General features: G+C 54.5%; 56 protein-coding genes, 1 tRNA gene and 1 CRISPR repeat array (1 of these 58 running past the window's edge). Of the genes, 27 read left to right on the top strand and 30 right to left on the bottom strand.

Translation table 11 applies throughout. The features are described 5' to 3' along the window. The 9 genes from bktB to ilvD form a co-directional block, all read right to left on the bottom strand. On the bottom strand, positions 1-727 hold the 5' portion of the coding sequence (gene bktB, locus BLV85_RS05350; RefSeq protein WP_090412969.1) for a beta-ketothiolase BktB. Its footprint begins 452 nt before the window's first position; 727 of the gene's 1,179 nt are visible here — the first part of the coding sequence; the start codon lies at positions 725-727; its stop codon lies beyond the left edge, outside the window. A 9-nt stretch (positions 728-736) separates the two neighbouring features. Then, positions 737-2,068 carry an ATP-dependent protease ATPase subunit HslU gene (hslU, locus tag BLV85_RS05345; protein WP_090412968.1) on the bottom strand — a complete coding sequence of 444 codons (1,332 nt, stop codon included), beginning with the start codon at positions 2,066-2,068 and terminating at the stop codon, positions 737-739. A 34-nt stretch (positions 2,069-2,102) separates the two neighbouring features. Continuing rightward, entirely contained in the window at positions 2,103-2,624 is a 522-nt protein-coding gene (gene hslV, locus BLV85_RS05340; RefSeq protein ID WP_090412967.1) for an ATP-dependent protease subunit HslV, read from the bottom strand. Between the two features lie 245 nt (positions 2,625-2,869). Next, on the bottom strand, positions 2,870-3,073 hold the full coding sequence (rpoZ, locus tag BLV85_RS05335) for a DNA-directed RNA polymerase subunit omega (protein ID WP_090412965.1): 204 nt from the start codon (positions 3,071-3,073) through the stop codon (positions 2,870-2,872). Positions 3,074-3,117: 44 nt separating this feature from the next. Further along, entirely contained in the window at positions 3,118-3,723 is a 606-nt protein-coding gene (gmk, locus tag BLV85_RS05330; protein WP_090412962.1) for a guanylate kinase, read from the bottom strand. 68 nt (positions 3,724-3,791) lie between these two features. Continuing rightward, entirely contained in the window at positions 3,792-4,262 is a 471-nt protein-coding gene (msrA, locus tag BLV85_RS05325; RefSeq protein ID WP_090412960.1) for a peptide-methionine (S)-S-oxide reductase MsrA, read from the bottom strand. Between the two features lie 279 nt (positions 4,263-4,541). Continuing rightward, positions 4,542-4,853 (bottom strand): c-type cytochrome, encoded by a 312-nt coding sequence (locus tag BLV85_RS05320; RefSeq protein WP_090412958.1) that lies wholly within the window; start codon positions 4,851-4,853, stop codon positions 4,542-4,544. Next, positions 4,853-6,946, bottom strand: coding sequence for a thioredoxin domain-containing protein (locus tag BLV85_RS05315; protein WP_090412955.1), 2,094 nt, complete (start codon positions 6,944-6,946; stop codon positions 4,853-4,855). Before BLV85_RS05315 ends, BLV85_RS05320 begins: the two co-directional genes overlap by 1 nt. A 21-nt stretch (positions 6,947-6,967) precedes the next feature. Next, the gene (gene ilvD, locus BLV85_RS05310) at positions 6,968-8,641 is read right to left on the bottom strand and encodes a dihydroxy-acid dehydratase (protein ID WP_090412953.1); all 1,674 of its coding nucleotides are present in this window, start codon (positions 8,639-8,641) and stop codon (positions 6,968-6,970) included. A gap of 101 nt (positions 8,642-8,742) precedes the next feature. Between ilvD and lgt the strand changes: the two genes are divergently transcribed. The 4 genes from lgt (at position 8,743) to dapE (ending at position 12,719) form a co-directional block, all read left to right on the top strand. Then, positions 8,743-9,543: a prolipoprotein diacylglyceryl transferase gene (lgt, locus tag BLV85_RS05305; RefSeq protein WP_090412951.1), complete on the top strand. Its 801-nt coding sequence runs from the start codon at positions 8,743-8,745 to the stop codon at positions 9,541-9,543. Positions 9,544-9,611: 68 nt separating this feature from the next. Beyond that, the gene (locus tag BLV85_RS05300; protein ID WP_090412949.1) at positions 9,612-10,757 is read left to right on the top strand and encodes an MlaE family ABC transporter permease; all 1,146 of its coding nucleotides are present in this window, start codon (positions 9,612-9,614) and stop codon (positions 10,755-10,757) included. Further along, positions 10,757-11,536, top strand: a complete 780-nt coding sequence (locus tag BLV85_RS05295; RefSeq protein ID WP_090412946.1) for an ABC transporter ATP-binding protein — start codon at positions 10,757-10,759, stop codon at positions 11,534-11,536. Before BLV85_RS05300 ends, BLV85_RS05295 begins: the two co-directional genes overlap by 1 nt. A 52-nt stretch (positions 11,537-11,588) precedes the next feature. Further along, a complete protein-coding gene (gene dapE / locus BLV85_RS05290) occupies positions 11,589-12,719 on the top strand; it encodes a succinyl-diaminopimelate desuccinylase (protein ID WP_090412943.1) in 1,131 nt (376 codons plus the stop codon). 34 nt (positions 12,720-12,753) lie between these two features. Here dapE and BLV85_RS05285 read toward each other — a convergent pair whose 3' ends face one another. Together BLV85_RS05285 and BLV85_RS05280 are read right to left on the bottom strand one after the other, a co-directional pair. After that, on the bottom strand, positions 12,754-13,194 hold the full coding sequence (locus BLV85_RS05285) for a hypothetical protein (protein WP_090412941.1): 441 nt from the start codon (positions 13,192-13,194) through the stop codon (positions 12,754-12,756). A gap of 240 nt (positions 13,195-13,434) precedes the next feature. Then, the gene (locus tag BLV85_RS05280; RefSeq protein ID WP_090412938.1) at positions 13,435-14,706 is read right to left on the bottom strand and encodes an O-acetylhomoserine aminocarboxypropyltransferase/cysteine synthase family protein; all 1,272 of its coding nucleotides are present in this window, start codon (positions 14,704-14,706) and stop codon (positions 13,435-13,437) included. 563 nt (positions 14,707-15,269) lie between these two features. Between BLV85_RS05280 and BLV85_RS05275 the strand changes: the two genes are divergently transcribed. Further along, positions 15,270-15,809: a cytochrome P460 family protein gene (locus BLV85_RS05275; protein WP_245725097.1), complete on the top strand. Its 540-nt coding sequence runs from the start codon at positions 15,270-15,272 to the stop codon at positions 15,807-15,809. Positions 15,810-15,940: 131 nt separating this feature from the next. Next, on the top strand, positions 15,941-16,513 hold the full coding sequence (locus BLV85_RS05270; protein ID WP_090412933.1) for a peroxiredoxin family protein: 573 nt from the start codon (positions 15,941-15,943) through the stop codon (positions 16,511-16,513). A 40-nt stretch (positions 16,514-16,553) separates the two neighbouring features. Here BLV85_RS05270 and gloB read toward each other — a convergent pair whose 3' ends face one another. After that, complete coding sequence (gene gloB / locus BLV85_RS05265; RefSeq protein WP_176973938.1) at positions 16,554-17,318, bottom strand: hydroxyacylglutathione hydrolase; 765 nt, start codon at positions 17,316-17,318, stop codon at positions 16,554-16,556. 58 nt (positions 17,319-17,376) lie between these two features. Between gloB and BLV85_RS05260 the strand changes: the two genes are divergently transcribed. From BLV85_RS05260 to dnaQ, 3 genes are all read left to right on the top strand, one after another. Next, a complete protein-coding gene (locus tag BLV85_RS05260) occupies positions 17,377-18,144 on the top strand; it encodes a class I SAM-dependent methyltransferase (RefSeq protein ID WP_090412931.1) in 768 nt (255 codons plus the stop codon). Positions 18,145-18,370: 226 nt separating this feature from the next. Next, positions 18,371-18,865, top strand: coding sequence for a ribonuclease HI (gene rnhA / locus BLV85_RS05255; RefSeq protein ID WP_245725096.1), 495 nt, complete (start codon positions 18,371-18,373; stop codon positions 18,863-18,865). A 97-nt stretch (positions 18,866-18,962) separates the two neighbouring features. After that, entirely contained in the window at positions 18,963-19,682 is a 720-nt protein-coding gene (dnaQ, locus tag BLV85_RS05250) for a DNA polymerase III subunit epsilon (RefSeq protein WP_090412927.1), read from the top strand. A gap of 21 nt (positions 19,683-19,703) precedes the next feature. Here the strand turns inward: dnaQ and BLV85_RS05245 are convergent, their stop codons facing one another. Continuing rightward, positions 19,704-21,089: an aspartate aminotransferase family protein gene (locus BLV85_RS05245; protein WP_090412925.1), complete on the bottom strand. Its 1,386-nt coding sequence runs from the start codon at positions 21,087-21,089 to the stop codon at positions 19,704-19,706. A gap of 225 nt (positions 21,090-21,314) precedes the next feature. Here BLV85_RS05245 and BLV85_RS05240 point away from each other — a divergent pair, with 225 nt between their 5' ends. Next, positions 21,315-21,734: a rhodanese-like domain-containing protein gene (locus BLV85_RS05240; RefSeq protein WP_090412922.1), complete on the top strand. Its 420-nt coding sequence runs from the start codon at positions 21,315-21,317 to the stop codon at positions 21,732-21,734. 135 nt (positions 21,735-21,869) lie between these two features. On the opposite strand, the gene BLV85_RS05235 is transcribed toward BLV85_RS05240, so the two are convergent. After that, positions 21,870-23,048: an exonuclease/endonuclease/phosphatase family protein gene (locus BLV85_RS05235; protein WP_090412919.1), complete on the bottom strand. Its 1,179-nt coding sequence runs from the start codon at positions 23,046-23,048 to the stop codon at positions 21,870-21,872. Positions 23,049-23,462: 414 nt separating this feature from the next. On the opposite strand from BLV85_RS05235, the gene BLV85_RS05225 reads away from it, so the two are divergent. Continuing rightward, on the top strand, positions 23,463-24,197 hold the full coding sequence (locus tag BLV85_RS05225) for a class I SAM-dependent methyltransferase (RefSeq protein ID WP_090412911.1): 735 nt from the start codon (positions 23,463-23,465) through the stop codon (positions 24,195-24,197). Positions 24,198-24,358: 161 nt separating this feature from the next. On the opposite strand, the gene csm6 is transcribed toward BLV85_RS05225, so the two are convergent. From csm6 to cas10, 12 genes are all read right to left on the bottom strand, one after another. Beyond that, complete coding sequence (gene csm6 / locus BLV85_RS05220; RefSeq protein ID WP_090412907.1) at positions 24,359-25,477, bottom strand: CRISPR-associated ring nuclease Csm6; 1,119 nt, start codon at positions 25,475-25,477, stop codon at positions 24,359-24,361. Then, positions 25,465-26,610 (bottom strand): Card1-like endonuclease domain-containing protein, encoded by a 1,146-nt coding sequence (locus BLV85_RS05215; RefSeq protein WP_176973937.1) that lies wholly within the window; start codon positions 26,608-26,610, stop codon positions 25,465-25,467. The genes csm6 and BLV85_RS05215 overlap by 13 nt, the downstream gene beginning before the upstream one ends. A 52-nt stretch (positions 26,611-26,662) precedes the next feature. Further along, on the bottom strand, positions 26,663-26,956 hold the full coding sequence (locus BLV85_RS05210; protein WP_090412900.1) for a CRISPR-associated endonuclease Cas2: 294 nt from the start codon (positions 26,954-26,956) through the stop codon (positions 26,663-26,665). Positions 26,957-26,958: 2 nt separating this feature from the next. Continuing rightward, positions 26,959-27,924, bottom strand: coding sequence for a CRISPR-associated endonuclease Cas1 (gene cas1 / locus BLV85_RS05205; protein WP_090412896.1), 966 nt, complete (start codon positions 27,922-27,924; stop codon positions 26,959-26,961). A 9-nt stretch (positions 27,925-27,933) separates the two neighbouring features. Then, positions 27,934-28,218: a CRISPR-associated endonuclease Cas2 gene (gene cas2, locus BLV85_RS05200; protein ID WP_090412894.1), complete on the bottom strand. Its 285-nt coding sequence runs from the start codon at positions 28,216-28,218 to the stop codon at positions 27,934-27,936. Positions 28,219-28,994: 776 nt separating this feature from the next. Further along, the gene (locus BLV85_RS05195; RefSeq protein WP_090412891.1) at positions 28,995-29,321 is read right to left on the bottom strand and encodes a hypothetical protein; all 327 of its coding nucleotides are present in this window, start codon (positions 29,319-29,321) and stop codon (positions 28,995-28,997) included. Between the two features lie 342 nt (positions 29,322-29,663). After that, positions 29,664-30,185: a CRISPR direct-repeat array (repeat unit 36 nt; unit sequence GTCTCAATCCCTTTTAAATCAGGGCAGTAGTTCAAC). 75 nt (positions 30,186-30,260) lie between these two features. Continuing rightward, positions 30,261-31,220 (bottom strand): CRISPR system precrRNA processing endoribonuclease RAMP protein Cas6, encoded by a 960-nt coding sequence (gene cas6 / locus BLV85_RS05190; RefSeq protein WP_090412888.1) that lies wholly within the window; start codon positions 31,218-31,220, stop codon positions 30,261-30,263. Then, a complete protein-coding gene (gene csm5, locus BLV85_RS05185; protein WP_090412885.1) occupies positions 31,221-32,837 on the bottom strand; it encodes a type III-A CRISPR-associated RAMP protein Csm5 in 1,617 nt (538 codons plus the stop codon). 5 nt (positions 32,838-32,842) lie between these two features. Then, a complete protein-coding gene (gene csm4 / locus BLV85_RS05180; RefSeq protein ID WP_090412882.1) occupies positions 32,843-33,817 on the bottom strand; it encodes a type III-A CRISPR-associated RAMP protein Csm4 in 975 nt (324 codons plus the stop codon). A gap of 1 nt (position 33,818) precedes the next feature. After that, a complete protein-coding gene (csm3, locus tag BLV85_RS05175) occupies positions 33,819-34,553 on the bottom strand; it encodes a type III-A CRISPR-associated RAMP protein Csm3 (RefSeq protein ID WP_090412879.1) in 735 nt (244 codons plus the stop codon). Between the two features lie 23 nt (positions 34,554-34,576). Then, a complete protein-coding gene (csm2, locus tag BLV85_RS05170; protein WP_090412875.1) occupies positions 34,577-35,029 on the bottom strand; it encodes a type III-A CRISPR-associated protein Csm2 in 453 nt (150 codons plus the stop codon). Between the two features lie 72 nt (positions 35,030-35,101). Then, positions 35,102-37,756: a type III-A CRISPR-associated protein Cas10/Csm1 gene (cas10, locus tag BLV85_RS05165; RefSeq protein ID WP_090412872.1), complete on the bottom strand. Its 2,655-nt coding sequence runs from the start codon at positions 37,754-37,756 to the stop codon at positions 35,102-35,104. Between the two features lie 336 nt (positions 37,757-38,092). On the opposite strand from cas10, the gene ndk reads away from it, so the two are divergent. From ndk to der, 9 genes are all read left to right on the top strand, one after another. Continuing rightward, on the top strand, positions 38,093-38,518 hold the full coding sequence (gene ndk / locus BLV85_RS05160) for a nucleoside-diphosphate kinase (protein WP_090412870.1): 426 nt from the start codon (positions 38,093-38,095) through the stop codon (positions 38,516-38,518). A gap of 181 nt (positions 38,519-38,699) precedes the next feature. Further along, positions 38,700-39,821: a dual-specificity RNA methyltransferase RlmN gene (gene rlmN / locus BLV85_RS05155; RefSeq protein WP_090412867.1), complete on the top strand. Its 1,122-nt coding sequence runs from the start codon at positions 38,700-38,702 to the stop codon at positions 39,819-39,821. A gap of 24 nt (positions 39,822-39,845) precedes the next feature. Further along, on the top strand, positions 39,846-40,655 hold the full coding sequence (gene pilW / locus BLV85_RS05150; RefSeq protein ID WP_245725095.1) for a type IV pilus biogenesis/stability protein PilW: 810 nt from the start codon (positions 39,846-39,848) through the stop codon (positions 40,653-40,655). Beyond that, positions 40,648-41,706: a RodZ domain-containing protein gene (locus tag BLV85_RS05145; RefSeq protein WP_090412865.1), complete on the top strand. Its 1,059-nt coding sequence runs from the start codon at positions 40,648-40,650 to the stop codon at positions 41,704-41,706. Before pilW ends, BLV85_RS05145 begins: the two co-directional genes overlap by 8 nt. A gap of 53 nt (positions 41,707-41,759) precedes the next feature. After that, a complete protein-coding gene (gene ispG, locus BLV85_RS05140; RefSeq protein ID WP_090412862.1) occupies positions 41,760-43,004 on the top strand; it encodes a flavodoxin-dependent (E)-4-hydroxy-3-methylbut-2-enyl-diphosphate synthase in 1,245 nt (414 codons plus the stop codon). Then, the gene (gene hisS, locus BLV85_RS05135; RefSeq protein ID WP_090412859.1) at positions 42,997-44,259 is read left to right on the top strand and encodes a histidine--tRNA ligase; all 1,263 of its coding nucleotides are present in this window, start codon (positions 42,997-42,999) and stop codon (positions 44,257-44,259) included. Before ispG ends, hisS begins: the two co-directional genes overlap by 8 nt. Positions 44,260-44,283: 24 nt before the next feature. After that, entirely contained in the window at positions 44,284-44,928 is a 645-nt protein-coding gene (locus BLV85_RS05130; RefSeq protein WP_090412851.1) for a YfgM family protein, read from the top strand. Between the two features lie 29 nt (positions 44,929-44,957). Next, complete coding sequence (gene bamB / locus BLV85_RS05125; RefSeq protein ID WP_176973936.1) at positions 44,958-46,157, top strand: outer membrane protein assembly factor BamB; 1,200 nt, start codon at positions 44,958-44,960, stop codon at positions 46,155-46,157. Between the two features lie 184 nt (positions 46,158-46,341). After that, positions 46,342-47,745: a ribosome biogenesis GTPase Der gene (gene der / locus BLV85_RS05120; protein WP_090412848.1), complete on the top strand. Its 1,404-nt coding sequence runs from the start codon at positions 46,342-46,344 to the stop codon at positions 47,743-47,745. Between the two features lie 199 nt (positions 47,746-47,944). On the opposite strand, the gene BLV85_RS05115 is transcribed toward der, so the two are convergent. Next, positions 47,945-48,583, bottom strand: a complete 639-nt coding sequence (locus tag BLV85_RS05115; protein WP_090412846.1) for a c-type cytochrome — start codon at positions 48,581-48,583, stop codon at positions 47,945-47,947. Between the two features lie 111 nt (positions 48,584-48,694). Here BLV85_RS05115 and BLV85_RS05110 point away from each other — a divergent pair, with 111 nt between their 5' ends. The 5 genes from BLV85_RS05110 (at position 48,695) to hemW (ending at position 53,215) form a co-directional block, all read left to right on the top strand. Then, positions 48,695-49,297 (top strand): hypothetical protein, encoded by a 603-nt coding sequence (locus BLV85_RS05110; protein ID WP_090412845.1) that lies wholly within the window; start codon positions 48,695-48,697, stop codon positions 49,295-49,297. Positions 49,298-49,495: 198 nt separating this feature from the next. Next, positions 49,496-50,302: a type I methionyl aminopeptidase gene (map, locus tag BLV85_RS05105; protein ID WP_090412844.1), complete on the top strand. Its 807-nt coding sequence runs from the start codon at positions 49,496-49,498 to the stop codon at positions 50,300-50,302. A gap of 53 nt (positions 50,303-50,355) precedes the next feature. Beyond that, on the top strand, positions 50,356-51,084 hold the full coding sequence (gene rph, locus BLV85_RS05100; protein WP_090412841.1) for a ribonuclease PH: 729 nt from the start codon (positions 50,356-50,358) through the stop codon (positions 51,082-51,084). 142 nt (positions 51,085-51,226) lie between these two features. Further along, complete coding sequence (rdgB, locus tag BLV85_RS05095; RefSeq protein WP_090412838.1) at positions 51,227-51,844, top strand: RdgB/HAM1 family non-canonical purine NTP pyrophosphatase; 618 nt, start codon at positions 51,227-51,229, stop codon at positions 51,842-51,844. Between the two features lie 99 nt (positions 51,845-51,943). Continuing rightward, the gene (gene hemW / locus BLV85_RS05090; RefSeq protein ID WP_090412835.1) at positions 51,944-53,215 is read left to right on the top strand and encodes a radical SAM family heme chaperone HemW; all 1,272 of its coding nucleotides are present in this window, start codon (positions 51,944-51,946) and stop codon (positions 53,213-53,215) included. A gap of 201 nt (positions 53,216-53,416) precedes the next feature. On the opposite strand, the gene trmB is transcribed toward hemW, so the two are convergent. The 3 genes from trmB to thiS all read right to left on the bottom strand — a co-directional run bounded on the left by trmB (position 53,417) and on the right by thiS (position 55,208). Continuing rightward, a complete protein-coding gene (gene trmB, locus BLV85_RS05085) occupies positions 53,417-54,109 on the bottom strand; it encodes a tRNA (guanosine(46)-N7)-methyltransferase TrmB (RefSeq protein ID WP_425433782.1) in 693 nt (230 codons plus the stop codon). A 21-nt stretch (positions 54,110-54,130) separates the two neighbouring features. Further along, a complete protein-coding gene (locus BLV85_RS05080) occupies positions 54,131-54,937 on the bottom strand; it encodes a thiazole synthase (RefSeq protein WP_090412832.1) in 807 nt (268 codons plus the stop codon). A 70-nt stretch (positions 54,938-55,007) separates the two neighbouring features. Then, complete coding sequence (gene thiS, locus BLV85_RS05075; RefSeq protein WP_090412830.1) at positions 55,008-55,208, bottom strand: sulfur carrier protein ThiS; 201 nt, start codon at positions 55,206-55,208, stop codon at positions 55,008-55,010. 58 nt (positions 55,209-55,266) lie between these two features. Between thiS and BLV85_RS05070 the strand changes: the two genes are divergently transcribed. Both BLV85_RS05070 and BLV85_RS05065 read left to right on the top strand, forming a co-directional pair. After that, a tRNA-Gly gene (locus BLV85_RS05070) sits at positions 55,267-55,337 on the top strand. 259 nt (positions 55,338-55,596) lie between these two features. Further along, positions 55,597-56,187, top strand: coding sequence for an ATP-dependent zinc protease family protein (locus tag BLV85_RS05065; protein WP_245725094.1), 591 nt, complete (start codon positions 55,597-55,599; stop codon positions 56,185-56,187). The last annotated feature ends 50 nt before the right edge of the window (positions 56,188-56,237 follow it).

Raw genomic sequence — 56,237 nt, 5'->3', positions numbered from 1 at the left:
CCGTGACTGTGCCATGCTCCTGGAAAACAGGCTCCAGCCTGCCCAGGGACTCCATGCTTACGTTATCACGGGGATGTTCGTCCACTTCGAACAACTTGACCCCTTTGCGCGCAGATACTTCGATGGGTACGATTTGTTCGCGGAAATAACCGTTTTCGATAGCATGTATGGCGCGTCGGTGGCTTTCGAGTGCAAACCGATCCTGCTGCGCGCGGGTGATGCCCCATTTCTGGGCGATATTCTCGGCGGTCGTGCCCATATGAACACGATCGAACGGATCCGTCAATGCACCCACCATCAGATCAACCGCTGTGCTGTCCCGCATGCGCTGCCCCCAGCGCAGCGTGGGCAGAAGATACCCGCCTCGGCTCATCGATTCTGCGCCTGCAGCCACCGATGCCTGTGTGTCACCCAACAGAATGGCCTGGGCGGCAGAAATAATTGCCTGCAAACCGCTGCCACAGACACGGTTCAGGGTCAGCGCAGCGATCGACTGTGGCAGGCCCGCTTCGAGGGCGGCGACGCGTCCCAAATACATATCGCGTGCTTCGGTGGGAATGACATGGCCCGCGACCAGATGGCCGATGGCTGCTCTCTCGATTCCGGCCCGGGCAACCGCCTCCATCACCACCCGGCTGGCAAGGGTGGCGGGCGCCAAGTCTTTGAGCGTCCCGCCATAACTGCCGATGGCGGTTCTGGCGCCGCTCAGGACGACAACTTCTCGCATAGTCGAGGTTTATAGCACGTAGCGAGCCAGATCCTCGCTTTGCGAGAGTTCTCCAAGACGTTGGTCGACATAAGCTGCATCGATAACCAGGGTGGTGCCACTGTGCCGAGTTGCATTGAATGACATTTCTTCCAGCAGTTTTTCCATGACAGTGTGTAATCTGCGCGCGCCAATATTCTCGGTTTTCTCGTTGACCAGGGAAGCGATCTCGGCCAGGCGCTTGATCGCGTCTTCTGAAAATTTCAGTTCTATGCCTTCGGTCTTGAGCAATGCCTGATATTGGCGGATGAGGCAGGCATCGGTATTGGTGAGAATTTGCTCGAAATCCTTGGCGCTGAGACTGTCCAGTTCCACCCGGATCGGGAAGCGCCCTTGCAATTCAGGAACGAGATCGGAGGGTTTGGTTAGATGAAAGGCGCCACTCGCAATGAACAGAATATGATCGGTGCGGATCATGCCATATTTTGTGGAGATCGTGGTGCCTTCCACCAAAGGAAGTAAATCCCGTTGCACGCCCTGGCGCGAGATATCGGAACCGGAGGTATCCGAGCGGCTGGTGATCTTGTCGATTTCATCAAGAAAGACGATCCCGTTCTGCTCAACATTCTGGGTGGCGCGCAGCTTTAATTCCTCATCGTTGACGAGACGGGAGGCTTCTTCCTCGGTAAGCAGTTTCTTGGCTTCCCGGATGCTGAGCCGACGCGTTTTCTTCTTGCTCGTACCCATGTTCTGGAACATGCTCTGGATCTGGGAAGTCAGTTCCTCCATGCCAGGCGGGGCGAATATTTCCATGCTGGCTTGTGTCATGGCAACTTCAATATCGATTTCCTTGTCATCCAGATCGCCCTCGCGCAATTTTTTGCGAAACTTCTGCCGGGTTGCACTGCTTTCTTCATGCTGATCCGAGCGGAAGTCCTGGTCGCGCGCAGGCGGTAACAATGCATCGAGAATTCGTTCTTCCGCGCGATCTTCCGCCAATGGCCGGTTCTTCCTGATTTCGCGTTCGCGTCCCTGTTTGATGGCGGATTCCACCAAATCACGAATGATGGAATCGACATCGCGTCCGACATAGCCGACTTCGGTAAATTTGGTGGCTTCGATCTTGATGAAGGGTGCATCGGCCAGTTTCGCCAGCCGTCTGGCGATTTCGGTTTTGCCGACACCGGTTGGGCCGATCATCAAAATATTTTTGGGTGTGATTTCCTGGCGTAGCGGTTCGTCTACCTGCTGTCTGCGCCAGCGGTTGCGCAGAGCAATGGCGACAGCACGCTTGGCTGTCTCTTGGCCGATGATATGTTTGTCCAATTCATGGACGATTTCCTGTGGGGTCATGTGTGACATGATGAATTTTCCTGGCTGTGGGTTATTGTTGGTGTCAGTCAAGCTGCTCGATGACATGCGCCTGATTGGTGTAGATGCAAATATCCCCAGCAATGGTCAGTGCTTTGGCGACGATTTCCTGAGCGCTCAAATCGGTATTCTCCAGTAGCGCGCGGGCGGCAGCCTGCGCATAGGCGCCGCCACTGCCGATTGCTGCCAGGCTTTGCTCGGGTTCGATGACATCGCCGGCACCGGTGATAATCAGCGTCGCTTCGTGATCGGCGACGACAAGCATGGCTTCCAGACGGCGTAAGATACGGTCAGTGCGCCAGTCTTTGGCGAGTTCGACCGCAGACCGCATCAGATGGCCCTGATGTTTTTCCAGCTTACCTTCGAAACGTTCGAACAGGGTGAATGCATCTGCTGTCCCCCCCGCGAATCCCGCCAGAATTTTTTCATGGTATAACCTGCGTACCTTGCGTGCACTGGCTTTGGCTACTACCGCACCAAGTGTCACTTGGCCATCACCGCCCAGCGCTACCTGTCGACCGCGCCGTACTGATACTATCGTGGTCATAAATGTTTACCCGTTTATAGCAAAAACGAGAATTATAGCGCCGTTTTGTGAATAGCAGGTGGGACAGAGAGCGATGGCAGCCAATTGTGCTCACCAACTGAATCTGTGAATCCCGGGGAAATACGGCCAGGCCACGTGTTGCGTAAGGCGAGACGGCTTGGTCCGATAAAATGAAAATTAGGAGTGAATGTGATTGTCTATGCGACAAGCGTTGCAGGCGCAATCAAGTTATTTATTGACGAGCCCTAACGAATGGAATTGACAATCTCTGCGCCGTATTTTCCTTGTGCCAATTCTCGTAAGGCAATAACGGTTGGTTTGTCACGCTCCGTATCGACCATCGGCGTGGAGCCGACCGAGATTTGTCGGGCCCGTGCAGTCGCTGCCAGCGTCATGTTAAAGCGGTTGGGGATCCTTTTCAGACAATCATCAACAGTAATACGTGCCATGGTGAATAAAACTCCAGATTGACAAGCTTTTAGAAAATACCAAATCAAGCGAATTGTGCAATTAACTTGCGCTGACTGATCAGCTGGCGCATCGTTTTCAAGCGTTCTGCGCGCATGATACAGGCGACTTCCTGCACGGCTTGATCCAGTTTGTGGTTAACGACCACATAATCGAATTTGTTTAAATGGCCGACTTCATCGCGTGCTGCCGATAGGCGGCGCTCAATGATCCTGTTTTCATCCAGGCCGCGCTGTCTCAGGCGCCGCTCGAGAATTTCCAGCGACGGCGGCAGGATGAAAATCGATGTCGATTGTGGATAGAGCTGGCGTACTTGCTGGGCGCCCTGGCAGTCTATTTCCAGCAATACATCCTGTCCTGCTGCCATGGTTTCCTCAATCCAACGCCGGGATGTACCATAAAAATTGCCGTAAACTTCGGCGCTTTCCAAAAATTCCCCATCCGCGAGCATTTCCCTGAATAGGGTCTGGTCGACAAATACATAATCGCGGCCGTTCACTTCATTCTCTCTGGGTAGACGCGTCGTATAGGAAATTGACAGGCTCACCGTAACATCAGTCTGGAGAAGACCATGGACGACGCTGGTTTTACCCGCGCCGGATGGCGCGCTGATCACGAATAAACAACTCATTTGATTATTATATTGGATTTTGGATGAACCATGACAGGGAAATTCCGTATCAGCGCGTACCCCAGCAATCAGCCATGTTGAAGGCCGTGTTTCTCAAAATAACGCTGGTGATAATTCTCCGCTGGATAGAACTGGCTGGCAGGGAGAATTTCGGTGACGATGGGATCCGGCCAGCGCCCGCTTTGCTGAGCTTGCGCCCGGGATCGTTGAGCTGCCGTTTCCTGATCAGCCGTGAAGAAATAAATGGCGGATCGATACTGGGAGCCGATGTCTGGACCCTGTCTGTTGAGAGTAGTTGGGTCGTGGCAGTTCCAGAATACTTCGAGCAATTCTTCCAGGGATACGGTCATTGAATCGTATGTGATCCGTACGACTTCGGCATGCCCTGTTGTGCCGCTGCAAACAGCCCGATAGTCAGGATTGGGGGCATGTCCGCCAGCATAGCCACAGATTGCATCGGTGACACCTGGCACGCGCCGAAACACGGCTTCCACACCCCAAAAACAGCCTGCGCCCAATATGATATGTTCGGTGGTCATCGATCAATCTTTACGACGTGAAGATAGGTTTGTCAGCGAAGTATTTTTAAGTTTTATGACTCCGAACTGTTTGCAGTTTCAGTTGCCGTACATGCAATGCATTCTACACGTATACAACCGCAACAATCATTATGCAAGGTGCAAAGGGTGCGTTGATGCCTCATAAAGCTGACCAGGGGTGATCCTGAGCTGCAATATTCCCTGCCGAGAATGGGTAGAGGCATATAAAAAGCCGATACGTATACGGTATCGGCCTGGTTTCATGCGCAATAAATCAGCTTATTTGAGCGACAAAATCCATTCTGCCAGAACTTTGGCATTCTCTTCGCTGACATTGACATTGGGTGGCATTGGGATTTGGCCCCAAACGCCGCTGCTACCATTCTTGATTTTTCCTGCCAGTTTGTCCGCCGCACCTTCTTCGCCAGCATATTTAGCTGCGATGTCTTTCAGTGCAGGACCGACGGTTTTGATGTCCATTTGGTGACAAGCGGTACAATTGCTTTTTTTCGCCAGTTCGGCATCTGCCTGAGCGAAACCTGCCACTAACAGAGCTGAAGCGGCGAAAGTACCTAACCAAGCTGTTTTCATCATGTTTTTCCTTTTTTGAATGATAAAGGGGCCACTATTTTACCCCGAACCTTGCAGACTTGCAGTAATTCCTTTAATTCATGGATCGCTGGCAGGCAGCGCCTGCCAGTACATACCCAGGCATTGACTGTTCCATCCGGGGAAGGCTGCTTTCTCAGACACTCGGGCAATCCGGAAAGTTCCAGCGGTAGCGCAATCGGCAGTGTTGTCAGAGAGTAGGGAATCAGTGCCGGCAGCCATGTTTGCAAAGCCGTTTTATCTCCGCGCAGTATCACCCATGGCACGGGTTCCAGGTGTTCTTCCAACGCCATCAGCAAGCTGCAATGGGTGTGTGCATGTTGCGTTAGGGTTGTGGAGAACACATCGAGGACGCGCTCGGCTGACGCAAGATAGCGCGGCGCATTCAGTAAATGCCCCAGCCGCTGCAGCGCGATTGCCGCAATCCCGTTGCCGGCGGGAATCGCATCGTCATGGCCGGTTTTAGGGCGGTGGATGAGTGCTTCATGGTCCTGACTGGTAAAGAAAAAACCACCCGCAGTGGGGTCTTCAAACTGGTTCAATAGCACTTCTGCCAATTCAATGGCGAAATCCAGGTCGCTCTGCCGGAATTCAACCTGGATGAGGGTCAGCAAACCATCCAGCAAAAAGGCGTAATCATCCAGATAGGCATTCAGGTGTGCTTTGCCAGCTTTATGGCTGGCAAGCAGGCGGCCATTTTTCCACAAGTTGGCATGGATGAAATCCATGGCCCGCATCGCTGAAGATACCCAGTCGGGACGCTCGAATACCTGGCCAGCACGCGCCATGCCCTTGATCATCAGGGCATTCCAGCTGGTCAGGATCTTTTCGTCACACCCGGGCCGGGTGCGGTCGTTGCGCCTGTTCAGTAATTTCTGGCGCGCTGCTGCAATCTGCCGTTGCACAGTTTGCGCATCGATGGCGTTGCGCATGGCAACGACTGGCACCGGTTGCGCGACCTCCAGATGCCAGTACTCGTCCTCAAAATTGGGAGGGCGATCCAGGCCGTAGTAGGGCGCCATCACTGCGTACTCGTCGGGTGACAGCATGGCTTCGATCTCTTGCTGACTCCAGAGGTAGTATTTGCCTTCTGCATGCTCCGAATCAGCGTCGAGTGAGGAATAATAACCATGACTCTGGTCTGTCCCCGGTTGCATCTCGCGCAACGCCCAGGCGATGGTTTCCTCCACGATACACTGGAACAGCGGGTTTCCGGTGACCAGCCATGCTTCTGTGTAGAGCTGGATCAGCAACGCATTGTCATACAGCATTTTCTCGAAATGCGGAATACGCCAATAACGATCCGTGCTATAGCGGTAGAATCCGCCGCCGAGTTGGTCGTAGAGACCGCCAGTGGCCATTTTTTCCAGGGTGTGGGTGACAACGTGCAAAGCCTCTTCATTATCCTCAAGTGCAGCGCGACGCAGGCAAAACTGCAGCTCGAGCGGATGCAGAAATTTGGGAGCATCGCCAAAGCCGCCATGGGTTGCATCGAAAAGATGGCGTAACTGCCGCCACGCCTGTTCAATCGGTTCCCGGGATAATAGTGAGGCACTCGCGCTTTTTGCTGGCAGCGATTGTGCAAATAGCTTCAGCAATTCAGCATTCTGTTGCGCGATATCGGGTTTGCGGTCGCGGTAGACTGCTGCCACTTTTGGCAACAGTTCCAAAAAGCCGGGCATGCCATAACGCGCCGTTTTGGGGAAATAAGTGCCGCCAAAGAAGGGTTTTTGCTCAGGCGTCAGAAACATGGTTAGTGGCCAGCCGCCTGAACGGTGATTCAGCATGTAATGTGCATTCTGATAAATCTGGTCAAGATCGGGGCGCTCTTCCCGGTCAACTTTGATATTGACAAAATGCCGATTCATGATGGCCGCCACTGCCGGATCTTCGAACGATTCCTGGGCCATGACATGGCACCAATGGCACGCGGAGTAGCCAATCGAAAGCAAGATCGGCTTGTCCTGAACGTGTGCCATGTTCAATGCCACATCGTCCCAGGGATGCCAATCCACTGGGTTGTCCGCATGCTGTAACAGGTAGGGACTGGTTTCCGCAATGAGGCGATTGGGCATTGAAAGACCGTTCGGTGGCGATTAATCGGTTACCGCACCGCGGCTGGCCGAAGACACCAGTTTGGCATATTTTGCCAGTACGCCGCGCGTATAGCGTGGGGCAGGCGGTTGCCAAGTGGTGCGGCGGTGCACCAGTTCCTCTTCGGTTACGTTGAGTTGCAGCAAGCGCTGGTGGGCGTCAATCGTGATCGAGTCGCCTTCTTCTACCAATCCGATCACACCGCCTGCAAACGCTTCCGGTGCGACATGGCCCACTACCATGCCATAGGTGCCCCCGGAGAAACGTCCATCGGTAATCAGTCCGACAGAATCACCCAGTCCTTCGCCGATCAATGCCGAGGTGGGGGAGAGCATTTCCCGCATCCCTGGCCCCCCTTGTGGGCCTTCGTAACGAATGACGACAACATCACCGGGCTGAATTTTGCGCTCCAGGATTGCTGCCATGCAGGCTTCTTCGGAATTGAATACGCGGGCGGGGCCGGTAATGACCGGGTTTTTGATACCGGATATCTTGGCAACCGAGCCCTCCGGAGAGAGATTGCCTTTCAGGATCGCCAGATGACCCTGGGCGTAGACCGGATGGTCCCATGGCCGGATGACATCCTGATCGGGGCGGGGCTGAGTCGGAATATCCTGGAGGGTTTCCGCCACCGTCTGCCCGCTGATGGTCAGGCAGTCGCCATGCAACAAGTCATGGTCGAGCAGCATTTTCATGACTTGCGGAATGCCGCCCGCCTGGTGCAGATCGGTTGTGACATAGCGGCCCGATGGCTTTAGGTCGCACAATACTGGCACGCGCGCACGGATCGCTTCGAAATCATCGATGCAGAAGTCGACTTCTGCCGCATGGGCAATGGCCAGCAGATGCAAGACGGCATTGGTCGACCCGCCTACCGCCATGACCACTGATACGGCATTTTCTAATGCCTTGCGGGTAATGAGATCGCGAGGCAGAATCTGTTTCTTGATCGCCTCCACCAGCGCTTCTGCCGAGCGCGCGGCACTGATCCGTTTCTCTTCGTCCTCGGCCGCCATCGTGGACGAATGGGGCAGACTCAATCCCATTGCCTCGATCGCGGATGACATTGTGTTGGCGGTATACATGCCGCCGCAGGAACCCGCACCCGGGCAGGCATGGCGTTCAACTTCCAGCAATTCCTGTTCATCGATCCTGTGAGCCGTATATTGGCCGACCGCCTCGAAGGCGCTGACTATCGTCAAATCGCGGCCACGGTAATGGCCGGGTTTGATGGTGCCACCATAGACGAAAATGGCCGGCACATTCATTCTGGCCAGCGCAATCACGGCGCCCGGCATGTTTTTGTCGCAGCCACCGATAGCGATCACCCCATCCATGCTCTCCGCCTGCACTGCGGTTTCGATTGAATCGGCAATCACTTCGCGTGAAACGAGTGAGTATTTCATGCCCTCGGTGCCCATGGAGATGCCGTCCGATACCGTAATCGTGCCGAATATTTGCGGCATGGCGCCGGAAGTCTTGAGTGCATGTTCCGCACATTGGGTGAGGGTGTCCAATCCCATGTTGCATGGCGTGATGGTGGAGAATCCATTGGCAATTCCAACGATCGGTTTGTCGAAATCGCCATCTCCGAACCCAACCGCGCGCAACATGGCGCGGTTGGGGGTGCGTTTGGCGCCCTGGGTGATGGCCTGGCTACGTCGATTATCTGGCATAATGGTTCCTTAAATATGTTCACGATTCAAACTGGATGGCTACTGCGGTCAGCAAGCGATGCCGTATAATGGCTATTTTACCGTAAGTCAGGCCGCTACCTATGCTCGTTCACCCACAATTTGACCCGATTGCGCTTTCCATCGGTCCGCTGGCCATTCGCTGGTATGGGCTGATGTATCTGCTTGGCTTCCTGCTGTTCATCTTGCTCGGGCGCTACCGCATCAAGCAACGGCCCGGCAGTATTTTCACTCGAGAAATACTCGACGATACGTTGTTCTATGGCGTGCTCGGCGTCATCATTGGCGGTCGGCTAGGCCATGTCCTGTTTTATCAACCGGACTATTACCTGCAGCATCTCCTGGAAATTTTCTTTATTTGGCAAGGCGGGATGTCTTTCCATGGCGGTTTTCTCGGTGTCGTCGTGGCGATGATCTGGCTGGCACGAAAATACCAGTTGTCCTGGCTGTCGATTACTGATTTCATCGCGCCTCTGATTCCGCCTGGTCTGGGTGCGGGTCGGATAGGCAATTTCATCAATGGCGAATTGTGGGGACGTCCTACCGACGTGCCTTGGGGAATGATATTTCCGCATGTGGATAATTTGCCGCGCCATCCCTCACAATTATATGAATTCGCCCTGGAGGGTCTGGCCCTGTTCATACTGGTCTGGGTTTACTCCGCCAAACCAAGGCCATTGGGTGCCGTTTCTGGCGTGTTCCTCATCGGCTATGGTGTGTTTCGTTCGTTCGTCGAATTTTGCCGCGAACCGGATGATGGATTCCTAGGCATCATGACTTTGGGTATCAGCATGGGACAATGGCTGTCGTTGCCGATGATTATTGCGGGTGCGGCGCTATTGGTCTGGTCTTATCGTCATGGTGGCCGATCGAGCCACATGTAGGAGGCGAGTAGCTTTAAAGCTTGGATGGTGGCCGGCCGTGATCCGTCACATCTTGGAATAAAATACCGATGTCTTTCAACCCATCAACCAGGACCGACGATACTTGGTATCGACTTGTCGTTCAGGGCGAGTGCACTTGTGTACAGCTTGCCGGCAGTTACACTTTGATGACGCTGGACCGCTCGCTGCCAGGATTGGCGCGTGAATTGACGCGCCTGGCTGCACAATCCGGTGTGCACTGGGATCTGACAGGCATCCAGCAAATGGATTATGCCGGGGCGGCGATGCTTTGGCAGGCTTGGGGCGGGCAGCGTCCGGCGTATTTGTCATTGCGGCCCGAGCAGGAAAAAATGTTCATGCGCCTGGAAAAGGCTGCGCCTTTGCCGGCATCACCCCATTCCAGCGCATTTCTGCCAATTACCATGCTTGGCAGGCGGTTGTTTCTGTTTCTGAGTCATGTGGCCGGTATCATTGCCTTGTCCGGTCAGGTCGCGCTGGATATGCTGTACTTGATCGCGCATCCCGGCAAGATTCCGATGCGCGAAATTTCCGCCAACCTGTTTCGTACCGGTGCGCAAGCGCTGGGTATTACGGCGATAGTCGGATTTTTGATCGGCATCGTGCTGAGCTATCTCTCTTCGGAACAGCTCCATATGTTCGGGGCGGATATTTTTATCGTCAATATTCTCGGCATGAGCATCATTCGTGAACTCGGTCCGATGCTGGCGGCCATATTAGTGGCTGGCCGTTCGGGCTCTTCCATGACTGCTCAGCTTGGCGTCATGCGGGTGACCGAGGAGCTGGACGCCCTGACCGTGATGGGCATTCCCTATAGTTTGCGGTTGATTCTGCCGAAAATCATCGGTCTGGGCATCGCTTTGCCGCTGATTGTCGTCTGGACCAGCGCCATTGCGCTGCTGGGCGGCATCATGGCTGCAGACCTGCAGATAGGATTGAGTTTTCATTATGCATTGACCCGCCTACCGGACGCTGTGCCGGTTGTCAATTTGTGGCTGGCTCTGGGCAAGGGCCTGGTCTGCGGCATGACTATTGCGCTGATCGCCTGTCATTTTGGTTTGCGTATCAAGCCGAATACTGAAAGCCTGGGGGAGGGTACGACCAATTCGGTGGTTGTTTCGATTACTGCCGTGATCATCATCGATGCCATTTTCGCAGTCGTGTTCTCCAACGTGGGTCTAAGGATCGCAGGTTGATGATACACACCGATTGGGCAATCGAGATTTGCGGTTTGCATACCCGCTTTGGCCAGCATGTGGTCCATGAGGATATCGACTTGGCCGTGTTGCGCGGAGAAGTGCTGGCGCTGGTGGGGGGGTCCGGTAGCGGCAAGACTACCTTGCTGCGCCAAATGCTCGGCCTCGAGGCACCTGCACAAGGCAGTGTAAGGGTGCTTGGCGCTTCACGCTATGATTGCAGCCATGAGGCGCAAAAACAATTGCGTGTCCGTCTTGGGGTGCTGTTTCAGCGGGGCGCTTTGTTCAGCGCGCTGAACGTGTATGACAACATTGCCCTGCCGCTACGGGAGCTGCGCAATCTGCGCGAGAGCCTGATTCGCGATCTGGTCATGCTGAAGCTCGACATGGTGGGCGTCGAGGCGCAGCATGCCTATAAAATGCCGGCCGAACTGTCGGGTGGCATGATCAAGCGTGTGGCGTTGGCGCGGGCCTTGGCGCTTGATCCCGAGCTCTTGTTTCTGGATGAGCCGACTGCAGGCCTTGATCCCGCATTGAGCGAAAGCTTTGTCGATCTCATTCAAACATTGCGCAAGGAGCTCACCTTGACCATCGTCATGGTGACCCATGATCTGGATACACTGGTGGCGATATCCGACCGGGTCGCGGTGCTGGCGGAGCGTCGCATCATTGCCCTGGGATCCATTCCTGCTGTGATTGCTGTTGAACATCCATTCATTGAAAGTTTTTTTCTGGGCGCGCGTGGCCGCAATGCCTTGCGCATGTTCCAGAAGAATTAGTCCCTACATTGCCGAACATCCCGGCCGGAAATTCAAATCGAGGAAAATCTATATGTCCAATGACACCCTGACACTTGCACAAATGTTGATTGCGCGCCGCTCGCTGACGCCTGACGATGACGGTTGCCAGAAAGTCCTGATGAACCGGCTCGCCGATCTTGAATTTGCTGTCGAACCGATGCGCCACGGTGAAGTTGATAATCTGTGGGCGCGCCGCGGGACCGAAGGGCCAGTGGTATGTTTTGCCGGGCATACCGATGTTGTCCCGACCGGGCCGCTTTCCCAGTGGGATAGCGACCCGTTCACACCGACAATCCGCGATGGCAAGCTTTTCGGACGCGGCGCCGCCGACATGAAAACCTCGCTTGCCGCTTTCGTTACCGCTATCGAAGCATTTGTCGAGGCGCATCCCGACCACAAAGGATCGATTGCGCTCTTGATCACTTCAGACGAGGAGGGTCCGGCAATCGATGGTACGGTCAAGGTTGTGGAAGCGCTTCAGACAAGAGGCGAGCAGATAGATTACTGCATTGTTGGCGAGCCTACTTGCACCGATACCCTTGGAGATACCATTAAAAATGGCCGCCGCGGCAGTTTGTCCGGGAATCTGACCATCAAGGGTGTGCAAGGCCATATCGCTTATCCCCATCTGGCTAAAAATCCCATCCATCTGGCTGCGCCAGCCATCGCCGAGCTTGCTCAAACCGTATGGGATGAGGGCAATGAATATTTTCCCCCGACCACTTGGCATGTTTCCAATATCCATGGCGGTACCGGCGCAACCAATGTCATTCCGGGCGAATTGAATTTGTTGTTCAACTTCCGTTTTTCCACCGCCAGCACAGTTGAATCGCTCAAGGCGCGCGTGCACGAGATTCTCGACCGGCATGGCTTGGAATATGGACTGACTTGGGAGCTCTCCGGGAAACCATATCTGACGCCCAGAGCAGAACTGGCCGAAGCACTCAGTGCCGCGATTCGCGCCGTAACTTCGGTCGAACCCGCACTGTCGACTTCTGGCGGTACATCCGATGGCCGCTTCATTGCCGATATTTGCCGTCAGGTGGTGGAATTTGGTCCACGCAATGCGACAATACATAAACTCAATGAATGCGTAGACATTGCGGATATCGAGCGATTGTCCAGAATATACCGGTTGACGCTGGAAAATTTATTGCTGTAGGCCCGGCAATATTCGTGGAAATTGCAGCCTGCTTTCAGAGTTTCCTGCTACGCAGCAATTCCACGAATTTATCATTCAAGCGGAATTTGATCGTATTCTTGCCGGCTTCGCCTTCGTTGCTGATCAGGCCATGCGTGGCAAGAGTATCGAGCTGTTGCAACAGATGGTCGTGATCATCCAGGAAATAGGCCAGGCAGGGGCCCTTGCGGTGAAGTCCCCAGCGGGCCCAGCCCCAGCCTTTTTTCATCACGTAGAATTCGCGATGGAACTGAAATTCCGGAGTGTCCAGATCCTGTTTCATTTCTTTTAACAGTTTTTCATGTGCTTGCCATAATTGGTCTGGCAAGTTGACTGAGCTGGCGAAAGCGGTTTGGGTGGTCGCGGTCGCTGCTGTTTTAGATTTCATGAAGTAGCTTGCAAGATAGGTCGTTGCGGCGCCTGCCAGGAATCCGACCGCTATGCTTGAAACATCCATTCAAGTCCTCCACTAGGAATTTGGTTAACAGTTTTTATTTTCAGAGCTACGCAGTATAACAAGTAAATCCGGCATTCATGCAAGCGATATCCCTGAGCGGCAATATCGCTTGGCTGAATCTGCCTGTTTGGCTGTGTGATCGTGCAACGCGGCAGAAAATGCTGTAGCGTGACTGTATGCCTCCATTGTCCATCCTGAAGATCGCTTTTTGCATCGATCTGATCAAAACGTTTGGGGTGATCAGATTTTGCGCAAGGCCTGATCCAGATCAGCAATCAAATCATCGATGTGCTCGATGCCAATCGATAACCGCACCATCTCGGGCAGAACCCCTGCCGATTTCAGTTCTTCATCGTTCAACTGGCGATGGGTAGTTTCCGCCGGGATCGAAGCCAGTGATTTGCAATCACCGATGTTGACCAGCCGCAGAAAAATCTGCAAGGCATCGTAGAAGCGGCGCGTCGCTGCACGTCCTGCCTTCAAACCAAAGCTGAGAATGCCCGATGCCTGGCCCTGCATATATTTCTGTGCCAGCGCATGGTCCTTATGGCTGGGCAGACCCGCATAATTGACCCAGGACACGGCATCATGCGCTTGCAGGTATTCTGCAACCTGGCGCGCATTCTGGCAGATACGTTCCATGCGCAAGGTGAGGGTTTCCAGTCCCTGCAAAAGCAGGAAGGCATTCATCGGGGACAAGGCAGCCCCCATGTTGCGCAGTGGCACGACACGGCAGCGGCCGATAAAGGCGGCGGGACCGAAAGCCTCGGTATAGACGACCCCATGGTAGGAGACATCGGGGGTATTGAGGAGGGGAAAGCGTTGCTGGTGATCGGCCCAGGGGAATTGGCCTGAGTCGATAATCACACCGCCGATGGAGTTGCCGTGACCGCCAATATATTTGGTCGCAGCAGTGACGATAATGTCAGCACCCTGTTCGATTGGCCGCCACAGGGCTGGGCTGGGTACGGTATTGTCAACTACCAGCGGAATGCCATGATGGTGGGCAAGCTTGGCCAGCGCTTCCAAATCGGCGATGCTGCCGGACGGATTGCCGACGGATTCGCAGAATATGAGTTTGGTGCGGGCATCGATTCTGCTTTCGATCGCAGCGAAATCATCTTTGTTGGCAAAGCGGACTTCGATCCCCTGGCGCGGCAACGTATGGGCGAACAGATTATAAGTGCCGCCGTACAGCTCGCTGGTGGAAACGATATTGTCGCCGGTTTCCGCCAGCGTTTGGATGGTATAGGTGATCGCAGCCATGCCGGAGGCGACGGCCAATGCCGCCACTCCGCCTTCCATCGCCGCCATGCGCTGCTCCAATACATCCGTGGTGGGGTTCATGATGCGAGTATAGATATTGCCGGCGACTTTAAGATCGAACAAATCCGCGCCATGCTGCGCATCGTCAAAGGCGTAAGAAGTCGTCTGGTAAACGGGAACGGCAACGGCCTTGGTGGTGGGGTCTGGTTGGTAGCCGGCATGCAGGGCCAATGTTTCAAGTTTCATTCTCAGCTTCCTTGGTTAGTATGAGTTTGGTGATGTTGGGTTGGGAATAACAGAATCCACATGTAGAGCTGCCTAAAGTAGCAGATTTTGAATGCCGGGTGTCATGCAGGACAAGTATCATTGAAATGTCACGTGAGACAGGTATGATCGAAGACTCGTCTCGTCCTCTTGAGGTCAGCGGCCGAGTGGTTGGCAACTGGCACTATTGGCAGTGTGGTGATGTATAAGAGTATTCTTGCCTTGACGGAATGAGGCGCGCTGACTAAGATTAGGCGCGAAAATGGTTGGTTAGGAGGCTGTCCGAGAATAGCGATCGTAGCGAGGGCGAAGCTGGCTGAGCGGGATTTTTCGATCATTTGAGGCGAATAGTTGTTCTATTCAACGAAAAGGATCGAAAAATCCAGCCTGGCAGGTTCGTCCGCAGTAGATCAGTCTATTTTCGGACAGCCTCCTGGATGTTGACTGTTTTCTATGCAATTTAACTTAACTACTTAAGGGATTCACTTATGGCACAGTTAAAAAGAACGTTGTTGGGTGGCTTTGCGCCATTATTGTTGTCGGGCATGCTGGCTGCGCAGGTAACAACCGCTGCGGTTGCCGGTGAGCATGATAAACACGCCAAGTCATACGCACATTTCAATAAAGACGGTGATCTGCTCACGCCTAGAAACTATCGTGAATGGATTTTCGTGGGTGCGCCCGTTACGCCAAAAGATATGAATGACGGTAATCCTGCATTTCCTGAATTCCACAATGTCTACATTGATCCCGTCAGCTTCGCACACTGGAAAAAAACTGGCAAATTCCGTGACGGCACGATTATTGTCAAGGAATTGGTCAGCGTAGGAACCAAAGAATCTGCGAGTGGCAACGGTTATTTCCAAGGAGAATTCCTGGGTATCGCTGCAACTGTCAAGGATTCCAAGCGCTTTGCCGATAGCCACAATAACTGGGCCTATTTCGGTTTTGAAAGCTATGAAAGCAAAAGTGGCGCGAAACAGCCAGAGGAAGCTTGCAATGTTTGCCATAAAGACAACGCAGCTGAGGATAATGTCTTCACCCAGCACTACCCAGTACTGCGTGCTGCCAAACCTGGCAAATAAACCAAGTGAGATGACAAGTTGATGCGAGGATAAGCCTTGCATTGACTATTCTGGGGCATTTTGTTTTGCGCAGGATTGTTTGCGCAAAATGAATTGCCCTTTTCTTTATTTGTATATGCACAATCCTAGCCATGACAACCAATGATTCTGTAGAAAAAATCCAGGCGCCAGAGTTGCAGACTTCTGGTTGGCTGAATACGCCGCAACCGATTACGCTTGCCTCCTTACGCGGAAAAGTGGTGCTGGTGCATGCGTTTCAAATGTTGTGCCCGGGATGCGTGCAGCATGGCATTCCGCAAACACAGCGGATTTTCGATGAGTTCGATCCCGAACGCGTGGCGGTAATCGGTTTGCACACCGTTTTCGAACATCATGCGGTGATGGGGCGCGAGGCATTGGAAGTGTTCGCTTATGAATACCGCCTGCGTTTCCCGATCGGCATTGATAAGCCCAATCCGCAGCAAGTCGTGCCACACACCATGATGACTTATCGCATGCAAGGCACGCCGACCACGCTTCTGATCGATAAAGCAGGGTACCTGCGGCTGCATCAGTTCGGTCATGTGAGCGATCTGCATTTAGGCGTATCGATCGGGACGCTGCTGGCAGAGGAAATCGCCGAGCAGGCGAGCCCAGCCATAACTGCCGCAAAGAATGAGGCGTCTGCCCAGACAGGCTGTGACGCTGAAGGTTGTCGGACCTGATGCCGCTACCAGGAACTTGACTGGGTGCAGTCCATGAAGTCTAAAAATGGTTTTTCCAGTTCCGGATTGCCGTAAAAACACTGACTGGATCACTCAGTTGCTGTCGTGCATATTGGCTGGCGCTGTGGATAATGGCTGGCTGGCTGCAGCGCAAGAACGGGTTGACCGCTTTCTCGATTGCCATGTGAGAAGGCAGCGTCGGCATGTGCTGCGCAAGCCGTTTCTCAGCTTCTGCCTCTAGCTTGATCAAGGCAGGGTTGTCAGGGTCGACTGCCTTGGTAAAACGAATATTGGCCCAGGTATATTCATGTGCGCAATAAACCAGCGTATCATCTGGCAAGGCAGCCAGCTTGCTGAGTGAATGATGCATCTGCTGCGCGCTGCCCTCGAAAACCCGTCCGCAACCGCATGCAAACAATGTATCGCCGCAGAACAGCCGATTATGACCGTAATAGGCAATATGGCCTGCAGTGTGTCCAGGCACCTCAAGAACAGTCAATTCGATTGCCAACTCCGCAAGCTGAAGGCTGTCTGCTTCCTTGAGGGGGTGGGTCAGCCCCGGTATGGGTTCATTGGCAGGGCCATAAACCGGAACGGAGAACATCCGCTGCAACGCAACGTTTCCACCCGTATGGTCATAGTGATGATGGGTGCACAGTATGGCAACGGGCTGCAGTTTTTGTTGTCTTAAATAAGCGATGACGGGCGCTTCGTCGCCAGGGTCTACTATGGCCGCAAAACGTTGGTTGTGGATGACCCAGATATAGTTATCCTTGAAGGCCCGCACGGGGAAAACCTCGATCATTTTTTCTCCTTTAGCGCATGGCAGATTAATAGATCATCATAACAACCATCCCGACATTATGCTTAATTCTGTACGGCAACAAGATATGCAACAATGGCTGGAGTCTTCTCTTGGTCAATATGTATTGGACCAAGAGCAGCGTTATTTCGATCAGGTAGTGGCAGATGTTTTTGGCTACAACGCTGCCCAGATTGGATTTCCCCAATATGATTTTTTGCGCAATAATCGAATGCCTTTCAAGTTTGTGATCGGCCTCGAGCAAGGTTGTTCCGCTTATGCCATGCCGCACTCGTTGCCGATAGGCAGCGGCAGTACCGACTTGGTGATATTGCCGCATACACTTGAATTCAACACCTGTCCGCACCAGATTCTGCGCGAAGTGCATCGCATCCTGATTCCCGAGGGGCATGTGGTCATCAGCGGTTTCAATCCATTCAGTTTATGGGGGCTGCATCAGCGGATGACCTCATCCAAGACCGACTTTCCATGGTGCGGACGCTTTATCGCATTGCCGCGCATGAAGGACTGGCTGGAATTGCTCAATTTTGAAATCATTGCCGGCCAGCTGGGCTGTTATGTGCCGCCATGCGAGCGGGAGCAGTGGCTTTCCCGGCTTCGTTTCATGGAGGATGCCGGCGATCGCTGGTGGCCGATTGCGGGTGGCGTTTATTATTTGCAAGCGGTCAAGCATGAGTGTGGCATGCGGATCATCAAACCTTGCTGGGAAAATGCCCCCAAGACCAAGAAGCGAACCGCACCGGTCGCGCAAATAGAAAAAGGCGGCAGACTTCATAATTCTAAAAGTCCGCCCGATTCTCGTCCATGAGATGCTTGCAACGGCAAGCGAATCGGGCCATGCTTGAGGCTGGCACGCAGGTGCAAACCCATGCCCCGGTCATGATGGCCTTGGGCCCGGAAGAATTGGCTGAAGCGGAAAAATAGAATTGTCCGGCTGGCTGTGATTTTGCCACCTGCCCGGGATGCGGCCGAGCCGGTGCTCGGGCCAAATTTTCAGAATAGCAACCATGCAACAGACAAACAGGAGTGTAAGCGTGCAAGAGACAAACGGCGCGAGACTGGTGGAGATTTTTACCGACGGCGCGTGCAAGGGTAATCCTGGCGTAGGCGGCTGGGGGGTTTTGCTGCGCTTCAATGGCGATGCCCGGGAATTTTTCGGGGGCGAGGCCATGACAACCAATAATCGCATGGAGCTGCTCGCCGCGATTCGTGCCCTGCAGGCGCTGGAATCATTGCCAGCGGGTGGGCAGCCCTGGCGGGTGCAGCTGCACACGGATTCGCAATATGTGCAGAAAGGAATCAGTGAATGGATTCATGGCTGGAAAAAGCGCGGCTGGCGAACGGCCGACAAAAAGCCGGTCAAGAATGAAGCCCTGTGGAGAGAGCTGGATCAATTGTCTGCACGCTATCAAGTCGAGTGGTTCTGGGTGCGGGGGCACAACGGACATGATGGCAATGAACAAGCCGACCGGCTGGCCAACCTGGGCGTGGAATCGGTTCTGGCCGAAGCGCGGGTCTGTGCCGGATAAACCGGCAGTATGCAGTGATGAAGCTGAGTTTGTCCCGGATGGGGTGCAATCCATGCGCCAGGGTTCCAGGTGATCGCCTGGGAGGTTAGACTTTACTATGCGACAGATATTTCTTGATACCGAGACCACCGGTCTCGAACCTGCGCTGGGCCACCGCATCGTCGAAATTGCGGCGGTCGAAATGTACAACCGGCGCTTGACCGGCCGCCATTTCCATCACTATCTCAATCCGGGACGGGACAGCGATGAAGGCGCGCTCCAGGTCCATGGCCTGACCCGGGCGTTTCTGAGCGATAAACCGAAGTTCCAGGATATCTGTGAGGCGTTCCTGGCGTTTATTGGCGATGCCGAGATCCTCATTCACAATGCACCCTTTGACGTGGGTTTTATCGATCATGAGCTCAATCTGATCAATTTGCAGCCGCTGTTGAATTACTGCACCGAGGTCAGCGATACGCTGGTATTGGCCAAGGAGTTGCATCCGGGCAAACGCAACAATCTGGATGCATTATGCGAGCGTTACCAAATCGATAATTCCAGGCGAACCCTGCACGGAGCCTTGCTCGACGCGGAGTTGTTAGCCGAAGTCTATCTGGCCATGACGCGGGGGCAGGAAAGCCTGCTGGTAGAGCTGGATGCATCGCCGCAGTCGGCTGCCGAGATGGCGATTGACCTGCAGAAACTGACGCTGGTCGTGCCGCCCGCGAGCGAACAGGAGCTCGAATCACATCATCAACTGCTGGAGCGCATCAAAAGCGAAAGCCGGGGCAATTGCTTGTGGGCGCGCGGCGACCCGGCGAGCGCCGGGCATGACTGAGAGCGCGGCGCGCCTTGAGGGTTATGTGCCTACCTTGAATCGCATGGCCTGAGTGGCCAGGGTCTTGCCCAGATCCCAGACCGCAATGGGACCACGGTGCGCATCCGCCACCACATTTCTGACTGCCCCTACCAGCCATTCAATATCGGATTCGGTCAGAATCAGCGGTGGAATGAACTTGACGATATTCATGCCATGACCGGCCACTTGCGACAGAATCCGGTGCCGCCTGAATAACGGTACCGTGATCATTTGCGAGAACAACCCCTTGTTGGCGGCCTCCAGCATTTTCCAGGACAATTTCAACGACAGGCTTTTGGGTTCGGTGAATTCGAGTGCGATCATCATGCCCAGACCGCGTACTTCGCTGAGGCATTCGTATTCATCAACCATGGGCTGCAGCTGATCGAGAATGGTTTTGCCGGCCTGGGCGGCGTGTTCGATCAGATTCTCGGACTCCATCACCTCAAGTGTCGCCAGGCCTGCCGCCATGGCCAGATTGTTTTTGCCGAAAGTGCTGCCGTGCACCACGGCGCGATCCATGCGATTGAAAACTTTGTCAAAAATCCATTCCTTGCAAACCAGTGCACCGACCGGCACAAATCCGCCCGAAAGGGCCTTGGCCATGCAGATAATGTCGGGCTCGACCGACCAGTGTTCGACTGCCCACCATTTGCCGGTGCGTCCGAGTCCGGTCTGTACCTCATCGGCGATGAACAGCGCGCCATATTTGCGAGCCAGCGCGGCTGCGCCCGGCAGATAATCGTCATCCGGTATCCAGACGCCATGCCCCTGGATCGGTTCGGTAATGAATGCGGCCACATCGTTTTGTGCCAGCGCCTCTTCCAAGGCGGCCAGGTCGTTGAAGGGGATCTCGATGAAATCGGGCACCAGCGGCCCGAAACCTTTCTTGTAGTGATCATCCCCGGTGGCGGACAGTGAACCGAGGCTCAGCCCGTGGTAGCAGCCGCGGCAAAAAATGATTTTAGATTTGCCAGTCGCATAGCGGCTGAATTTGATGGCGGCCTCGATCGTTTCCGTTCCCGAATTGGCGAAGAACACACGATTCAGGCCGGGCGGCGTCAGTTTTACCAGTTTTTCCGCCAGCACCCCAGCCAGCAACGATACATCCAGTTGCACCAGATTGGGCGCTTCCGCTTCCAGCACATCCTTGAGCGCCTCCACGATTTCCGGGTGATTCCGTCCCAACGCAAATACGCCGAAACCACTCAATAGATCCAGATAGCGATTGTCCTTGTCGTCAAATAAATAGGCGCCATCGGCTCTGACATAATGGCGGTCAAAGCCAATGGTTTTAAGCACCCTGACCATCTGGCTGTTGAGGTAACGGTCGTGCAACGAGAAATTTTCCTTGCCGCGTTGTTGCAAGAGTTCTTGAATTTTCATGAGAGCAGGCTCCTGGGATGAGGCTTAATACACCGGTATAGCGGATACAAAAATCAAGCAGCATTCTACCTTAAACCGACCATTGCCGGTTGGGCGGGTCGATGGACCGGGTTTGCCGGCTACTGTACGCACATGGTGTGATTTGGGGTAAAGTAGCGGAAAGTCCATGGCACATCCGGACTTGGACAAGGTCTAATTTAATCCATTTTGATCAGGAGCGAGACGATGCAAAAATACCTGTTGATCATCCTGTCCATAGTTGTCGTTTCGTTGGCAAATTTAGCGGCGGCGGCAGAGGACATCGCCCCCCGGCATATCGTGGGCGCGACCACCATCGATACCGATACCGCCAGACTGCTGCTGGCGCGCGGTTATGTCTTTATCGATGTGCGCAAACCGGAAGACTTCCACAGCGCACATATTCCGGGCGCGCGGCACTTGTCTGTCAACAGCGAGGATTTCACCGCCAGCAATTTGCAGGCTATCGTCAGCAAACATGAAGCGCTGGTTTTCTATTGCAATGGCGCCCATTGCCTGGGCAGTTCCAAGGCCAGCCAGAAAGCGGTCGAGTGGGGCTGGCGGCATATCTTTTATTACCGGGATGGTATCCAGGGCTGGAAGGAGGCAGGGTTTGCCGTTGATTAGCGGACAGTCTCCTGGCTGATTGTAATGCTGCTTCAGCATGCAGCAGGGTGTGATCTAATTTGCTCCAATGCCGCAACGTGGCGATAAAGGCCTGCTATACAGGTTTGTCTGCGGCATCGGAGCGATGGATGCACGCTACTGAAGCGATAGCCTGACGCTGACACCGGCATGGTCGGATACTATGGGTTCGTGCGGTCTGGGTGGGCTGGCATTGGGATTGAAGATGACTTCACCCTGTTCCACACCGAAGCCCTTTGTGAAAACATAGTCGATGCGTCTTGGCGTGCTGTCAAAAAACTCCGGGAAAGGCCCACTCTGGTCCAGGAAAGATACGCCAGTCGTGCAGTGCTCATCCGGTTCCCATGCCTGATAGAGATCGGGATGATCTGGCAAGGGTGCAAACAGATCCGCGGTTCGGACGCAAAGCGCCTGCAGCGGAATGTCTTTATCCATTTGAGATTGGGCATAGGCATCGATAAAACCCGCGCCGGTCACGCTGTCATAGAGCGGCTTCTCGTTGCCGAATTGTCCCGGCTCGCCACCCCTGAAATTGTCCATGTTGAAATCTCCGCCCAAAATATGCGGTTTCACGCCAAAGAAGGAGAAGACGCGTTCCGCCGCCGTGACAAATTTCAACAGGCTCGCCAGCTGGTGCTGGCGTTGATCGACACTGCAGCCACTGGCACTGATATTGATACCCTCGTAAACAATACTGCTGCTGCCGCCGGTGCACAGATGGGTATTGTAGATATTGATTCTGCGGTAATCCCGGGAGGCGCCAGGAATTTTCAGACGCACCATCATCACGTTCCGGGTGATGGGCATGGCCAGGCGTCCAACGTCCTCGATCTCAATTTGCTCGAATGTGGCGGGCAACAACTTGGAAGCACTGAAATCAATTTCGCAGCGACTTAATATGGCATTGCCGACGGTCAAAATGCCGGGGACACCGGTGCTCATTGCCGTGCGCTGATCGTAAAGCAACCCGCGTGTTTGCAGCTTGTCTCGCAGGTCTTTCGGACTGCCGCCGGTGCCCACCAGCTTGCCGGCTGTGCCTTCCTGAACTAGGAAGATATCAATCGGCTCCCCGCTCTGCGCTTTGGCGTCAGCAAAATCAGCAATGCGCTCCAGGCGCTCATCCCGCCGCGCTATCTCAAAGAATGCCAGGTTAATGGTAACCACATTGAGATGACCTCGATCCCAAACATCGGCGCACTGCGCCTTTTCTGCCCACAACGAATGGCTATGGAATGAGAACGTAATCAGAATGGCCAGGCCCAAGAGGGGTCTGGGCACAACAAGTTGGCGCTTCATCAGGCTTCTCCTTTCTCCAGAATCATATCGCACAATATGCCGGAAGGAAGATCGGTATGCCACTTGAGTTCGGGTGGCCGCAGTGATTATGCCGCTCTTCACTTCGCGTGCCGGTTGGCTTGCCGCGGTGTTCGCTGCGGGTTGTCCTGCCTGCTTCACCCGCACAGCGAGCTGCAGCACTAGCCGGGCTGCAGCAAATAAAGTGATCAAAAATACTTGACTGATCAGCTCACATCATATAGCAATACATGCATGGCGATAGCCCGAAAATACCCGAACGCATATTTTTTCGTGCAAGGGGGCGCTGCACATTTTGCTGGAGAAAGCGTGAGGCACCGAAAGCATGCATGCAGCCAGCAGTTGATCATTTGCCATGGCGCAAATGTATTATCAGTTTCTTCACCATCAATTCCCATGACAACCACCGAATCATCCACGCTATTCGCACAGACCTGGTCATTGTATGACCTGATCACGGAACATAATTACATGTTCCATCAAGAGATTTATCAGGATGTGGGTAGACTCCTAGGACTGCGCCAGGACCACGGGCGATACCGCCTGCTGGATTTGGGTTGTGGCAATGCCCGCTATCTTGCCTCCTGTCTGAAACAATTTCCCCCTGCCTCGTATCAGGGGATTGATTTATCCGAAGCCGCGCTGGCCGAGGCCAGCCACTACCTGGCCGCATGCAAGACTACCGTGGCATTGACCCAGGGCGATCTGCTGGACGCAATCGAGGCAGCCGATAAAACCTGGGATGTGATTTTTACCGGTTTTGCCGTGCATCATCTCATGCCAGAGGAAAAAGCGCGGTTTTTCGGGGCGGCCGCACGCTGCCTGTCAGAAAATGGCTGGCTGATAATGGTGGATGTCGTGCGGGAAGAACAGCAAAGCAGGGAAAATTATCTGCGGGATTACTTGCGATCGATGCGTGAGAACTGGATCGAGATACCGGCAGGCCAGCTGGAAGAAGCCTGCACGCATGTCCATGCGCATGATTACCCTGAAACCCTGACTACCCTGCAGGCCATGGCAAGCGCGGCCGGCCTGACCGCCAGCCGCATGATCAGTCACTACGGGCCGCACTATGTACTTCTGTTCGCACGCTCCGGAATGACAGCAGCCATCGTGAGCCCAGGGCTATGAATCGATTGTCACGGCTGCTTGTCAACCCGAGCTAGATTGCTGCCTCCCCAAACCGTTATCCGTAGTTTGCATGCTCTCCTGGCACGGATTCTGAGCACAGGTGTGCTTGCGCACCATAAAATCCGATGAACACAGTTTGTCCAAGCTGTGCCTGGAGATGATCAGAGTGCAATCTTGTCCGGCGATAGCCGCAAGCCATATTTTGTAAAGGGTTTATCGCCAAATGTCGCAATTTGATAGAAGCTTGCTTCCAGAGGCAATTCCTTTTCTAGCCTATGGTTGATTTTGGCCTTTTTTTCCTCTAGGTACTGTCTGTCAAATCCGTTGCTCAGCACTTGCCTGACTCTGTCCAGGGATCCAGACATGGGGCCGACAACTTCGGTATAGACCGTCAGAAATTCTTGCGGATCGGCTTCCTGCCAATGAATGGCGCCTTGACCGGATGCCGCGACATGCCTGCGTGCGAGCCAGAGATAAAAAGCCAGCAGCAAGGGAGGAAGCTTGAATGATTTTCCGCCGCAACAAACCGATTGATTGGGTAAATCGAACGAAAGCGAAACAAAATGAAGACTGGACTGCACTTCTTCAACAGTTTCATGAAAAGATATTTGCCTGTCCTGCAATTTGCTCGGCATGCCGTTACGCAGCCTGACAAAAGGAATATCGGCCAGCATGATGCGCGCGGCAGTGGTATGCACGGGTTTGTTGTTATGACGCGAATACAGCACTTTTCCCTGGAGAGGTGGAAAATAAAAATCGGGCAGGGATTCGAAAGGGTCGTTAACCAGTACATGGGATAGACGATCCTGGGATCTGCCAAACAAGGAAAGCGCGTAGCCGGCAAAAAATCCCATGCTCTTTCGTCCGCCTGCGATGGAGACATGTACCATGGAAGACGCATCACTGCAGAAATTGCGCACAAAATGCATGATGAAATCGGCCGCACGCAAGTTATCCTCCGGTGTGCGGATATCTGAGAGCGGCCTGCCCGCAGCGTCCTCGATAATATGCAGATTCTCGGGCGTAAAATGTATGCCCTGTAAACCGTAATCCTTGCACAATGCAAAGAAAAAACCGGTAGCGGGATCGAGCAGGGAAAGTCGCGCGCGTTCCACGCCTTCCCCGGTGGAGATGACGTGAATCTCGGTCGGGATGAATTTTTCCTGCGCCTGGACCGCAAGCGCATACAGCGTTTCAGTGACCACCTGGGGTGTCAGGCCAGTTACGATCAGAAGAATGCGGCGCGGGTAATGTACTGGTGTTGCCATCATTTTAACCATGTTTTCAATGCACCTTTCAGATCCCGGAGCTGCGCGCCCGAGAGAATATCGAGATTCATTTGACGCGCTCTTTTTTTATCGCTTTCGCTCAGACTGCCGCGGAAATCGACCAGCATCGCCTTGGTGCGCAATCCACCCATTCTGCGCAGGGCATCCAGCTTGTAAATGGCATCTGTGCCACTGCTGTCGCCGGTTCTGCCATCGGCGGCCAGATTGGCGGATTTGCATTCGATAATATGCAGGGTATTTTTTACCAGGCAGGCAATATCGAGTTCATTGCGGGTGCTGCCATTGGGCGCGCATACGTCAATGTTCATTCCCCAGTCGACGATGTCAGCGGCGGGGGCGATGCTGGCGATCGATTGAGCGAATAGATATTCCAGCCACCCTCCATTCACGAATCGCCGCGCAGCATCATCAGGAAACACGAGCCTGTTCTTTTCCAATGAGAGCATGTTTTCTTCCTTGAACATCGAAATCAGACTGTCAAATGCCTTGCTATCCTGGTCATATCTATCCAGTGCAGGTGTGACGAAAGTGCCGGTCCGGCTGTCTTCTTCAGCCTGACTGGCCAGCCAGTTCAGCTTGCCCAATGCCCTGCCAAGCCGTTCACTTTCATAGGCAAGGCGGTCAACGAGATCGCGGATATTCCCCTTGATATCGGGTTTGCATAATTGTGAAACGGTGTAACCATGCGCTTCAAGATAGTGCTTGAGCTTGATCTTGCTCGACAATATAAAGCCCGCCCCCCGTTTATCGAGACGAATCACTTCATCATTTTCGATATTGACGTAAAAAACCGGTTTCTTTTCTTCGTGAAAAACATCTTGTGCGACCATTGCCATGACCTTGGTGCCGCCGGTCACATTCAAGGCGGCTTCATTGGTTTGGTTACCGAGCCATTCAGCAAAATTATCCCAGCACTCGAAGTAGTCATATGGATTCTGGATATCCAGTTTTTCCACCTTCACCCCTTGTTCTTTGAGTACGCTTTCCAGCCAGCGTGCCTTTTCCTGCATATCGGTACTGACAGCCAGTGTGATACTGGCGGGCCGAAAAGCCGGGTCGAGCGCGGGCGTGAGATTGGGTGCCGCTTGTGCGGAGACCAAGCAGAGATGACTATCGAATTTCATATTTTCTCCAATAATATTGTTGTGATGCATATGGAAAGGCACTCTCAGGCGATCACAGATTGTTTTGCCCGGCTGGCAACCCGCTCCAGTGTATGCCGGCAGGTAAAGTCGCTTTGCCGATGCGTTCCTGGAGGCCACGGGCGGGCAGAGGATAGCAGCGCAGGTCATCCTGCCGCGGGTCGATCAGTGCGCTGATCTCTTGCATGCAGCGCTGCTTGTCGGCTGCGCTGCCTGTGAGCAGGAATACACTCAGCTCCAGCGGGATGGCATGGCGGCGCACAGCGCGGTGAACCCGCTGTAAGCGAATGGAATCGGTGATGTCGTAGCCAATGACCCAGTACAGCATGCTCAGATATCTCCGTTGTCGCGGGTTATGCCGGATGGCGCGGGCGTCAGCCTCTCCGTCAGTTTGGTGATATGCGCTGTCAGTATTTTTCGGAGGCGTTCCGCCTGGCGTTCCCATTCGGTATAGAATGCCACACGCCCATTTTTGCCCATAAAACACCCTTTCTCGGAGGTCGTAAAAAACTCCGGCTTTAATATTTCCTTGCGGAAGAGTTGCAATGCAAAGCTATCCACCTCGATCCTGATGGGCTCCACAAGGTCGCAGGCCAATGACTCGCGGCCAAAATCAAGCTGGTGATAAAAACCGATAAAAGGATCGAGTCCCGCGCCATGGAGTGCCAGGACAGCTTCTGTGTGCAGCAAGGTATAGCCCAGCGAGAGCACTGCATTCAGTGGATCGCGGGGCGGCCGGCGGTTGCGCTGGCTGAAATTCAACCGGGGTGCGGCGATGGCGGCAATTCCCTTGAAATGTGCAGCCGATGCGGCACCTTCAATGCCTCTCAGGGCTGCAATGGTGGGCATTTGCGCAATGCGTGGCAAAATCTGGTCCAGCGTGCGTAAAACCAGTGTCAGCTCGTACCGGTGTGCGAGCGCAATTTCCCGCAGGCCCTGCGCGTAATCGCGCTGAGCGCTGACCTTGTCGAACACCAGCGAGCGCGAGAAGGCCAGACAAAATGCCGCATCGTCCGATAATCGATACTGCGCCACACGCCTGGCTGCATCATTGTGCGGCCTGGCCAGCAGCATGGTAGGTTCCGCCTTGCGCCCGGATAAAATGATGACCCCAATCCCGCGTTCGCCCAGCTTGCCCAGCACACTGGTCTGCAAGCGCACATCTCCCCTCAGAAATACCCGGGAAAGCGGTGCAATGGGTACAGTTCCGGTCCGGGTGCCCTGTTCGCGAAAAACCAGCGCATCGCCATCAAGTTCGAGTTCGACACCGCGTCTGTCAACATAAAGGCTGGTCATGGGGATCTCCTATATCACAATAAATGGTGCGTTTACCGCCATGGTCTCTGCGATGCCAAAGCAGTCTGGCTTCATGCGCGGATCGAGTTGAAAGATATGTACGCGGTCTTCTGTCTCATCGATTAATTCAGCCAGATGCGCCCTCACGGCCTGTAATTCCTGCCGAGTCAGCCAGCATTCATAAAATGATTTCTGACCACCGGTTTTATAACCGAGCAGGAACCGATGCACCTTTCTTAGCCGGCGCGGGCAGCATATGTCATAACAAATCAAATACACCGTACGTGCACTCATGGGCGATATGCTCGAATGAATTGACCGGGTTTCTGCTACAGCAGCAGAATCTTATTGCTTGCGGTTTTTCCGGCAAGTTTGCCAATAGCCTGGTATGTTGCCTGCCACAGGATCATTTAGGAGGCTGTCCGAAAATAGACTGATCTACTGTGGACGAACCTGCCAGGCTGGATTTTTCGATCCTTTTCGTTGAATAGAACAACTATTCGCCTCAAATGATCTAAAAATCCCGCTCAGCCAGCTTCGCCCTCGCTACGATCGCTATTCTCGGACAGCCTCCTAGCCGCTTCGTGCAAGCCAAGACACTGCTTCATACGGCTCTTTGCGGGCAGCCTTGATGATATCGAACATTCAGAAGGCAGCCCGGTATCAGCTCCGGGGCATGATCCGGCCCGTGATACTACTCGTCATCAGAGTCGAACCCGAAGATGAAACCATAAACACCCACAACAACAAGCAATACTAGAAGCAACATAAAATTTTCTCCGTAAATTTGGCTGCAATAGCTGTAGTCGGACCTTCAAACCATTCTGACCAGGATGCGTGCTTTAGCGATTTCGGTTTGTTCAGCTATTGCGTTATGAACCTGTTGCGCGGAAGAAAGCCGGGTTGCTGTCCGCCCTTTCGTTCCTCTCCCATTTTTCAATCAGTCCAGTCATGCAATAAGTAAGCAGCGCAATTGCTTCTGTGTTGCTCTCGCGTGGCTGGGTGCTGTCTGCCTGCATGGAAAGGAAGTATAGAGAAACGCTGGCGCTATCTGTTGACTGGCAAGCTTGTCAATTTTGCCGGGTGTGCGCTCTCATCGGATAGCCGTCCGGCCGTTTTTTTTTGCCAGGAAATGCCTTGATAACCAATGGTAAATCAGGGCGAGGCAAATGCAGGCCGTCACTATCATCACTGGCAAGCGGATAAAAATCAGATACAGACACAGCATGCCTGCTCCAAGAAATTACAAGAGAAATATTGGTTTTGACTGCCAGGACCAGATCAGCAGTTACAGTTACCGAAATATGGCGCGCCAACCAAAATAAATTCTGCCCAATACTATAATTATCAAGATAACAGTAGTCACGCGCATCACGAGCCACAGAAAGAAGAGCCATTTAATGGCTGTCAATACGGGATCCCTTTGCTGTTTCTTTCTCATAGTTTGAAAAATGGAAATAAAAGCGACCGGTTTTGAGAGCCCAATCCCTTCTGGGCAGGATGGGGGGGTAACAGTCAGACAGCCGTCTTTGCGAGGCAACCCATTTGGTTGGCGCCATGCGCCTGTCTGCAGAGTAGGGGAGTATAGAGAAATACTGGCGCAGTCTGCTGGCTGACAAGCTTGCCAATTGCCGGCTATCCGTTCTTGGATAACCACCCATTTCTAAGGGCTCGTTATTAATGAGCCCTTAGTCAGAGCAATACCGCCATCAATGGCTCTGACCGATTCTGATGACGGAATTTTAGTCCCTTTTAAATCAGGGCAGTAGTTCAACGTGGCAAGCGGATTCAATTACCCTGAGCCAGCGCGTCTCAATCCCTTTTAAATCAGGGCAGTAGTTCAACGGTCCTCGATTGCGAGCGGGATAAAACCGCTGCGTCTCAATCCCTTTTAAATCAGGGCAGTAGTTCAACGCCGGATCCGGACGGCACCAACCAATTCGAGGCGTCTCAATCCCTTTTAAATCAGGGCAGTAGTTCAACCAACAGCTGGACGAAGCCCAGGCACAATTTAGGTCTCAATCCCTTTTAAATCAGGGCAGTAGTTCAACCTTTATATTTCCAACTCATTGTCTCTCGGGATGCTGTCTCAATCCCTTTTAAATCAGGGCAGTAGTTCAACACAAGGCACAAGAAGAAGGCAAAGAGCAGATCCGTCTCAATCCCTTTTAAATCAGGGCAGTAGTTCAACCGTCTCAACCAATCATTACGGCGTCGCACTCATTGTCTCAATCCCTTTTAAATCAGGGCAGTAGTTCAACTCATCGTGGCAATTTTATCCTTGCTAATCAGTTTGTTGCAATGGGCGTTCGTGGAAATGGCTGCTTGAAGCATAGTTATGTTTCGCTATTTGCCAGAATGCGATACTTACCAAGACCAAAACAGGCTTCCTTGCCGACATGCAGCCATGCTCCGAGATGCAGCGCTTCCTGAAATGGTACCAGATTACCGCTTAATTGCCAGGCGCCCACGCAGCCACCCAACCGCATGATGCGCTGCTGGCGCGAAGAATGCCGTGTCCAGTCGCGCCAGCTCATCTGGTGTTGGCCGCTAATCTGGCTGGTTGCCGTTGCCATGGCGGTAAATTCTGCGGCATTATAGCGTGCTTTGCCGGCATGCATTTCAGCCAGCAGGCTGATGCGTCTGACTAACGCCATGAGCAGGATATGGGCGTTGAGTCTGGCAGGTGGCAGCGCGTGGCCATTTTGTTGCAGCCTGAGCGGTGTCACGAACTGCAGGGTAATTCGTGTGAGCGGTGCCTGTGGGGGCAGGGTAGTGTATTGCGGGTGCTCGATCAGGCTTTGGCCGGGCTGGTAAACCGGCATTTCGGTTTCCTGGCCGCTGTCTTGTTGAGAGAGAAGGTTTACGCCCAGCAGTTCCGCCGTGCCACGGCCCGCGCCAACGCCGCGCGCGAAAGCCCGCTGCCATGCCATGATGCAAAGCGGTAAATGTTGCTGGGCATGGCCGATCAGCGTGAAGCCAAAAGTCAGTATTTCTCCTGGTGCATAGTGCTTGATTCCCCATTCAGGCGGCTCAATGAGATAGGGAACCGGCACTGTGGCAATGTTTTTCAATGAAGCGGCTTCCGGTTTGGGAGGCTCGAAGACGGCGGGATAGGGGCAGTTTCGCTGCAGCAGGCATCCTTGGCAGTTCGGGGCACGGGTGACGCATGCCAGTTGCCTCAGCGCCCGGCCGAAGACGCCGCGCAGGGTCGAGCCGGCGAATTCCGGCAACCGCACTGGGCGAGTCACTTCGAATTCGAAACGGTAACGTGCGAGGGGGTAAGTGGTGAACATTTATGCCTGACCTCGCAGAGCTGCCAGTTTGAGCTTTTTGCGGAAGTCCTTGGCGTCGAGATTGATCAGTTTGCTCGCCCGTTCTTCGAGCATGGCAGCCAGTGCGTTTCTTTCCTCCGAACTCCAGTCCTGGCTGGCCAACGCCTGTTGCACCAGGGCCATGATATGGCCGCCGAAGAAATGATCGCTTACCGGTATTTTCTGGCCGATGACCAGGCGTTTGTCGATTGCATCGCGCAACTGCACGATCTGGCGCATATTTTCACTGAGCTTGGCGAGTTCCGCAGCTTTGGCCTGTGCGGCGGCTGCTTCTAGCCGGGCGGTTTGCTCGGCTTGCAGGCGTTTCTGCTCGGCAGCCTGTCTGGCCGCATCCCGTTGTTTTCGCGCCTGCTCGATTTGCTCAAGGCGATTCTGCTGCGCCTCGCGCAAAACCAGCGTATGGGGCCGGAGCCTGTCGCGCATGGCAATGGAAAGATACTGATAGGCATCCTGACAGGATTCGACCCATAGCCAGCCGAATGGCAGCAGGTTGTTGGCGGCATCCTTACGTTCGCTGGCGAAACGTTTCTCGGTGGTTTCCTTGGTGGTTTCCTTGCGGTAACTGGGTGGGGCACCTTTTTTACCCAGAATTTTAATATCGCGCACAACGTCGAGTGTGACGGATTCCGCGCCGGAATGCTTGCCGACACGCAGCAGAAAACCTTGCTGTTTTGCACGCAATTCGGCCAGTTCTTCACGGAGCAGGTCCTGGATCACCTGCCGCCAAGCTGGATCGAGCATTTTGGCTAAATGCGTGTGATCGAGTTCGGCTTCCAGCTGGGGCCAGTAGAAAGCGTTGCAGACATCGCAAAGGTGTTGCCATGTCAGGTTGCTTGCGCCATCTTTGTTGTCCGGACAAATGCGGATTTCTCCGCTGAAGGCGTCGCTCAACAAGCCCGGAATGGTCTCCAGGAAAACCTTCAGCTCGGGTGTGCCATGTTCGCTTGGCCGTTTTTTCTTGCTGACTGCATACAGAATATGGGTGGGCGCAGGATCCTCTTCATGATGGGCGTCCGCAACGTGCAGGTGGCGCAGCGGATCGTTCTCGAATTGGCCTGCACTGTAACCCAGCAGCCTCTGCTGAAGAGCCTGATTGTTTTCCTTGGCGTCTGACAAGGGTCTGCCTTGATTGATCGTATTCAGCCAGGCTGTCCGTATGCTGCCTTTGAGCGAACTGCCTGGCAGGTAGGGGGACAGGTCAAGACTGCGGTATGAGGTGCGCGAGATCGGAAACAGGTTGTAGGTATGATTGCTGTTTGTAAGGCTTTGCACGGGCCGGCCCGCTTTGGTTTCGTATTCCTGTGCGATATCGCTGGCGATGCCGACGATATGATGGGCAAGCGGCGCGAAGCGATCCCGCCGCGATTTGAAGAAATACTGGATCGCGCCAATGGTTTGGCTCTCACCCAGTTTGCGGCGTTCGTCGTCTTCCAGCAGATCGGCCAGCATGGTCATGTCCAGGTAGTGCAGCAGGTTGTCCTGGATCACGAAATTGGTGGGGACATAATCCTCATCACAGCCGATATGGATGGGTGAGAGAGGGGTCAGGGTGATCGGGCGGTAATCGGTATTTTGCATATTTATCAATCATCCATATGTATGTTGACTACGGGCGCATAGCCTTGCTGCACAGTGGCCGGCTCGCTGTTAGAAAGCTGCCCATTGCTGCCTAGGCCTTGTCCGATAAATAGCGTGCCGGCAGGCTTGTCCGCTGTAAAAACAGCGCCGGTGGCGGCCAGCAGTACGGGATTCTTGAAAGGATTGGCGGCCAGCGCATGGCGGTTGCCATGCCTGCCAAAGCGGGTGATGATGCGCCAATAACTGTTGTTCCCGTCAAACCCCAGGCCCTGGGGCGCGCAGGGTGCCAGGGTCCAGAAGCTGGGCGTTTGCTTTGCGGGGGCCATGACCTCGAAGCGATGCGGTGAAATTGCGCCAACGCCGAATTTTCCCAATCCACTGCTGGCGTCACGGCCATGGCCATGCATGCCGATGGCCTCGAGCAGGATCCGCAATTTTTCGACAGCCAACCGGGATTCATCCAGTACCAGATACAGGTCGATGGCCTGGCCGCTTGCGAAAAAGGTCTGGCGTTGCGTATAGGGTGCAAACACATCGGCACCTGTCGTGCCTGTCAGACGATTCAGTGTGTTATGCGGTTGGATGGACTCGATGGGCGGCCGGTTTGCGTAGGCCTCCTTGTCTGACTGGGCTGCTTTCAACATGGTCTTGAGCGGTTTGCCTGTGGCCGTCAGCGGTATCCAGCGCTTGGTTTTGTTGGCTTTGCGTGTGGCAGCGTCGATTGGCCCGGTGGCGGAGCCGGCTGCCGGCTCGAATGACTGGGGCAGGGTCGGTTTGGGCAAATACCCTTCCGGCAGGCCATCGGAGACGACCAACCAGGGGTGGCCGTCCGTATAGCCATCCAGCAGCCGCTGCAATTCAGTTTCTCCCCATTGTTCGCGCGCTGCCCAGCAGCACTGGCCGAACAGTGTGTCGCCTGCCAGCGGCGTGCCCAGGGCGGTATGCAACTGCAACCGGGCGCGATAAAGAGCAAGCGTCATGTCAGGCAGCTCCATGCATGTTGGAGAAGGGCTGGATCTGATCGAAGCGCATTTGTAATGAATCGTTCCCCGTCATTTGCATATCGAGGAATTTGATCTTGCCGTAACCGCGTGAGCCGGAACCGCCGAGACTGTCGAGCTCAAGCAGTTTGAGGCCAATCAGAACCATATCCAGCAGGTCTTCGTCATCATGCACTTTCAGGCTTAGCCGGAAATCAAACTGCGCGCTTGCCACCACGCGCTCGGTCTGACGAATTGCGCCGTTGGCCGCCACACCCTTGATGCGGTCGATGCTGTTTTCCGTTTTGGCTTCGGTCGCCTTGGCATGCTCGCCCAGCTCGTCCTGCTGCCATTGGCTGTTCAAGGGGCAATCCCAGAATGCCAACCGGCTGGGTCCGATTTCATTCGCAATGGCCTCGGTTTCCCCGCCCGGGGCGCCGCCAAACAGTTTCAGCAAGTCACGCGCTTGAAGGGTCTCGTCCGGCTTCAAATCTTTCAAATGCTGAAACGAGAGCGGCTTGCCCTGCGCGACACCAACTAAACCCAGCTGCCATTCGAGCAGGCTGCGCATCTTGCCCTTGAGCGATGAGCCGGGAATGTAGGGCAACCCGGAAACAGGATCCTTGATAACAGGGTTGTCGATGCCGCCGATGCGCATCTCGCTGCCGCCGCCGATGTGCAGGCCAGTTTTGAGAATGATGGTGCCGGTAATTTGCTGGATTTGGGTCAATTGCATTTGTTTATCCTTTTCAATTGTGTTTAGCCGCGCAGGCCTTTAAGAAAACCGAGCATTGCCTCGAAATGCAGCTGGAAATGCTTGAGCGCCCTGGCGCTGGTGGTGGCTTTGATGCCTGCTCCGAACCAGTGTTCGAAATTGGCATCCACCAAATCTCTTCCTTTTGCGTAGGCGACTTTGGCATTCATCATGCGGATGAAAGCCTCATGCTTTTTGAATGCATCCTCGTCGTCCTTGATGCGCTGTTGCCAGGTCACCAGCTCATCGTAAAAACGGCGGATTTGATTGGGCCGGTTGAATTTATCCTTGGTATTGGCCAGCTCTGCGGCGATTGCAGAGGCAGTGGCATCGAACAAATCGGCGGGCACCGGATCATGGGAAAGAGCGAGCTTGGCCGCTGCCTCGCGAATGGCCGGGCTGACTTTTCTGTGTGCGGGCTCTTCTTTTGGTGATTGGTTTCCAGATTGTTTTATCATCAGTTGTTTCCCCTATCGAGTGATCATTTTATTGGATGAGGTGGGTTTGTCGGTTGCATGGCAAGCTTGCTGTTATTCGCGCCTGGTATAGAGCAGGATGGAGAGCGGCAGCCGGTAAGCGCCGCCATGTTCAGCCAGCGCCAGGGTGAATTCCTTGTTGATCGCTTCCTGCAGGGGCCTGCGTAGAGTGCTCGCATCTGCCTGGCCGCTGCTTCTCAGCCGGTCGCCGATGAATCGGGTGGTGCGGTAAACAAGTTGCGAGCGCCATAGACTGTCTTCCGGGTTTCTGCCCAGTCTGGCCCGCTCGGCTTTGCCGGTCAGTTGCAGCAAGTCGTAGAGATAGCCGGTAGAAAGTTTGGCGCCATGCTGTTCTGCCTCAGCCAGCAGTTGTGCCAGTTTGCCGGCCCGTTCGGTCAGGAGTGTGTGCCATTCTTGCCAGCCCACAGTCTGGTCCCACAGCGTGATGGCATCCTTGAGCGGTATGCCTGCTTCGTTTTGGCGTGCCTTGGATTGCTCCAGTGCCCTTTCTGCAGACCGCGCCAAATGCCGGGCCGGCACTTTGGGTTGAGTCATGCTTATTCCCGCCGAGAAGGTAATGCCTGAGTTGGCGACGTAGCGCTTGAAGTGTTGTTGCATCTCCCCGGCCAGCTCAATGGTGGCGTGCCATGGGCCGATCAGAAAGAAATCATCTCCACCGGCAAAGACGGTATAGGTGTTGCAATAACGGCCGATGCCCTTGTCATCCTTGTCATGCGCGCAGAACCATGGCAGCCATAAGGTGAAAAACAGATGGATCTGGCGGGACAATGATGCCCATTTGGCGAAGGTGGGAGTTTCCAGGCCTTGCTCAAAAAGCGCGCCAAGATTGTCAATATCACCCTTGAGTGTGGCCAGCGCGATTTCGCCGCGCCATTGTCCGTTTTCCGCCAGCTGCCGGTCTTCGCAGGCCAGGTGATGCAGGGTTCTGATGGGATGCTCGGCATCGAAGTCTGCTTCGCTTTGCCAATGGCCATATTTGTCCGCAGTGGCTGCATCGATTTGATCGAAGATCGGTACATAGGTGTTGACGAACCGTCTTGCCAGACCATGAAAGACCTGGCCGTTTGCGTCGGGCCGGTGGAAATCCCAGCAGCGGATCAGTTTGCGTTCCCTGGCCAGTTGGCCATAGTGTCCGGATTCATCCGGGTCACGGACAAAGGCAATGTGCCACCCGAAATAATCCAGTGATAATGATTTCGATTTCAGGCTATCGGTATCGCGGCTGATCAGCACTCTGGCGCGTTGGGTGAGCGCTTTGCCGATTGCGATTTGATCTTCGGCCAGGGGGCTGATGGGGTAGCCGGGTAAATCCGATTCGGCAGGATAGCGGCCGTTGATTTTGCAAGCGCCCAGCTCGTTGTTGAATCGCTGCAGAAAATCGTCAAAGATTGCGGGGCTGTGCGCATCGCAAAGATTGAAGCGCCGGTGTTTGGCAACATCCAGTGCCTTGAACAGATTCTTGATCAGATCGTTGAAGCGCTTCTGCACGAAATGATTGCAACTGGCGGGTGTGGCCGCCAATCCGATGCCGATTTCGCCGTAGGTCTGCCGCAGGCACCAATCGTTAAATATGTGCTCGGCATGCTTGACTGCTGCGCGTGTTTGGGCGGTGTTGGGTGCGACAATCAGAAATTTGCCGGCTGCATTGATGATCTGGCTGGTGGGTGGCAGTGATAAATTGTCCAGCAGCGTGAGTGCGGCACATTCTGCCAGCAGGCTGACCTGGAATGAGCGGCCGCGTAACAGCTTGTGCGCATGTTTGTTGGTTTGGCCGCCTTCAGCGAAAATAAAATGCTGGATACCGAAAAAATCACCCTGGATGAGCAGGAATTTTTCCTCATCCCAGCCGTTTCTGAGGTCTGCGACGGTTTGCTTGTCTTGCTCGTGATGCCAGCGCCAGAGTGCAGCGGCGAGTGCGGCAGTGGTCTTGGAATGGTCGTACAGCGAGACTTCCGGTTTGACGCCAAAGGCTGTCGCCGCCGGAATCGCATGACAGACGGTCAGCCATAGCGCGTCGAAATGGTCGAGCCACAGCGGCAGATTGTCGCGGTGCGATCGGGGGATCTGCTTCAATCCTGCCAGCAGCGTATTCCATAGCTGGTGGTATTCCGCGCGGGCGGCCGCATTGTCAGTGGGTGTGCAGCCGATGCCTGGAAACAATGATTCGGGCGAGAGTGTTTTCAGCGGGTAGCGCCAGTTGAGTTCGCCTTCTGCGATCTCGCCTTTGCCGATTTGCTCGAACAGGGTCAGCAGGCGTGCGCGGTAATGATTGTCACGTTCCTTTTGATGGTTGTAGGTGCGGTCGAATTCATCGCGCTCAAAGCCGGAGGCGACGCGATCGGCGGTCGCCACGACCCATTGCAGGAAGGTGTCAGGCTTGTGATGTGCTGATGCGGCATTGACAACCGAGTCAGGCAGATTGGCATCCGTCTCGATCGATACAAATGGCGGGCATGTTCCTCTGAGGTCAGGAAAATGCCCGGTTGCTTCCAGTTCATCCCAGGCGATGCCGGTATAGGCGGCATGGACATGGCTATGGTAGCGGCCATTGTCCTGCCAGGGGCAATAGAGGTTTTTGTGCGCATCGAGTCGGCCGGCATGATCGATGTTGGCGCGTTCCGCAAGCTTGCCCAGGTCGTGCAAATAGGCGCTCAGCGCTACGCGGCTGGTGGCATCGAATAAAGTCATGTTCGCATCCTTGTTTGTTATTATGCTGAATGGTTTATCTGGTACTTTTCCTGATTCTATGGCGTTGTTGCCAGATGTCATGCGCAGAACAGGCTATCAAAACAAGCATTGTTTGCGGGGGGTAGAATAACCCAGGCTGGCGTGCGCGGGCTGCTTTGGCAAGCTTGCCGGAAGCGGTTGGCTGATTGGGTTGGCCGGTTTATGCATCCAATCAAAATGATGCCGGCAATAAATGTTTGCAAACGGACGGCCTCCTAGCCATGCGGTTTGTCAAATGCCAGCAAGGTTTTTTGTTAGAATAAGCGTTTACAACAAACTAATTTTATGAGGTATTTGATGGCTGTTGAAAGAACGCTTTCCATTATCAAACCGGATGCCGTGGCCAAGAATGTCATCGGTCAGATTTATGCCCGTTTCGAGGCGGCGGGTCTCAAGATCGTCGCGGCGCGCATGACGCATTTATCGCGGCTCGAGGCAGAAAATTTTTATGCGGTGCACCGGCAACGTCCTTTCTTCAATGATCTGGTCGAGTTCATGATCTCGGGGCCGGTAATGATCCAGGTGCTGGAAGGCGAGAATGCCATCGCCAAGAATCGCGAGCTGATGGGCGCGACTGATCCGCAAAAAGCGGATAAGGGTACGATCCGTGCTGATTTTGCCGAGAGCATCGATGCCAATGCCGTGCATGGTTCCGACGCACCGGAAACGGCAGCGGTCGAGATTGCCTGCTTTTTCCCCAGCCTGAATATTTATTCACGCTGAGTGTCTGCCGGCGCTGGCGTACGCGGCTTTTGCCGCTGGCATGAGCGGGTGCGCCGGCTGTCTGTATCCAATGCATAGGGTTGTGGCACTTTGCGTGCCATGCATGGTCTTACCGGTTTTCCCGGTTGATTCCATCCCATGCGGCATGTGAAATGCCGGCAAGTTTTGAAAGTCTGGTCTAATGGTTAATTTGCTCGATTTTAATGAAACAGGACTCATCCGCTTTTGTCAGGAAGCGGGCGAGAAGCCTTATCGCGCAAAACAATTGCTGCGCTGGATGCATCAATTTGGCCAATCGGAATTTGCGGAGATGAGCGATCTGGCCAAGGGGTTCCGGAGCAAGCTGGCAGCGCTCGCTATGATCCAGCCGCCAACAATCGTGAGCGATCATACCGCCAGCGACGGTACCCGTAAGTGGCTGCTGTCGACCGGCGCCAGCAATGCGGTGGAAATGGTTTTCATCCCGGAGCCCAACCGCGGCACATTGTGTGTATCCAGCCAGGTGGGCTGTGCGCTGGCATGCAGCTTTTGCTCGACCGGGCGGCAGGGCTTCAATCGCAATTTGACTGCGGCGGAGATCATTGGCCAACTGTGGTGGGCAAACAAATTGCTCCGGGCGCAGGCTGATGAGGCCGTTGCGACCGGAGAGCCTGCTTCGGCTTCCCGTGCCGTGACCAATGTCGTCATGATGGGCATGGGCGAGCCACTTGCCAATTTCGACAACCTGGTGATCGCGCTCGATCTGATGCTGAGCGATTATGCCTATGGGCTGTCACGCCGGCGGGTCACGGTCAGTACATCCGGCCTGGTGCCGGCCATCGATCGCCTGCGCGAGCGGTGCCCGGTTGCCTTGGCTATTTCACTTCATGCGCCAAACGATGCGCTGCGCGATCATCTGGTGCCGATCAACAAGAAATACCCGATCCAGACATTGCTGGCCGCCTGTGAACGCTATTTGCCGGCTGCGCCCCGGGATTTTGTGACGTTTGAATATGTCATGCTGGATGGCGTCAATGACAGTATCGAACAGGCGCGCGAGCTGGTGCGGCTGGTGAGAAACATTCCGTGCAAACTCAACCTGATCCCATTCAACGGTTTTACAGCCTCGGGTTACCAGCGATCGAAAACAGCGGCCATCAGCGCGTTCCGCGATGTGTTGATGCAGGCCGGCATTGTCGCGACGGTGCGCAAAACCCGGGGGGATGACATCGATGCGGCCTGCGGCCAGTTGGCTGGACAAGTGCAGGACAAGACCCGCCGCACGCGAGTGCGGGCTGCGATCGATACCGCGATCACGGGTTGAGGCGCCGCGGGCAGGGGAGAAGGGTTGAATGAATTGCGCGCGCGGGTGAAAAAACGGTATGCTGGCTTGCTTGCTGGATGTGTGGTCTGGCTGGTCGGTTGTGCGCATTCGCCGGCCCAGGATGAACGTTCGGCCGAGGGGTTGAAACAGCGCGCGCTGCAAAGTGCAACCATCCATACCGAGCTGGCTGGTCAATACTATCACCGCGGTCAGTATCGAGTCGCGATCGAGGAAGCGGAAATAGCGCTGCGGGCCAAACTGGATTATGCGCCGGCTCATAATATGCTGGGGCTGATTTATATGGATTTGCAGGAGGATGCGCGGGCGGCGTGGCATTTTGAACAAGGGCTTGGCATGGCGCCAAATGATCCGGATATACATAACAATTTTGGCTGGTTTTTGTGTCAACGCCAACCCGATCAGATGGAACGGGCGGTGAATCATTTTATGGCGGCAATCCGGGATCCATTGTATGAAAAGCCTGCGAGAACTTATGCCAATGCAGGGCTGTGTGTCCTGAAACAGAATCATTTCGAACAGGCGCAGGCATTTTTTCAACAGGCCCTGGTTATTCGTCCTGCCGATGCCCTGGCGCAGCGTGGTCTGATCGAACTGGACTTCAAGCGTGGCCGCCTGCAAACGGCCCGGTCCGGCATCATTCACTATCTGCAGACATATCCTGCCGCACCCGAGAGCCTGTGGTTGGCGCTTCGTATCGCACGGGCGGGGCAGGATGTTGACGCGGAGGCGAATTATGCTTTTCAATTACAACGGCGCTTTCCTGATTCCAGGGAAGCCAAAGCATTGCGTGCAGGTAGGTTGAATCATGAATGATACTGACGGAAAAAATAAGTCTAAGACTGCGCAGCAGCCAGAGGAGGTGCTGGCTGCCGCGCAACCGGAAAATAGCGGACAGCCTGAGAATCAGGCCGATGTGCCATCCAGGCAGACTGAGACACATGCATCCCTTTCCCAGGCTGCACCGGCTGGCCAAACGGCAGATGTCGAGACCACAAATGGCGTGGCGAATGTCGGGCGTATACTGCGGGAGGAGCGAACTCGGCGCGGTCTGAGCATTGGTGAGATCGCCCGGCGACTGCGGCTGACTGAACAGCAAGTTGAGTCCATCGAGGCAGAGGATTTTGCGAAATTGCCGTCCACAACTTTTTTGCGCGGGTATGTACGTAATTACGCAAACCTGTTGCAGCTCGATAATGTCAAGCAATTGTTGGCAGCATTGCCGCAGTTTACACCCGCAAACAGTCATTCGAATGAAATTCTGGCGCAGCGCTTCAAGTCGATCGAGCCGGTATTTAACCGGCGCAATCGTGGCCGGCCGGGTTTGCTATATACTGTCGCGCTGCTGGTGGCGGGTCTGCTGGTTTACGGGTTGTATCAGAATGACAAGGTGGAGCAGGCGCCATCATCCTTGCTGGAAGGCTTTGATGCAGCCGAGTTGATCAGCCCCCAAAGTGGAATTGGCCAAACCGCGATTGATTTGTCCTTGCCGATGGCGCCTTCTTCTCCGGTTGAGTATTCCGACCGGCCGCCCGTCGTGGCACAGCAGGCGCCAACCGTTACCGCTGCCTTGCCGCAATCTTCGGCAGCGGATGCGAGCGTTGCTGAAGTGCCGGATGATGGCATGAAATCCCTGCATTTTGCTTTTTCGCGAGATTCCTGGGTCAAGATCAAGGACAGCGACGGCAAGGTCATCCTTGAAAAAACGCATGCCCGTGGCACCGAGCGGATGATTACAGGGAAACCGCCTCTGTATCTGGTGATTGGCAATGCGCATGGGGTCGCGCTTACCTATAACGGACGGACGGTCGATCTTGCGCCGTACACGCGCGGCAATGACGATGTTGCCCGCTTCTCGCTCGAATAACCTGATCTACCGCCTGATTTAGCCTGGTATTTTTGAAATCTACATTACACGACATGTCATCTAATAATATTCCAAGTTCACGTAGAAAATGCGTGGGCGTCAAAGTGGGTTCGGTCACAATTGGGGGCGATGCGCCTATCGTGGTGCAGTCGATGACCAATACCGATACTGCCGATGAAATCGCCACTACCATGCAGGTGGCCCAGCTCGCGCGGGCGGGCTCTGAATTGGTCAGGATTACGGTCAACACCATGGAAGCTGCCCGGGCGGTTGCGGGCATTCGCGCCAGGCTGGACGATATGGGCTGCCATGTGCCACTGGTGGGCGATTTCCATTTCAACGGTCACAAGCTGTTGACTGCTTATCCGGAATGCGCGCAGGCGCTCGCCAAGTATCGCATCAATCCCGGCAATGTGGGGCAGGGCAAGAAACGCGACGAACAATTCTCAACCTTGATCGAGACCGCCTGCAAGTACGACAAGCCGGTCCGTATCGGTGTCAATTGGGGAAGCCTCGATCCGACCATGTTGGCGCGCATCATGGATGAAAATGCCCGTGCGGCGTCACCGATGGATGCAGCCCAGGTGATGCGCAAGGCATTGATCACATCCGCCCTGGAAAGCGCGGCCAAGGCAGAAGAGCTGGGATTGGGCCGTGATCGCATCGTGTTGTCGTGCAAGGTCAGCGGTGTGCAGGATTTGATCGCGGTTTACAGTGAACTGGCGGCACAATGCGACTATGCATTGCATTTGGGTTTGACCGAGGCCGGCATGGGTTCGAAAGGTATCGTCGCGTCGACGGCCGCCCTGTCCGTGCTGTTGTTCAGAGGCATAGGCGATACCATACGCATCTCGCTGACACCCGAGCCCGGTGGCGATCGCAGCCGTGAAGTCATCGTGGGCCAGGAAATTCTGCAGACCATGGGCCTGCGGGCCTTTGTTCCGCTGGTTGCCGCCTGTCCGGGATGCGGGCGCACCACCAGCACTTATTTCCAGGAGCTGGCGGAAAGCATACAGGCCTATGTGCGTGAGCAAATGATCGACTGGCGGGAGCAATATGATGGCGTCGAAAATATGACGCTTGCGGTCATGGGCTGTGTCGTCAATGGGCCGGGCGAGAGCAAACACGCCAATATTGGCATCAGTCTGCCTGGTTCGGGCGAGAATCCTGTCGCACCGGTTTTCGTGGATGGACAGAAGACGGTCACGCTGAAGGGCGACAATATCGCTGGCGAATTTCGCGCGATTGTCGACGAATACGTGCGCACCAAATACCGGAAGAAAGTCGCCAATGTCTAATTCAATCCGGGCGGTGCGCGGAATGAACGATATTCTGCCCGACGAAACGGGGCTCTGGGCTTTTTTCGAGGATACCATTCGTCAGTGGCTGAGCGCCTATGGCTACCGCAATCTGCGCACGCCGATTGTCGAACAGACCGATTTGTTCGTGCGTTCGATTGGCGCCGTCACGGATATCGTCGAAAAAGAGATGTACACGTTTATCGATCATCTCAATGGAGAGAGCCTGACGCTGCGCCCGGAGGGCACGGCCGCCTGTGTGCGGGCGGTGATTGAACACAACCTGCTGTATGCGGGTCCGCAGCGGCTTTATTACAGCGGGCCGATGTTCCGTCACGAGCGCCCACAGAAAGGCCGTTACCGCCAGTTCCATCAGGTTGGCGTGGAAGCGCTCGGCCTGGCGGGGCCGGACATCGATGCGGAACTTATCCTCATGTGCGCGCGCTTGTGGCGCCTGCTGGGCATTCCCGATGTCCGCCTCGAGATCAGCACGCTGGGCAGCGTCGAATCCCGCACGGTCTATCGCAGCCGCCTGATCAACTATCTCGAAAAGTTTGCTGATGAACTGGATGAGGACGCCCGCCGGCGATTGCATAGCAATCCGCTACGCATTCTCGACAGCAAAAATCCCGCCATGCGCGAGATTCTGGAAGGGGCGCCGCGCCTGCTGGATGATCTGGATGAAGATTCGCTCAAGCATTTCGAGTCATTGCAACAGATTCTGCGCAATCAGGGGATCAATTTCGAGATCAATCTTCGCCTGGTGCGGGGGCTGGATTATTATAATCGCACGGTTTTTGAATGGGTGACGGACAAACTGGGCGCGCAGGGGACTATTTGCGCCGGTGGACGTTATGACGGGCTGATCGCGCAAATCGGCGGCAAGCCAGCGCCAGCGTGCGGGTTTGCGATGGGTGTCGAGCGCATACTGGCGCTGATGCTTGAGAACCAGGTGGAAGGCGTAGCGGCTGTTCCTGACGTCTATCTGGTTCATCAGGGTGAGGCGGCAACCGAATTTGCCTGGAAAGTGGCCGAAACCTTGCGGGATGAGGGCTTCAAAGTGATGCAGCACTGCGGTGGCGGCAGTTTCAAGGCGCAAATGAAAAAAGCCGATGCCAGTGGCGCGCGCTTTGCCGCTATCATTGGCGATGACGAAGCGCTGGCCGGTGAGATCAGTATCAAACCCTTGCGCGAAGCGGCAGAGCAGGTCAAGGCCGATTTGGCGGAGGCCGCCGCATTGCTGCGAAATGTTTAATTCAATTCTCGGAAAACAATCAAGATGTCAACCTACAATTTTGAAGAGCAGGAAAAGATTGACCGGCTGAAAGCCTGGTGGGCGGCGCATGGCGGCACCGTGCTGCTGGTCGCGGCCGTTTTTGCGGCATCGGTTGCAGGCAGCCAGTTGTGGAATCACTATCAAAAACAACAGAGACAGCAGGCAGCCGATTTGTATGCGGTATTACAGCAGCAGGTCGAGAAGAGCGGTGATGCGAATAAAATCAAGGATGCTGCCTTGTTGCTGATCGAGGGCTTCCCGGCAAGCGGTTATGCCCCCCGGGCAGCCTTGGTGGCCGCGCATGCCAGTGCCCAGGCGGGTGACCGGCAAAGTGCCAAGGACATGCTGCAATGGATACTCGATCATGGCGATGAGCCTGAAATACAGGATCTGGCCCGCTTGCGCCTGGCCGGTGTGTGGCTGGACGAGCAGCAACCAGAGCAGGCATTGGCGCTTCTGAATGTGCGGCATGGAGCCTCATTTACCGGTCTGTATGCGGATGTGCGGGGAGACGCGCTGGCCGCATCCGGAAAAATCAGTGAAGCGCGCGCGGCCTATCAACAGGCGCTCGATCACATGAGCGGACAAAGCGCTTATCAGAATGTTATTCAAATGAAAATGGATGCGTTGCGAGACGATCAGCAGTGATTGGCAGAACTTCCTTACTGATAGATGATTTGATTTCACTTGTCAGCAGCTGGGCGGCACGTGCTGGCTTATTGTTGCTACTGACTCAGTTGACACTGCTGGGCGGGTGTGCGTCCCTGAGCGACCTGGGTGGCGGCCATTTCACCGATCTGTTCAGTAGCGATGACGAAGCCGTCATCGACGAGGCTGAAATCGCTGCCCTGGAGGCGTTGCCCAAGCTCGAATCGTTGTGGCAAGTGAAACTGGGGGAAAGCAAGACTGCGGTTTTCGCGCCGGTATACGAAAACGGCGCGCTCTATGCTGCTGCGGAGAATGGCCGGCTGGTGAAGCTTGATCCGGCAACCGGTCGGGAGATTTGGCGCGTGGATACCGATCATCAATTGTCAGGAGGAGTGGGTGTCGGGGATGGCATGATCCTGCTCGGCACTTACAAGGGTGAGGTGCTCGCTTTTGATGAATCCGGCAATTCATTGTGGCAGGCACGCGTTACCAGCGAAATCTTGAGTCCGCCCCAGGCGGATAGCGGCATTGTCGTGGTGCGCACGGGCGATGGCCGGCTATTTGGGCTGGATGCGGCCGATGGCAAGCGGGTGTGGATCTATCAAGGTGCGACCCCGCCGTTGACAGTCCGGAGCTTTGCCGGTGTGCTGATATCGCGCGGGGCTATTTTTGCTGGCTTCCCGGGGGGGAAGCTGATCGCCTTGAATCTGCTCAACGGTAATGTCGGTTGGGAAGTGACGGTTGCCGAACCCCATGGTGTGACCGAGCTGGAGCGCATGACGGATATCAGCAGTTTGCCAGTCATGGACCGGAATGAGGTCTGTGCAGTGGCCTATCATGGGAAAGTCGCCTGCTTTGAAATTACCACCGGCAATCAGATCTGGGCCAAGGATACTTCGAGTAATGCCGGCCTGATCATGGATGGCAGCTATGTCTACATCAGTGAAGAACGCGGCGCCGTGATCGCCTACGATAAAAGCAGTGGCGTGCTGGCCTGGAAACGGGATAAATTGGGGAGTCGTAAACTTTCAGCCCCCATGATTGCCAGAGGGATGCGTCTGGTGATAGGGGATGATAGCGGGCATGTCCTGTTGCTCAATCGTCAGGATGGATCGCTGGTGGCCCGGTCACCCACGGATGATAGCGCTATCCAGGCACGTCCGGAATATTTGCCCGATGGTTTCGTGGTCCAAACACGCAAAGGTGGTCTGTACGCGTTTGCGTTGTAGTGACGTATTTTCTTCTGATCTGTCTGAATTATGTCATGGTTGTGACTGCTGGTCATGAAGCGCTCGATTGCGTGTATATCTGGTTCAAGTGATCTCTTGTTAAAACGCTTATTCTCCTTTCGGTATTATTGCCTGGGAAATCCAGGATGATTCCTTTCTCCTATTCTTTTCACTGGCTTTTATCATGAAACCCACGCTGGTACTCGTTGGGCGTCCGAATGTCGGCAAATCGACGCTATTCAACCGTCTGACCCGCACACGTGATGCGATTGTGGCGGATATTCCGGGATTGACCCGTGATCGGCACTATGGACATGGAAAGATCGGTCTCAAGCCCTATCTTGTCGTGGATACCGGTGGTTTCGAACCAGTGGTGAAATCCGGCATCTTGCATGCCATGGCCAGGCAAACCCTACAGGCAGTGGATGAAGCCGATGTGGTGTTATTTGTGGTCGATGGCCGGAAAGGGTTGGCCCCGCATGACAAGATTATCGCCGAACAGTTGCGCAAAACCGGCCGGAAAATCCTGCTGGTTGTCAACAAAACCGAAGGCATGCAAACGTCGATCATTACGTCTGAATTCCATGAATTGGGGCTGGGTGATCCCTGTGCCGTCTCTGCCCTGCATGGCGATCATATCGCTGATCTGATCGATCTGGCGCTGGCAGATTATCCCTACGAGGAGGATGCCGATGCGCAGCAGGCAAAACATCCCCGGATTGCGATTGTTGGGCGTCCAAACGTCGGGAAGTCAACACTGATCAATTCGCTACTTGGGGAAGAGCGCGTCATCGCCTTCGATCAGCCCGGCACCACCCGGGATAGTATTTATATCGATTTTGAATACGATCAGCGCAGCTATACGCTGATCGATACCGCCGGTTTGCGTCGGCGTGGCAAGGTGCTGGAGACGCTGGAAAAGTTTTCAGTGGTCAAAACGCTGCAATCGATTGAGGAAGCCAATCTGGTCATACTGGTGCTCGATGCAAAAGAAGGTATTTCCGATCAGGATGCGCATATCGCCGGGTTTATTCTGGAAACCGGCCGCGCGCTGGTGGTTGCGATCAATAAATGGGATAGTCTGGATGATTATCAGCGCGATGTAATTAAACGCGAGTTCGCGCGCCGGCTCGCTTTCCTGGATTTCGCCAGCCTGCATTATATTTCCGCTCTGTATGGGCGTGGATTGAAGGCATTGATGCCATCGGTCGATACAGCCTATGCGGCAGCGATGGCGCATATCCCCACGCCGCGCCTGACGCGCGCCATGTTGGCTGCGGTGAGCAAGCAGCCTCCCCCGCGTGGCGGTATGTCACGGCCGAAAATGCGTTATGCGCACCAGGGAGGCTCCAATCCACCGTTGATTATCGTGCATGGATCGATGCTCGGGCATGTGCCTGCAACTTACCGGCGCTATCTTGAAAATACCTTTCGTACAGTCTTTGGGCTGAAAGGCACGCCGCTGCGGGTAGAGTTCAGAACCGGACATAATCCTTATGCCGATAAGAAAGCGCCGCCGCCAAGTGAGCAAGAGGCCCGGCGCGCGCATAGCCGCCGGCGCCGTAATCGCAAGCAATACGGGCGATGAAACGCAAGCGAAACCGGCCTGTGCCTGGATTGCTTGTTTGAGCGGCTATGAGATGGTGTGATGGACGAACGAAAAAAGTGAGATTTGTACCCGGCTGCTTGCCGGGCTTGCTTCGCTGATAGCAGCCTCGCCCGATTGGGTTGGGCCGCTATCGAAGCATGGAAGATCGAAATGCAGGTGACCGGGGGCCGGTCTGAATTTATTTGAGTGTGGTGATAAATTCGGAAACTGCTTTCATTTCTTGTACGCTCATGCGTGAAACGATGGATTGCATGGTATTGTTGGTGTCGTTTTGGCGGGTGCCCTGGCGGAATGCCTGCAACTGGGACAGCGTGTAAGCCGCATGCTGGCCAGCGAGACGTGGATAATGGGGCGGAATACCTTTGCCATCGGGAGAATGGCAGCTTGAGCAGGCCGGGATCGAGTTTTCCAGATTGCCACCATTGTACAGCTGTTTGCCTAGATTAATCAGGGACTCGTCGCTTACCATGCCGGGCTGGGGGGCTTGTTGGGCATAATAGGCAGCCAGATTTTGCATATCGTCTTGACTCAAGGGTGTCACCATGGAGGCCATGACGGGATTGTCCCGTTTGGCAGGTGTGCCCTCTTCTGATTTAAAATCCATCAATTGCTTGGCGGTGTAGACAGCGTATTGCCCGGCAAGAATCGGATTGGTTGGAATAATACTGTTGCCGTCAGCATTGTGGCAGCCCGCACAGACGCCCATTGCGATTTCCTTGCCTTTCTCGGCGTCGCCGTCTGTAGACGGAGAACCGGCAAGCGCAAGGCCGGAAAACAGGAGTGTGATGACTACCGCAGCGTTTTCAATGAGTTTCATGATTTTATAGGGTTGAAATTTTTTATAAAAAAAACTGTAAAGAGCCCTGCATTCTAGCAAGGTTTGCGGGTTACAGTAAACGGCAATGGTGGCTGAATCGAAATCGACAGGATGAAAAAGTTTTTTGTTTTTTTATTGTTAGCCAATATCTCGGCTGCACTTTACTTTAATGTGGGCCCGGGTGACAAACCGACTGCACAGCCATCTTTGCTGCATCCCGAGAAGATCGTCCTATTGCCGGACAAGGTGGCCTGTCTCAAATGGGGCAAGTTGCTCGATCCTGTCTTGCAGCCGGCCAGAACCGTCATTGCTGAATTGCCATTCGGGCAGAGCCACTTGACCGAGGTGCCCGAAGGCAAGGTTGCAGTTTATTGGGTGCATATCCCTGCACTGAAAACGCCGCAGGAGATCGCACGGCAAATCGATGTGCTGAAAAAGCTCAAGGTGCCGCATTTGCTTATACAGGAAAATGGGGAGGGGCCGTGGCATAATACGATTGCATTGGCCATATTGCGCGATAAACCGGCTGCCGATGCGCTCGTCAAACAATTGCGAGACCAGGGGCTGGCTCATGTAAAGCATAGCGCACATATATTTCAGCAATTTGTGTTCGTGATACGCGGGCCCAGTGCGCAGCTTGCCCGGCAACTGCAGTCAATCGTGCAACGTTTTCCCGGTACCGGTCTGGAAATGACTGAATGTGACCGCATCTAATGAAGCAATATATCTCTGAGCTATTTTCAGTCTTAGGGTACAAGCCATGCGCCATAAGGCTGGCGCGGGGTTGTTCTGCGCTTCAGGCTCCTAGAGGCTGTTAGAATGCATGCCGATTAGCCGGCCACCAATTCTGGCGCAGACTTTTTTAGCAAGCTTGAATGTTTATCAAAATCATTGAATGAATCTGGAGTAGGCGTGGCAGTTCATATTAAAACCATCCAAGAAATAGAAACCATGCGTGTGGCCGGCAGGCTGGCAGCAGAAGTGCTGGACTATATTCAGCCCTATGTGGTGCCAGGCGTCACGACTGCGGCGCTGGACGAACTTTGTTACAAATATATGGTGGATGTCCAGAAAACGATCCCGGCGCCGCTCAATTATGCGCCACCTGGCTACAGCCCGTACCCGAAATCCATCTGTACCTCGGTTAATCATCAGGTGTGTCATGGTATACCGGGAGACAAAAAGCTCAAGGCAGGTGATGTGGTCAATATCGATGTGACGGTCATCTATAAAGGCTACCACGGCGATACCAGCCGCATGTATTATGTCGGTGAACCTTCCATTCAGGCCAGGCGGCTCTGTGAACTGACATTCGAGGCCATGTGGCGGGGTATCGAGGAAATCCAGCCAGGCAAACACCTGGGGGATATCGGTCATGTTATCCAGCGTGTGGCCGAAAACGCGGGTTACAGTGTTGTCAGGGAGTTCTGTGGGCATGGTATCGGTGCGAAATTTCATGAAGATCCACAGGTGCTGCACTATGGACGTCGTGGAGCGGGTATCGAACTGAAACCCGGCATGATCTTCACGGTGGAGCCCATGATCAATGCCGGCAAGGCCGCCATCAAGCCGCTGCCGGATGGCTGGACAGTGATTACCAAGGATCGCAGCCTGTCCGCGCAATGGGAGCATACCGTCCTGGTAACCGAGGCCGGTCATGAAGTGTTGACTGTTTCCACCGGCGCGCCGGACAAACCCAGCTACCGGTTTTCTACCTGACCCGCATCTGCTACCCAACTTTTCACTTGCTTCTTATTTAACAGGCGAAGGACATGCAGCGACACAATCATCGCGCCCCTGACCAGATTCGTCCGGTCAGGATCACGCGCCACTATACCCGTCATGCCGAAGGTTCGGTATTGATCGAGTGTGGCGAAACCAAGGTCATTTGTACGGCCAGTGTGCTTGAAAATGTGCCGCCGTTTCTGAAAGGCACGGGCCAGGGATGGCTGACAGCTGAGTATGGCATGCTGCCGCGCTCAACCGGTGAAAGAATGCCGCGGGAGGCTGCAAAGGGCAAACAATCGGGGCGGACGATGGAAATCCAGCGTCTGATCGGCCGGGCGCTGCGCGCAGTGCTGGATCTGGACAAGATTGGCGAGCGTACCATTCATATTGATTGTGATGTGATCCAAGCGGATGGCGGCACGCGTACCGCCAGCATCACGGGCGCATTCGTGGCGCTGAGCGATGCAGTTGGGTGGCTCGCCGCGCAGCAAATGATCGTGGAGAACCCGATCCGGGAGCAGGTGGCGGCCATCTCGATAGGCATGCTGAACGGACAGCCCTTGCTCGATCTCGATTACGTCGAGGATGCTGGCTGCGATACCGATATGAATGTGGTGATGACCAGCAGTCTGGGACTGGTGGAAATTCAGGGAACTGCCGAAGGGGCCGCATTCAGTCGTCAGGATTTGCAAGTCATGCTCGATATCGCGCAGCAGGGATTGCTGGAATTATTTAGTTTGCAGAAGCAGGCGCTTGCTGCTTCCCGGGCCTGACACCGCTTGTCGGCAAACATGGGCCAGTTTGCAGGCCGGCTGGTTCGTATCCTGCTTCGATGTATGAAGCGCAGGATGCTTTGCATGCACCGCACTGAACTTGAGATAACCCAGAGCGTATTATTAACCCATTAAATTGAAAATGACATCGCATCTGAACAAGATTGTCATCGCCAGCAGCAATGCCGGAAAACTGAGAGAAATCGAGAAATTACTCGCACCATTGGGTATCGAAACCATTTCCCAAGCATCTTGCACAATCGGGGAAGTGGACGAACCGCATGCCACCTTTGTGGAGAATGCCCTGGTCAAGGCACGGCATGCCAGTCAGCAGACCGGTTTGCCTGCGCTGGCGGATGATTCGGGGATCTGCGTCAACGCTTTGGGGGGCGCGCCGGGTGTTTTCTCCGCGCGCTATGCGGGTGAGCCCAAATCGGATGCACGCAATAACCAGAAACTGGTCGAGACGCTGCGTGCATATGCCGATCGCAGCGCTTATTATTATTGCGTTATGGTATTGCTGCGCCATGCACACGATCCTCAACCCATTATCGCGGAAGGCGTATGGCGGGGCGAAATCATTCTGGAACCAAGGGGAGAAGGGGGGTTCGGCTATGATCCATTTTTCTTTCTGCCGGAACTGAACAAAACTTCCGCCGAGCTTTCACTGGAAGAAAAAAACCTGATCAGCCACCGCGGACAGGCGCTGGCCAAGCTAGTCACAATACTGTCTAAAGATCTGCCGGATCGGGTGTCGTGACGCATGCGTCTGTGTGCTTGTGGCCAGGAAGTTTGCCGTGAATTTCATGCATGTCTATGCGTCCAACCCAGGTTCCCAGGCTAACCAAATTTGACCGGTATGAATACAATCACGCCACTTTTGTCTTTATCTGCTTCGAAGTCTCCCCGGTTGAGGGTGCTGCCTGCGCTGAGTCTTTATATCCATATTCCTTGGTGTGTGCGGAAATGCCCATATTGCGATTTCAATTCGCATGCGATCAACGGGCGTGATGGCGTGCCCGAATCCGAATATGTCGCGGCGCTCAAGCGCGATCTCGAATTGTCGCTGCCGCTGATTTGGGGCCGGCCGGTTGTCAGTGTTTTTTTTGGTGGCGGGACGCCAAGTGTGTTCAGTGCCGCTTCGATCGATGCGATCCTCTCACATGTCAGGATGCTGTTACCGCTTGCCCCGGGCACAGAGATCACGCTGGAAGCTAACCCTGGAACCTTCGAGGCGAAGAAGTTCCGGGATTTTCAGGCGGCCGGCATCAACCGGCTTTCGATCGGTATACAGAGCTTCAACTCTCGTCATCTGCAGGCATTGGGACGGATTCATGATGGCGCGGAAGCACGGCTGGCAGCAGAAACGGCACTGAAGTATTTTGATAATCTCAATCTGGATCTGATGTATGCATTGCCGCATCAGTCACTGGACCAGGCGCGGCAGGATATCGAGTGTGCAGTGATGCTGGGTGCGCCCCACATTTCAGCTTATCATTTGACAATCGAGCCCAATACGCCGTTTTACCGCAATCCGCCCCGGTTGCCAGATGAAGAGCTTTCGGCAGATATGCAGGGCATGATCGAAACCATGCTGGCAGACAACGGCTATCAGCATTATGAGGTATCCGCTTTTGCCCGCCCTGGACAGCACTGCGTGCATAATATGAACTATTGGCAGTACGGCGATTATCTCGGCATTGGCGCAGGCGCGCACAGCAAAATCAGCTTCCAGGATAGAATCGCGCGGCATATGCGCTATAAACATCCCAGGCAATATCTGGAACAGGCGCTGGCCAGCCAGGCCGATATAAAAGATCTGATCGCGGTGGAACAGGAAGTGGATGCGCCGGACCGCATTTTTGAATTCATGATGAATGCGCTGCGTATCGCGAACGGGTTCGATCCTGGCCTTTTGCAGGCGCATACTGGCCTGACGACAGCGGCGATTCAGCGGCAACTGACCGAAGCCGAGCAGCGAGGATTGATCGAATGGCGGCATGACTGCATCCGCCCAACTTTGCAGGGCAGGCGTTTTCTCAACGACTTGCTGGAAATATTCTTGCCCCGGTCAGAAAACCAGCGTCAGGGGCCTGGTCGCTGCAGCCGCTCTGAATGGCCTTCCGCATGAGCGAGGACGAGGAGGCTGTCCGAGAATAGCGATCGTAGTGAGGGCGAAGCTGGCTGAGCGGGATTTTTCGATCATTAACGAGCCCTAAGAGGCGAATAGTTGTTCTATTCAACGAAAATGATCGAAAAATCCCGCCTGGCAGGTTCGTCCGCAGTAGATCAGTCTATTCTCGGGCAGCCTCCTAGGCAGGATTCTATTGAATCATGCCGAGTTGCGGATGAATATCAGATCCCGGATGGTGTGACCCAGCCGCAGGCCCCGTTGCTCAAATTTGGTCAAGGGACGATAGGCGGGGCGGGGCGCGTAGTCGGTCGCTGTGTTGGTCAGGCGTGGTTCATCGCGCAATACTTGTAGCATATGTTCGGCGTAGTGTTGCCAGTCGGTGGCAAGATGCAGATAGCCACCGGGCTTGATCCGTTCGCAGAGCAATGCGATGAAATCCGGTTGAATCAGGCGGCGTTTGTGGTGTCGTGCCTTGGGCCATGGATCCGGGAAAAAAATATGGACACCATCCAGTGATTGGCCGGGCAGCATCTGTTGTATGACAGCGACTGCGTCATGCGAAATGATGCGCAGGTTGGTGAGCTGCAGCTTTCTGATCAGCTCGAGCAGGCTGCCAATACCCGGCAGATGTACTTCGATCGCCAGAAAATCCTTATCGGGCTGCTGGCTGGCGATGGCAGCGGTGGTTTCCCCCATGCCTGAGCCGATTTCCAGAATCCGGGGTGCCGACCGTCCGAAAATCTGGTCGAGGTCAATCGTATTTTCAGTAAAGGGTATGCCGTAGATTGGCAACAGGGTTTCGCAGGCTTGCCGCTGCGCATTCGAAAAATGCCCCTGGCGCAGCACGTAGCTGCGAATCGAGCGGGAGAGGGGTGAGGACAAAGCGATCAATCGTCCAGAGCAACCTGGCGCCTAGTTGTTTGCAATCGTGTTGGAGGTGCTGGTAATAATGCCTTCGAGCGGTGAACTTGGACTGGCCTGATAAATTTTCTTGGCCATCCGTCCGGCCAGATAAGCTTCGCGCCCGGCTTCCACTGCCTTGCGCATGGCCGAGGCCATCTGCACCGGATTGCGCGCACCCGCAATGGCGGTGTTGGTCAATATCCCATCGCAACCAAGCTCCATCGCAATCGCCGCATCCGAAACGGTGCCGACGCCGGCATCTACCAGCACGGGCACCCGCGCATTGTCTATGATGATTTGCAGATTCCACGGGTTGAGAATCCCCATGCCGGATCCGATCAGGGAGGCCAGCGGCATGATGGCAACGCAGCCAATTTCTTCCAGTCGTTTGGCGACGATCGGGTCATCCGAGGTATAGACCATGACCTGAAAACCCTCCTTGACCAGGATCTCTGCCGCTTCGAGCGTGGCGACGACATCCGGAAACAGGGTTTGCTGATCCCCCAGCACTTCCAGCTTGACCAGGGAATGTCCGTCCAGCAGTTCGCGTGCCAGGCGCAAGGTACGCACTGCATCTTTGGCGGTATAGCAGCCGGCGGTATTGGGAAGCAGTGTGAATTGGGAGGGGGGCAGGGCATCCAGCAGATTGGGTTCATCCGGATTTTGGCCGATATTGGTGCGGCGTATCGCTACCGTAATGATTTGCGCGCCGCTTGCCTCGACTGCGGCGCGGGTTTCAGTGAAATCCTTGTATTTTCCTGTCCCGACCAATAGCCGAGAGCTGTAACTTGTACCAGCTATGACGAGTGGATCCATAAATATTTCAATGATTAGGTTTAATTACCAGACTGTCCTGGAGCGAGCGGGTTGCAATCACCTGGGCGTATCAGCCGCCACCGACCGCCACGATGATTTCCAGCTGGTCGCCCTCACCCAGAATTTGCTCAGGATACTTGCTGCGGGGAATGATTTCCCCGTTGCATTCGATGGCAATGCGTTTGTCTTGCAATGACAGGCACTCGATCAGCTGTTGCACACTCATCTGGCCGTCAAAACTTTGTAATTGACCGTTGATCGTGAGTTGCATAGTATTAAAAATACCGTGGTTAAGGTAGACTTTAATGATAAGCTGACCATTCTAGCATGCGGGTGTAGCTCAATGGTAGAGCAGAAGCTTCCCAAGCTTAAGACGAGGGTTCGATTCCCTTCACCCGCTCAATGTATTTGCGTCTGCTACGCTAGGAGGCTGTCCGAGAATAGCGATTGTAGCGAGAGCGAGGCTGATTGAGCAGGATTTTCCGATTATTTGAGGCGAATAGTCGTTCTATTTAACGAAAATAATCGGAAAATCCGGCCAATCAGGCTCGTTCGCAGTAGATCGGTCTATTTTCGGACAGCCTCCTAGGCCTGACAAGATCCATTCAGACTGTAAACGATTTTTAAACTCTATTACTGAACAAATCAGAAATCCGATAATGATTAGTCTAGCCAAGCGTGTGCTGTCTGCCGCGATTGCACTCCTGCTGTTGCTGATGCCGTATGGCATGGCATCGGCCGATAAAATCGTTGCCACGCCCGATGCTTTGAAAATTCTTGGTTGGGTCGAGTTTGTCCGATTGGAGCCATGGGGACTGAAAACCCGGGCGCGTCTGGATACCGGCGCCAATACTTCTTCCATGAGCGCGCGCGATATCCATGTGTTCAAGAAAAACGGCAAACGGTGGGCCAAATTTACATTCGATTTCAAAACCGCTAAAGATGAGCGCTCGATTGAAATCGAACAGCCGTTGGTCCGTCTGGTGAAAATCAAGCAGCACAGCGGACCTCCTCAGGAGCGTCCCGTGGTCAGCATGGATATTTGCTTGGCCGATGAAGTACGGTCAGTTGAATTCAGCCTGATTGACCGCCGCGCCCTCAATTACCCTATATTGCTTGGCCGCAAGGCGCTCGCTGGCTATGCGCTGGTTGACTCTGCAAATGCATATCTGAGCAAGGCAGGGTGCGGTCATGAGAAAAAAAAGGTAACTATTCAGCGTATTCTTTCTCTCAGTCATTCTGCAACATAAAATCAGGCAGTTTCCCAGCGAAGAGCAGGGAAAGCGCCTCGGAAGCAGAA

The sequence above is a fragment of the Nitrosomonas halophila genome (assembly GCF_900107165.1).
In the GTDB taxonomy this organism is placed as follows: domain Bacteria; phylum Pseudomonadota; class Gammaproteobacteria; order Burkholderiales; family Nitrosomonadaceae; genus Nitrosomonas; species Nitrosomonas halophila.
Note: the sequence above shows the minus strand (reverse complement) of the source record. Positions and strands in the feature narration are given on the sequence as shown.

Excerpts from the sequence above, each read along its gene's own strand:
- hemW (WP_090412835.1), top strand. The coding sequence starts at position 51,944 with ATGAATACAATCACGCCACTTTTGTCTTTATCTGCTTCGAAGTCTCCC.
- dnaQ (WP_090412927.1), top strand. The coding sequence starts at position 18,963 with ATGCGACAGATATTTCTTGATACCGAGACCACCGGTCTCGAACCTGCG.
- cas6 (WP_090412888.1), bottom strand. The coding sequence starts at position 31,220 with ATGTTCACCACTTACCCCCTCGCACGTTACCGTTTCGAATTCGAAGTG.
- rlmN (WP_090412867.1), top strand. The coding sequence starts at position 38,700 with ATGGTTAATTTGCTCGATTTTAATGAAACAGGACTCATCCGCTTTTGT.
- rdgB (WP_090412838.1), top strand. The coding sequence starts at position 51,227 with ATGACATCGCATCTGAACAAGATTGTCATCGCCAGCAGCAATGCCGGA.
- lgt (WP_090412951.1), top strand. The coding sequence starts at position 8,743 with ATGCTCGTTCACCCACAATTTGACCCGATTGCGCTTTCCATCGGTCCG.
- csm5 (WP_090412885.1), bottom strand. The coding sequence starts at position 32,837 with ATGCAAAATACCGATTACCGCCCGATCACCCTGACCCCTCTCTCACCC.
- BLV85_RS05235 (WP_090412919.1), bottom strand. The coding sequence starts at position 23,048 with ATGAAGCGCCAACTTGTTGTGCCCAGACCCCTCTTGGGCCTGGCCATT.
- BLV85_RS05080 (WP_090412832.1), bottom strand. The coding sequence starts at position 54,937 with ATGGATCCACTCGTCATAGCTGGTACAAGTTACAGCTCTCGGCTATTG.
- BLV85_RS05240 (WP_090412922.1), top strand. The coding sequence starts at position 21,315 with ATGCAAAAATACCTGTTGATCATCCTGTCCATAGTTGTCGTTTCGTTG.
- thiS (WP_090412830.1), bottom strand. The coding sequence starts at position 55,208 with ATGCAACTCACGATCAACGGTCAATTACAAAGTTTTGACGGCCAGATG.
- BLV85_RS05315 (WP_090412955.1), bottom strand. The coding sequence starts at position 6,946 with ATGCCCAATCGCCTCATTGCGGAAACCAGTCCCTACCTGTTACAGCAT.
- hslU (WP_090412968.1), bottom strand. The coding sequence starts at position 2,068 with ATGTCACACATGACCCCACAGGAAATCGTCCATGAATTGGACAAACAT.
- BLV85_RS05260 (WP_090412931.1), top strand. The coding sequence starts at position 17,377 with ATGCTTAATTCTGTACGGCAACAAGATATGCAACAATGGCTGGAGTCT.
- BLV85_RS05300 (WP_090412949.1), top strand. The coding sequence starts at position 9,612 with ATGTCTTTCAACCCATCAACCAGGACCGACGATACTTGGTATCGACTT.
- ilvD (WP_090412953.1), bottom strand. The coding sequence starts at position 8,641 with ATGCCAGATAATCGACGTAGCCAGGCCATCACCCAGGGCGCCAAACGC.
- cas2 (WP_090412894.1), bottom strand. The coding sequence starts at position 28,218 with ATGAGTGCACGTACGGTGTATTTGATTTGTTATGACATATGCTGCCCG.
- hslV (WP_090412967.1), bottom strand. The coding sequence starts at position 2,624 with ATGACCACGATAGTATCAGTACGGCGCGGTCGACAGGTAGCGCTGGGC.
- dapE (WP_090412943.1), top strand. The coding sequence starts at position 11,589 with ATGTCCAATGACACCCTGACACTTGCACAAATGTTGATTGCGCGCCGC.
- csm4 (WP_090412882.1), bottom strand. The coding sequence starts at position 33,817 with ATGACGCTTGCTCTTTATCGCGCCCGGTTGCAGTTGCATACCGCCCTG.
- cas1 (WP_090412896.1), bottom strand. The coding sequence starts at position 27,924 with ATGACCAGCCTTTATGTTGACAGACGCGGTGTCGAACTCGAACTTGAT.
- BLV85_RS05110 (WP_090412845.1), top strand. The coding sequence starts at position 48,695 with ATGAAAAAGTTTTTTGTTTTTTTATTGTTAGCCAATATCTCGGCTGCA.
- hisS (WP_090412859.1), top strand. The coding sequence starts at position 42,997 with ATGTCTAATTCAATCCGGGCGGTGCGCGGAATGAACGATATTCTGCCC.
- cas10 (WP_090412872.1), bottom strand. The coding sequence starts at position 37,756 with ATGACTTTATTCGATGCCACCAGCCGCGTAGCGCTGAGCGCCTATTTG.
- BLV85_RS05210 (WP_090412900.1), bottom strand. The coding sequence starts at position 26,956 with ATGCTGTACTGGGTCATTGGCTACGACATCACCGATTCCATTCGCTTA.
- BLV85_RS05130 (WP_090412851.1), top strand. The coding sequence starts at position 44,284 with ATGTCAACCTACAATTTTGAAGAGCAGGAAAAGATTGACCGGCTGAAA.
- rpoZ (WP_090412965.1), bottom strand. The coding sequence starts at position 3,073 with ATGGCACGTATTACTGTTGATGATTGTCTGAAAAGGATCCCCAACCGC.
- BLV85_RS05065 (WP_245725094.1), top strand. The coding sequence starts at position 55,597 with ATGATTAGTCTAGCCAAGCGTGTGCTGTCTGCCGCGATTGCACTCCTG.
- rph (WP_090412841.1), top strand. The coding sequence starts at position 50,356 with ATGCAGCGACACAATCATCGCGCCCCTGACCAGATTCGTCCGGTCAGG.
- BLV85_RS05320 (WP_090412958.1), bottom strand. The coding sequence starts at position 4,853 with ATGAAAACAGCTTGGTTAGGTACTTTCGCCGCTTCAGCTCTGTTAGTG.
- csm6 (WP_090412907.1), bottom strand. The coding sequence starts at position 25,477 with ATGGTTAAAATGATGGCAACACCAGTACATTACCCGCGCCGCATTCTT.
- BLV85_RS05285 (WP_090412941.1), bottom strand. The coding sequence starts at position 13,194 with ATGGATGTTTCAAGCATAGCGGTCGGATTCCTGGCAGGCGCCGCAACG.
- ispG (WP_090412862.1), top strand. The coding sequence starts at position 41,760 with ATGTCATCTAATAATATTCCAAGTTCACGTAGAAAATGCGTGGGCGTC.
- ndk (WP_090412870.1), top strand. The coding sequence starts at position 38,093 with ATGGCTGTTGAAAGAACGCTTTCCATTATCAAACCGGATGCCGTGGCC.
- BLV85_RS05245 (WP_090412925.1), bottom strand. The coding sequence starts at position 21,089 with ATGAAAATTCAAGAACTCTTGCAACAACGCGGCAAGGAAAATTTCTCG.
- BLV85_RS05115 (WP_090412846.1), bottom strand. The coding sequence starts at position 48,583 with ATGAAACTCATTGAAAACGCTGCGGTAGTCATCACACTCCTGTTTTCC.
- BLV85_RS05225 (WP_090412911.1), top strand. The coding sequence starts at position 23,463 with ATGACAACCACCGAATCATCCACGCTATTCGCACAGACCTGGTCATTG.
- BLV85_RS05270 (WP_090412933.1), top strand. The coding sequence starts at position 15,941 with ATGACAACCAATGATTCTGTAGAAAAAATCCAGGCGCCAGAGTTGCAG.
- BLV85_RS05215 (WP_176973937.1), bottom strand. The coding sequence starts at position 26,610 with ATGAAATTCGATAGTCATCTCTGCTTGGTCTCCGCACAAGCGGCACCC.
- BLV85_RS05295 (WP_090412946.1), top strand. The coding sequence starts at position 10,757 with ATGATACACACCGATTGGGCAATCGAGATTTGCGGTTTGCATACCCGC.
- BLV85_RS05280 (WP_090412938.1), bottom strand. The coding sequence starts at position 14,706 with ATGAAACTTGAAACATTGGCCCTGCATGCCGGCTACCAACCAGACCCC.
- der (WP_090412848.1), top strand. The coding sequence starts at position 46,342 with ATGAAACCCACGCTGGTACTCGTTGGGCGTCCGAATGTCGGCAAATCG.
- gmk (WP_090412962.1), bottom strand. The coding sequence starts at position 3,723 with ATGAGTTGTTTATTCGTGATCAGCGCGCCATCCGGCGCGGGTAAAACC.
- csm3 (WP_090412879.1), bottom strand. The coding sequence starts at position 34,553 with ATGCAATTGACCCAAATCCAGCAAATTACCGGCACCATCATTCTCAAA.
- msrA (WP_090412960.1), bottom strand. The coding sequence starts at position 4,262 with ATGACCACCGAACATATCATATTGGGCGCAGGCTGTTTTTGGGGTGTG.
- csm2 (WP_090412875.1), bottom strand. The coding sequence starts at position 35,029 with ATGATAAAACAATCTGGAAACCAATCACCAAAAGAAGAGCCCGCACAC.
- gloB (WP_176973938.1), bottom strand. The coding sequence starts at position 17,318 with ATGATCGAGGTTTTCCCCGTGCGGGCCTTCAAGGATAACTATATCTGG.
- BLV85_RS05275 (WP_245725097.1), top strand. The coding sequence starts at position 15,270 with ATGCTGGCTGCGCAGGTAACAACCGCTGCGGTTGCCGGTGAGCATGAT.
- BLV85_RS05195 (WP_090412891.1), bottom strand. The coding sequence starts at position 29,321 with ATGGCTCTTCTTTCTGTGGCTCGTGATGCGCGTGACTACTGTTATCTT.
- BLV85_RS05145 (WP_090412865.1), top strand. The coding sequence starts at position 40,648 with ATGAATGATACTGACGGAAAAAATAAGTCTAAGACTGCGCAGCAGCCA.